Annotated in this window: 49 protein-coding genes and 1 tRNA gene (1 of these 50 only partly in view); 26 read left to right on the top strand and 24 right to left on the bottom strand. The window is 72.0% G+C overall.

What is annotated here, in order from left to right:
* Nucleotides 1–410: the 3' portion of a redox-sensitive transcriptional activator SoxR gene (soxR, locus tag ACFVXJ_RS09140; RefSeq protein ID WP_389660792.1), read on the top strand. Its footprint begins 40 nt before the window's first position; 410 of the gene's 450 nt are visible here — the last part of the coding sequence; the start codon falls outside the window, past its left edge; it ends in the stop codon at nucleotides 408–410.
* Here the strand turns inward: soxR and ACFVXJ_RS09135 are convergent.
* From ACFVXJ_RS09135 to ACFVXJ_RS09120, 4 genes are all read right to left on the bottom strand, one after another.
* Nucleotides 385–1,209 carry a 3-keto-5-aminohexanoate cleavage protein gene (locus ACFVXJ_RS09135; RefSeq protein ID WP_389660790.1) on the bottom strand — a complete coding sequence of 275 codons (825 nt, stop codon included), beginning with the start codon at nucleotides 1,207–1,209 and terminating at the stop codon, nucleotides 385–387. The genes soxR and ACFVXJ_RS09135 overlap by 26 nt on opposite strands.
* Before the next feature lie 25 nt (nucleotides 1,210–1,234).
* Nucleotides 1,235–1,825, bottom strand: coding sequence for a hypothetical protein (locus ACFVXJ_RS09130; RefSeq protein ID WP_389660788.1), 591 nt, complete (start codon nucleotides 1,823–1,825; stop codon nucleotides 1,235–1,237).
* Nucleotides 1,826–1,978: 153 nt separating this feature from the next.
* Nucleotides 1,979–3,319 carry a serine-threonine protein kinase gene (locus ACFVXJ_RS09125; protein ID WP_389660786.1) on the bottom strand — a complete coding sequence of 447 codons (1,341 nt, stop codon included), beginning with the start codon at nucleotides 3,317–3,319 and terminating at the stop codon, nucleotides 1,979–1,981.
* A 99-nt stretch (nucleotides 3,320–3,418) separates the two neighbouring features.
* A complete protein-coding gene (locus ACFVXJ_RS09120; protein ID WP_389660784.1) occupies nucleotides 3,419–4,681 on the bottom strand; it encodes an exo-beta-N-acetylmuramidase NamZ domain-containing protein in 1,263 nt (420 codons plus the stop codon).
* Between the two features lie 97 nt (nucleotides 4,682–4,778).
* Between ACFVXJ_RS09120 and ACFVXJ_RS09115 the strand changes: the two genes are divergently transcribed.
* The 3 genes from ACFVXJ_RS09115 (at nucleotide 4,779) to ACFVXJ_RS09105 (ending at nucleotide 7,941) form a co-directional block, all read left to right on the top strand.
* Nucleotides 4,779–5,543: an SDR family oxidoreductase gene (locus ACFVXJ_RS09115; RefSeq protein ID WP_389660782.1), complete on the top strand. Its 765-nt coding sequence runs from the start codon at nucleotides 4,779–4,781 to the stop codon at nucleotides 5,541–5,543.
* Nucleotides 5,540–7,267, top strand: a complete 1,728-nt coding sequence (locus ACFVXJ_RS09110) for a class I adenylate-forming enzyme family protein (protein ID WP_389660780.1) — start codon at nucleotides 5,540–5,542, stop codon at nucleotides 7,265–7,267. Before ACFVXJ_RS09115 ends, ACFVXJ_RS09110 begins: the two co-directional genes overlap by 4 nt.
* A gap of 62 nt (nucleotides 7,268–7,329) precedes the next feature.
* Nucleotides 7,330–7,941: a TetR/AcrR family transcriptional regulator gene (locus tag ACFVXJ_RS09105; protein ID WP_361314104.1), complete on the top strand. Its 612-nt coding sequence runs from the start codon at nucleotides 7,330–7,332 to the stop codon at nucleotides 7,939–7,941.
* 85 nt (nucleotides 7,942–8,026) lie between these two features.
* Here ACFVXJ_RS09105 and ACFVXJ_RS09100 read toward each other — a convergent pair whose 3' ends face one another.
* From ACFVXJ_RS09100 to ACFVXJ_RS09070, 7 genes are all read right to left on the bottom strand, one after another.
* Nucleotides 8,027–9,265, bottom strand: a complete 1,239-nt coding sequence (locus ACFVXJ_RS09100; RefSeq protein ID WP_389660778.1) for an acyl-CoA dehydrogenase family protein — start codon at nucleotides 9,263–9,265, stop codon at nucleotides 8,027–8,029.
* A 9-nt stretch (nucleotides 9,266–9,274) separates the two neighbouring features.
* A complete protein-coding gene (locus tag ACFVXJ_RS09095; protein WP_389660776.1) occupies nucleotides 9,275–10,318 on the bottom strand; it encodes a phosphotransferase family protein in 1,044 nt (347 codons plus the stop codon).
* 145 nt (nucleotides 10,319–10,463) lie between these two features.
* Nucleotides 10,464–11,375 (bottom strand): MBL fold metallo-hydrolase, encoded by a 912-nt coding sequence (locus tag ACFVXJ_RS09090; RefSeq protein ID WP_389660774.1) that lies wholly within the window; start codon nucleotides 11,373–11,375, stop codon nucleotides 10,464–10,466.
* 94 nt (nucleotides 11,376–11,469) lie between these two features.
* A complete protein-coding gene (locus ACFVXJ_RS09085) occupies nucleotides 11,470–11,766 on the bottom strand; it encodes a hypothetical protein (protein ID WP_389660772.1) in 297 nt (98 codons plus the stop codon).
* A gap of 83 nt (nucleotides 11,767–11,849) precedes the next feature.
* Entirely contained in the window at nucleotides 11,850–12,179 is a 330-nt protein-coding gene (locus ACFVXJ_RS09080) for a DUF202 domain-containing protein (RefSeq protein WP_389660770.1), read from the bottom strand.
* Nucleotides 12,180–12,184: 5 nt separating this feature from the next.
* Nucleotides 12,185–12,583: a DUF202 domain-containing protein gene (locus ACFVXJ_RS09075; RefSeq protein WP_361314120.1), complete on the bottom strand. Its 399-nt coding sequence runs from the start codon at nucleotides 12,581–12,583 to the stop codon at nucleotides 12,185–12,187.
* 4 nt (nucleotides 12,584–12,587) lie between these two features.
* The gene (locus ACFVXJ_RS09070; protein WP_389660768.1) at nucleotides 12,588–13,121 is read right to left on the bottom strand and encodes an NUDIX hydrolase; all 534 of its coding nucleotides are present in this window, start codon (nucleotides 13,119–13,121) and stop codon (nucleotides 12,588–12,590) included.
* 74 nt (nucleotides 13,122–13,195) lie between these two features.
* Here ACFVXJ_RS09070 and ACFVXJ_RS09065 point away from each other — a divergent pair, with 74 nt between their 5' ends.
* The 4 genes from ACFVXJ_RS09065 (at nucleotide 13,196) to ACFVXJ_RS09050 (ending at nucleotide 20,329) form a co-directional block, all read left to right on the top strand.
* Nucleotides 13,196–14,851, top strand: coding sequence for an FAD-binding dehydrogenase (locus ACFVXJ_RS09065; RefSeq protein ID WP_389660766.1), 1,656 nt, complete (start codon nucleotides 13,196–13,198; stop codon nucleotides 14,849–14,851).
* A gap of 1,241 nt (nucleotides 14,852–16,092) precedes the next feature.
* Nucleotides 16,093–17,040, top strand: a complete 948-nt coding sequence (locus ACFVXJ_RS09060) for a hypothetical protein (protein ID WP_389660764.1) — start codon at nucleotides 16,093–16,095, stop codon at nucleotides 17,038–17,040.
* Nucleotides 17,041–17,125: 85 nt separating this feature from the next.
* On the top strand, nucleotides 17,126–18,670 hold the full coding sequence (locus tag ACFVXJ_RS09055; protein ID WP_389660762.1) for an APC family permease: 1,545 nt from the start codon (nucleotides 17,126–17,128) through the stop codon (nucleotides 18,668–18,670).
* 219 nt (nucleotides 18,671–18,889) lie between these two features.
* Complete coding sequence (locus tag ACFVXJ_RS09050) at nucleotides 18,890–20,329, top strand: amino acid permease (RefSeq protein WP_389660760.1); 1,440 nt, start codon at nucleotides 18,890–18,892, stop codon at nucleotides 20,327–20,329.
* 130 nt (nucleotides 20,330–20,459) lie between these two features.
* On the opposite strand, the gene ACFVXJ_RS09045 is transcribed toward ACFVXJ_RS09050, so the two are convergent.
* Nucleotides 20,460–20,547 (bottom strand) — tRNA-Leu (locus ACFVXJ_RS09045).
* Between the two features lie 164 nt (nucleotides 20,548–20,711).
* Between ACFVXJ_RS09045 and ACFVXJ_RS09040 the strand changes: the two genes are divergently transcribed.
* From ACFVXJ_RS09040 to ACFVXJ_RS09030, 3 genes are all read left to right on the top strand, one after another.
* A complete protein-coding gene (locus ACFVXJ_RS09040) occupies nucleotides 20,712–22,037 on the top strand; it encodes a M20/M25/M40 family metallo-hydrolase (protein WP_389660758.1) in 1,326 nt (441 codons plus the stop codon).
* Nucleotides 22,038–22,174: 137 nt separating this feature from the next.
* Nucleotides 22,175–22,408 carry a chaplin ChpH gene (gene chpH / locus ACFVXJ_RS09035; RefSeq protein ID WP_136215000.1) on the top strand — a complete coding sequence of 78 codons (234 nt, stop codon included), beginning with the start codon at nucleotides 22,175–22,177 and terminating at the stop codon, nucleotides 22,406–22,408.
* A gap of 153 nt (nucleotides 22,409–22,561) precedes the next feature.
* Entirely contained in the window at nucleotides 22,562–23,392 is an 831-nt protein-coding gene (locus ACFVXJ_RS09030; protein WP_389660755.1) for a chaplin family protein, read from the top strand.
* A gap of 63 nt (nucleotides 23,393–23,455) precedes the next feature.
* Here the strand turns inward: ACFVXJ_RS09030 and ACFVXJ_RS09025 are convergent, their stop codons facing one another.
* On the bottom strand, nucleotides 23,456–23,644 hold the full coding sequence (locus tag ACFVXJ_RS09025; RefSeq protein WP_112452273.1) for a DUF5703 family protein: 189 nt from the start codon (nucleotides 23,642–23,644) through the stop codon (nucleotides 23,456–23,458).
* A 47-nt stretch (nucleotides 23,645–23,691) separates the two neighbouring features.
* On the opposite strand from ACFVXJ_RS09025, the gene ACFVXJ_RS09020 reads away from it, so the two are divergent.
* Entirely contained in the window at nucleotides 23,692–24,354 is a 663-nt protein-coding gene (locus ACFVXJ_RS09020) for a hypothetical protein (RefSeq protein WP_361314143.1), read from the top strand.
* A 66-nt stretch (nucleotides 24,355–24,420) separates the two neighbouring features.
* Here the strand turns inward: ACFVXJ_RS09020 and ACFVXJ_RS09015 are convergent, their stop codons facing one another.
* A complete protein-coding gene (locus ACFVXJ_RS09015) occupies nucleotides 24,421–26,679 on the bottom strand; it encodes a helix-hairpin-helix domain-containing protein (RefSeq protein WP_389660753.1) in 2,259 nt (752 codons plus the stop codon).
* Nucleotides 26,676–27,668, bottom strand: coding sequence for an aldo/keto reductase (locus ACFVXJ_RS09010; RefSeq protein ID WP_389660751.1), 993 nt, complete (start codon nucleotides 27,666–27,668; stop codon nucleotides 26,676–26,678). The genes ACFVXJ_RS09015 and ACFVXJ_RS09010 overlap by 4 nt, the downstream gene beginning before the upstream one ends.
* Before the next feature lie 100 nt (nucleotides 27,669–27,768).
* On the opposite strand from ACFVXJ_RS09010, the gene ACFVXJ_RS09005 reads away from it, so the two are divergent.
* Both ACFVXJ_RS09005 and ACFVXJ_RS09000 read left to right on the top strand, forming a co-directional pair.
* The gene (locus tag ACFVXJ_RS09005) at nucleotides 27,769–28,818 is read left to right on the top strand and encodes an LLM class F420-dependent oxidoreductase (RefSeq protein ID WP_389660749.1); all 1,050 of its coding nucleotides are present in this window, start codon (nucleotides 27,769–27,771) and stop codon (nucleotides 28,816–28,818) included.
* Between the two features lie 181 nt (nucleotides 28,819–28,999).
* Entirely contained in the window at nucleotides 29,000–29,791 is a 792-nt protein-coding gene (locus tag ACFVXJ_RS09000; RefSeq protein ID WP_389660747.1) for a ferritin-like domain-containing protein, read from the top strand.
* Between the two features lie 15 nt (nucleotides 29,792–29,806).
* Here ACFVXJ_RS09000 and corA read toward each other — a convergent pair whose 3' ends face one another.
* The gene (gene corA, locus ACFVXJ_RS08995; RefSeq protein WP_389660742.1) at nucleotides 29,807–30,808 is read right to left on the bottom strand and encodes a magnesium/cobalt transporter CorA; all 1,002 of its coding nucleotides are present in this window, start codon (nucleotides 30,806–30,808) and stop codon (nucleotides 29,807–29,809) included.
* Nucleotides 30,809–30,863: 55 nt separating this feature from the next.
* On the opposite strand from corA, the gene ACFVXJ_RS08990 reads away from it, so the two are divergent.
* From ACFVXJ_RS08990 to mshC, 4 genes are all read left to right on the top strand, one after another.
* Nucleotides 30,864–31,553, top strand: coding sequence for a histidine phosphatase family protein (locus ACFVXJ_RS08990; protein WP_389660740.1), 690 nt, complete (start codon nucleotides 30,864–30,866; stop codon nucleotides 31,551–31,553).
* 83 nt (nucleotides 31,554–31,636) lie between these two features.
* Complete coding sequence (locus ACFVXJ_RS08985) at nucleotides 31,637–32,227, top strand: DUF3090 domain-containing protein (protein WP_361314158.1); 591 nt, start codon at nucleotides 31,637–31,639, stop codon at nucleotides 32,225–32,227.
* Nucleotides 32,228–32,232: 5 nt separating this feature from the next.
* Nucleotides 32,233–33,027 carry an SCO1664 family protein gene (locus tag ACFVXJ_RS08980; RefSeq protein WP_389660738.1) on the top strand — a complete coding sequence of 265 codons (795 nt, stop codon included), beginning with the start codon at nucleotides 32,233–32,235 and terminating at the stop codon, nucleotides 33,025–33,027.
* A 122-nt stretch (nucleotides 33,028–33,149) separates the two neighbouring features.
* Nucleotides 33,150–34,379 (top strand): cysteine--1-D-myo-inosityl 2-amino-2-deoxy-alpha-D-glucopyranoside ligase, encoded by a 1,230-nt coding sequence (gene mshC / locus ACFVXJ_RS08975; protein WP_389660736.1) that lies wholly within the window; start codon nucleotides 33,150–33,152, stop codon nucleotides 34,377–34,379.
* Nucleotides 34,380–34,683: 304 nt separating this feature from the next.
* On the opposite strand, the gene ACFVXJ_RS08970 is transcribed toward mshC, so the two are convergent.
* The 5 genes from ACFVXJ_RS08970 to ACFVXJ_RS08950 form a co-directional block, all read right to left on the bottom strand.
* On the bottom strand, nucleotides 34,684–35,667 hold the full coding sequence (locus ACFVXJ_RS08970) for a PAC2 family protein (RefSeq protein ID WP_389660734.1): 984 nt from the start codon (nucleotides 35,665–35,667) through the stop codon (nucleotides 34,684–34,686).
* Between the two features lie 127 nt (nucleotides 35,668–35,794).
* Nucleotides 35,795–37,405: an FAD-dependent oxidoreductase gene (locus ACFVXJ_RS08965; RefSeq protein WP_389660732.1), complete on the bottom strand. Its 1,611-nt coding sequence runs from the start codon at nucleotides 37,403–37,405 to the stop codon at nucleotides 35,795–35,797.
* Between the two features lie 39 nt (nucleotides 37,406–37,444).
* Nucleotides 37,445–38,986 carry a glycerol kinase GlpK gene (gene glpK, locus ACFVXJ_RS08960; RefSeq protein WP_389660730.1) on the bottom strand — a complete coding sequence of 514 codons (1,542 nt, stop codon included), beginning with the start codon at nucleotides 38,984–38,986 and terminating at the stop codon, nucleotides 37,445–37,447.
* 74 nt (nucleotides 38,987–39,060) lie between these two features.
* Nucleotides 39,061–39,843, bottom strand: a complete 783-nt coding sequence (locus ACFVXJ_RS08955; protein ID WP_389660728.1) for an MIP/aquaporin family protein — start codon at nucleotides 39,841–39,843, stop codon at nucleotides 39,061–39,063.
* 317 nt (nucleotides 39,844–40,160) lie between these two features.
* Nucleotides 40,161–40,928: an IclR family transcriptional regulator gene (locus ACFVXJ_RS08950; RefSeq protein WP_389660726.1), complete on the bottom strand. Its 768-nt coding sequence runs from the start codon at nucleotides 40,926–40,928 to the stop codon at nucleotides 40,161–40,163.
* 262 nt (nucleotides 40,929–41,190) lie between these two features.
* On the opposite strand from ACFVXJ_RS08950, the gene metH reads away from it, so the two are divergent.
* The 4 genes from metH (at nucleotide 41,191) to ACFVXJ_RS08930 (ending at nucleotide 49,253) form a co-directional block, all read left to right on the top strand.
* Nucleotides 41,191–44,703, top strand: a complete 3,513-nt coding sequence (gene metH / locus ACFVXJ_RS08945; RefSeq protein WP_389660724.1) for a methionine synthase — start codon at nucleotides 41,191–41,193, stop codon at nucleotides 44,701–44,703.
* Nucleotides 44,704–44,814: 111 nt separating this feature from the next.
* Nucleotides 44,815–45,516 (top strand): HAD family hydrolase, encoded by a 702-nt coding sequence (locus ACFVXJ_RS08940; protein WP_389660722.1) that lies wholly within the window; start codon nucleotides 44,815–44,817, stop codon nucleotides 45,514–45,516.
* A 480-nt stretch (nucleotides 45,517–45,996) separates the two neighbouring features.
* On the top strand, nucleotides 45,997–47,601 hold the full coding sequence (locus tag ACFVXJ_RS08935; RefSeq protein ID WP_389660720.1) for an ABC transporter substrate-binding protein: 1,605 nt from the start codon (nucleotides 45,997–45,999) through the stop codon (nucleotides 47,599–47,601).
* Between the two features lie 74 nt (nucleotides 47,602–47,675).
* Nucleotides 47,676–49,253, top strand: a complete 1,578-nt coding sequence (locus tag ACFVXJ_RS08930; RefSeq protein ID WP_389660718.1) for an ABC transporter substrate-binding protein — start codon at nucleotides 47,676–47,678, stop codon at nucleotides 49,251–49,253.
* A gap of 93 nt (nucleotides 49,254–49,346) precedes the next feature.
* Here ACFVXJ_RS08930 and ACFVXJ_RS08925 read toward each other — a convergent pair whose 3' ends face one another.
* Both ACFVXJ_RS08925 and ACFVXJ_RS08920 read right to left on the bottom strand, forming a co-directional pair.
* The gene (locus ACFVXJ_RS08925) at nucleotides 49,347–50,018 is read right to left on the bottom strand and encodes a response regulator (RefSeq protein ID WP_389660716.1); all 672 of its coding nucleotides are present in this window, start codon (nucleotides 50,016–50,018) and stop codon (nucleotides 49,347–49,349) included.
* Nucleotides 50,019–50,097: 79 nt separating this feature from the next.
* Complete coding sequence (locus ACFVXJ_RS08920) at nucleotides 50,098–51,018, bottom strand: RecB family exonuclease (protein ID WP_389660714.1); 921 nt, start codon at nucleotides 51,016–51,018, stop codon at nucleotides 50,098–50,100.
* A gap of 175 nt (nucleotides 51,019–51,193) precedes the next feature.
* Here ACFVXJ_RS08920 and ACFVXJ_RS08915 point away from each other — a divergent pair, with 175 nt between their 5' ends.
* The 3 genes from ACFVXJ_RS08915 (at nucleotide 51,194) to ACFVXJ_RS08905 (ending at nucleotide 54,150) form a co-directional block, all read left to right on the top strand.
* Nucleotides 51,194–52,393 carry a site-2 protease family protein gene (locus ACFVXJ_RS08915; RefSeq protein ID WP_389660712.1) on the top strand — a complete coding sequence of 400 codons (1,200 nt, stop codon included), beginning with the start codon at nucleotides 51,194–51,196 and terminating at the stop codon, nucleotides 52,391–52,393.
* 18 nt (nucleotides 52,394–52,411) lie between these two features.
* Nucleotides 52,412–53,320 (top strand): tRNA (adenine-N1)-methyltransferase, encoded by a 909-nt coding sequence (locus tag ACFVXJ_RS08910; protein ID WP_389660710.1) that lies wholly within the window; start codon nucleotides 52,412–52,414, stop codon nucleotides 53,318–53,320.
* Nucleotides 53,321–53,544: 224 nt separating this feature from the next.
* Nucleotides 53,545–54,150 carry a hypothetical protein gene (locus tag ACFVXJ_RS08905; protein WP_389660708.1) on the top strand — a complete coding sequence of 202 codons (606 nt, stop codon included), beginning with the start codon at nucleotides 53,545–53,547 and terminating at the stop codon, nucleotides 54,148–54,150.
* 4 nt (nucleotides 54,151–54,154) lie between these two features.
* Here ACFVXJ_RS08905 and ACFVXJ_RS08900 read toward each other — a convergent pair whose 3' ends face one another.
* Nucleotides 54,155–54,484 (bottom strand): ferredoxin, encoded by a 330-nt coding sequence (locus tag ACFVXJ_RS08900; RefSeq protein WP_389660706.1) that lies wholly within the window; start codon nucleotides 54,482–54,484, stop codon nucleotides 54,155–54,157.
* Nucleotides 54,485–54,748: 264 nt separating this feature from the next.
* Between ACFVXJ_RS08900 and arc the strand changes: the two genes are divergently transcribed.
* Nucleotides 54,749–56,515 (top strand): proteasome ATPase, encoded by a 1,767-nt coding sequence (arc, locus tag ACFVXJ_RS08895; RefSeq protein ID WP_361314205.1) that lies wholly within the window; start codon nucleotides 54,749–54,751, stop codon nucleotides 56,513–56,515.
* Nucleotides 56,516–56,655: the final 140 nt, after the last annotated feature.

Here is a 56,655-nt window from a genome sequence, read left to right as displayed (position 1 = left end):
GCCAGCTGTCCGCGCGCAGCGGCGCCGCCGTCTCCGCGCTCCACTTCTACGAGGCCAAGGGCCTGATCAGCAGTCGCCGCACCTCCGGCAACCAACGCCGCTACACCCGCGACGCGCTGCGCCGGGTGGCCTTCGTCCGCGCCGCACAGCGGGTCGGCATCCCGCTCGCGAGCATCCGCGAGGCACTGACCCGACTCCCCGAGGAACGTACGCCCACCCGCGAGGACTGGGCGGCCCTCTCCGAGGCATGGCGCACCGAACTCGACGAGCGGATCAAGCAACTGACCCGGCTGCGCGAGAACCTCTCCGACTGCATCGGCTGTGGCTGTCTGTCGCTGACGACCTGCGCGCTGTCCAACCCGGACGACGTCTTCGGCGAACGCCTCACCGGCTCCCGGCTGTCGCTGTAGCGGCGCGCCCCCACTCGCGGACGGCGGCCGCCACCAGCTCGGCGTTCGAGCGGGCCGGCCGCCCGTCCGGCAGCAGCAGCACATCCCCTACGCCGATGCGCGCACCCGCCCCGTACCGCGCGGCCCGCCGCAGCACCGGCCACGCGGCCGCGTCCCGCCCGAACAGCGTCCACGGCACGGCCGGCGGCCACCGCAGCGCCGCCTCCAGCGCCGGATCCGCCCCCGCCGCCTCACCCACCAGCCGAACCCGCCCGGCCTGGCCCGCCGCCCAAGCCGCCGCGCCGGCCCACGTCTCCGCGCCCGCCCGAGCCGCCTCCCGCCCGGCCCCGCCCGACGCTTCCGGACCGCCCAGCCGGACCACCGCGTCCACCGCCACCCCGCGCGCCGGCAGCGCCGATGCCAACTCCCGCGCCCCCGGCTCGCCCCAACGCACCACCGCCCGCTCCGGCAGCACCGTCCACGACCGCACCCGCTCCAGCCGCCCCATCGGATCGGACTCGGTCACCACGCTCACCGGCACGCCCAGCGGTACGCGGACCCCCGCGCCCCGCAACGCCTCCAGCACCGGCCCCACCACCCGGGGCGACAGGCTCTCGCGCCCGCACGGCGTCCGCGGATGGACCAGTACCTCCCGGGCCCCCGCGGCGACCGCCCCCAACGCCGACTCCGCCAGCGCCCGCGGGGACATCGGCACGGCCGTCCCGTCGCCCCCGCCCCGCGCGCCGTTCAGCGCGACCTGGATCCGCGGCCCGTCCGCACCCCGCGAGACCCCACCCGCACCCCCCCGGCCCCTCCGCACCCTCGGCCCCCGGCCGCCCCACCGCTCACGCCGCCGACGCCGGATACGCCGGCGCGTCCGCCAACGCCGGTCTGGGCACCACGATCCCGCAGCCCCCGCACACCGGACCGTCCCACGCCCACGCCCCGGCCCACGGCCCGTGCCCGGACCCCACCGAGGACCAGTGCAACTCCTGCTCCCCGCAGACCGGGCACGACGTCCCCGGCTCCGACTCCAGCGCCTTCACCAGCCGCCGCAACACCTCGCCCAACGTCCCGTCCGGCCGCACCCCCGGGTCCGCGCACCGCACCACCGCGTCCCCGCTGCCGCCCCACGCCCACTCCGGCCGGCGCAGCCCGTCGTGCTTCTCGCGCCTTCTGCGCTCCGCGAACTGGCGCTCGTACTCCAGCCAGACCGCCCGCGCCTCCTCCAACTCCTCCAGTGCCGCGACCAGCCGTCCCGGATCGGCCGCCCGGTCCTCGGGGGCGATCCCGTGCCGATCGCACAGGTGCCACCACGTCGCGCGGTGCCCGTACGGGGCGAACCGCTCCAGACAGCGGCGCAGCGAATGGCGCCGCAACGCACGGTCGTTGCGCCCATCACGCACCTGGTAGGCCAGACTCCGGAATCCCGCCATGACACCCTCACCTCCGCCGCGCCCACGCCCACACCGACGTCGAGACGCCGTACGAGGTGAACGTCGTCCTACGTCCCGACGTGCCCAACATGCCCGGAGGGATGCGGGCGCATGCGGGGCGGTCGAGGCGTGCGGGTGGCACATGGCCGGAAGTCAGCGCCCCATGCGCCCCGCCGTCACCACGATCCGGGCCAGTTCCTCGTGGCAGATGTCGCTGTGCGCCCCCGTCGGTGCCCCGCCCCTGCGGACCACGGCGCCCGCGTCCACGCTGACGCACCCGGATGTCGGCAGCCCGTCGCGCAGGGCGGCGGCCAGGGTCAACCGGGGGGCGCCCGGCACCGCCTGCACGCCGTCGTGCCCGACCGCGCCCCACCGTTCGTCCAAGCCCAGGACACCGGCCGAATCGCCCGCCATCCGCGAGGCCAGCGGGTAGAACACCTTGAGCGCGGTGTCGTAGGGCGAGTGGCAGGCGACCACCGGGCCGTCCACCATGCGCTGGAGGCCGTGCAGGGCGCCGCCGCGGCTCTTGTCGTGGGGGAGGCGGTCGGTGAAGGCGTAGTGGGAGAAGGCCCCTTGCAGCAAGGTCAGGGACTTCACGTACCGGGCGCTGCCGGGCACCGCCCGCAGGCAGAAGGACACCACCCGGCCGCCGAAACTGTGCCCGATCAGATGGACACGCAGGGTCGGCCGGTGGGCGGCCAGCCGGGCCAGTACCGGTCCCAGCCCCCGCTCGCCGATCACCCCGGCCCGCTTCTTCATCTCGTAGTACGTGGCCTGGCGCAGCACTTCCTTGGCGCCACCCCACAAGGCCCGCAACCCGCCGCCCAGGGACAGCTCCGCCCCGCCCGGCTCACCCCCGCCCGGCTCGCCCGTGCCCCCGGCGCCGTCCGCCGCCCCGACCGCCTCGACCAGCGCCTCGGTGAAGCGGCGGCAGACCTCCAGGACGTCCTCGGTGAACATCGCCGGCACGTCCTCGCCGCCGGCCGTGGGCACCGCGGCCACCCCGGCCAACTCCCGTACCAGCGCGCCGAACTCGACGAACGCGGCCTCCGACGCCGGCCGCTCCTCCAGCAGTTCCGCGATCCGGTCGAGTTCCGTCTGCCGTCCCGGCCAGAACTGCCCGAGGGCCCGCCTGGTCCCGGGGTCCAGCGCCGGCCCGAAACCCGGCTCGGCGAGCGCCCCCGCGAGGCCGCGCGGGTCGAAGTCCGGTATCGGCTCGTCCGCGAAGCGGATCGAGGGCCAGAGGACCCCCGCGTACCCCAGCCGTACCTCCGGGCCCACCAGGCCCGGGAACGGTGCGAAGAACCGGTCGTAGAGCAGCGTGGAGGTGGTCGGTTCGCTGTTCCAGCCGTGCGCGAAGACCAGCAGGTCGGTGGCGTCCATCCCGTCGAGTGCGGTCCCGGTCCCCGGGGCCGGGTCGCCGTCCGCGTCGAAGACCAGCTCCGCGTACGGAGCCACCCCGACGCCCGTTCCCCACGCCGCTCCACCCGACATGACGCCCCCCTCCGGGTCCGGTCACCGCCGATCGGCATCCCGCGGCCGGGGCCGCCCGACCGATCCCGCGCCGGACCCCGAACCCGACCCCGCTCTGCCTCACCGGTACAGGAGGTACCCCTCCCGGACCGCGGCGAACCGGGCCAGCCCCGCCGCCCAGTCGCCGGCGATCTCCTCCACCCCGGCTCCCGCGTCCACCATCGTCCGCACCCGGTCGGAACCGGTGAGCCGATCGATCCAGTGGTCCGGCCGCCAGGCGAACCCGCTCCACGTCCGCCGCGCGGTGACCAGCAGTCCGATCCCCGCCCGTACCGGATCGAAGGCGGCGCGGTCGTGCACGAGCAGCCGGACCCCGCCGCACACCTTCCCGGCGTGCTTGGAGAAGACCGGCGTGAACCACGCCTCCCGGAACCACACCCCGGGCAGGCCCAGCGCGTTCGCCGCCCGCGCCCACCGGCGGTCGACGCCCTCCGCGCCCAGCACCTCGAACGGGGTCGTCGTGCCCCGCCCCTCGGACAGGTTGGTGCCCTCGAAGAGGCAGGTGCCCGGGTAGACGAGGGCGGTGTCCGGGGTCGGCATGTTGGGGCTCGGCGGCACCCACGGCAACCCCGTCTCCCCGAAGAAGGAGCCCCGGCGCCAGCCCGACATCGGCACGGTGCTCAGCGCGAGGGAGCGGCCGGTCGGGAACTCCCCCCGGAACAGCAGCGCCAGTTCGGCGACCGTCATGCCGTGCGCCAGCGCGATGGGCTCGCGGCCCACGCCGCTCGCGTACGGCCGTCGCAGCACGGGCCCGGACGCCCGAAGGCCGCCGATCGGATTGGGCCGGTCCAGCACCACCACCGCCTTGCCGGCGAGCGCGGCGGCGCGCATGCAGTCGTACAGGGTCCAGATGTAGGTGTAGAACCGCGCGCCCACGTCTTGGACGTCGAAGACGACCGTGTCGATCCCGGCCGCCGTGAACACGTCCGCGAGCGCCTGACCGCTCTTGTCGTACGTGTCGTACACGGGCAGTCCGGTGGCGGGGTCCCGTGTGGAGCCCTCGGAACCACCCGCCTGCGCCGTCCCGCGGAAGCCGTGCTCCGGCCCGAACACGGCGACCAGGTCGACCCGCTCGTCGGCGTGCAGGACGTCCACGAGGTGGCGGGCGTCCGAGGTGAGACCCGTCGGGTTGGTGACGACCCCGATCCGCTGCCCCGCGAGCGCCCGGTACCCGTCGGCCGCGAGCCGCTCGAACCCGGTACGCACCCGCCCCGGCGCGGCGACCGCGCTCCCCGCTGTGCCCATGGCCCCTGCCGCGCCCGTGGCCCCCGCCGTTCCCACCGCGCCCGCCAGTCCCAGCACCCCGCGTCGTGACAGCGTCATCCGCGAAAGGTACGCCGAGGCCCCCTTCCGATCCGACATACCGACTGGTTAGTCTGCCGGGATCAGCGATACCCCGGCAGCGGCGAAAGGCATCCCCGTGAGCGCGTACCAGGACCAGCGAGTCGTCGTCACCGGCGCGGGCGGCGGCATCGGGGCGGCCCTCGCCCGGCGTTTCGCCGCCGAGGGGGCCACCGTCGTGGTCAACGACCTCGACCCGGCGAAGGCCGCCGCCGTGGCCGAGGGGATCGGCGCCCGTGCGATCGCGGTCCCCGGCGACGCCTCGGCCGTCGTGGAGCGGGCCCGCGAGGCTCTCGGCGGCACCGTCGACGTCTACTGCGCCAACGCCGGGCTCGCCTCGGGCGGCGACGCCTTCGTCGACGAAGGCGTCTGGGAGGCCGCCTGGGACGTCAACGTCATGGCCCACGTCCGCGCGGCCCGCGCCCTGCTGCCGCAGTGGCTGGAGCGCGGCAGCGGGCGCTTCGTCTCCACCGTCTCCGCCGCCGGACTGCTGACCATGATCGGGGCGGCCCCGTACAGTGTCACCAAGCACGGCGCCCTCGCCTTCGCCGAATGGCTCTCGCTGACCTACCGCCACCGCGGCGTCCGGGTCCACGCGATCTGCCCGCAGGGCGTGCGCACGGACATGCTGACCGCCGCGGGATCGGCGGGCGAGCTCGTCCTGGCGCCGACCGCGATCGAGCCGGAAGCGGTCGCGGACGCCCTGTTCGACGGCATGGAGAAAGGCCGGTTCTTGATCCTCCCGCACCCGGAGGTGGCCGACTTCCACGCGGCCCGCGCCACCGACCCCGACCGCTGGCTGGCCGGCATGAACCACCTCCAGCAGAAGTGGGAGGCCCGGTGACCGCGCGCCCCCGCTACGCCGACCGGCCCTGGCTGGGCCGCCTCACCGCCGCCCAACGGGCCCCCGTCACACCCCCGCCCAGCGTGCTGCACGCCTTCCGCGCGGCCGTCGCCCGCGCCCCCGGCCGCCCCGCGCTCGCCTACTTCGACGGCCGGCTCGGCTACGCCGAGACCGACGCGCTCTCCGACTCCGTCGCCGGACACCTGGCCGCGCGCGGCATCCGCCGCGGCGACCGGGTCGCGGTCATGCTCCAGAACACCCCGCACTTCGTGCTCGCCGTACTGGCCGCCTGGAAGGCCGGGGCGATCGTCGTACCGCTCAACCCCATGTACAAGGCGGGGGAGGTCGGGCACATCCTGCGCGACTCCGGGGCCGGCGCGCTGATCTGCGACGCCCGCGCCTGGCCGGCGTACCTGCGCGAAGCCGCCCGGGGGAGCGCCGTACACACCACCCTCACCGCGCAGGACACCGACTTCCAGACCCGGGACGACGTACGGGTCCTCACGCCCGGCCGGCGGCCCGGGGCGACCGCCCTCCCCACGATCCCGCGCCAAGGCCACCCGCACGCGCCCGCCCCGGCCGGCGCCGGCCGGGAAGAGCACGTCGCAGACCTCACCACGGTCGCCCGCCGGGGCCACCCGGCCCCGCCCGACCCCGACCTCACCGCAGCCGACACGGCCCTCGTCAGCTACACCTCCGGCACCTCCGGCCGGCCCAAGGGCGCCATGAACCCGCACGGCGCCCTCAGCCACAACGCCGTCCGCCAGGTCACCGGCCATCCCGTCCCCGAAGGCGCCGGCTACTTCGCGCTCGCCCCGCTCTTCCACATCACCGGCATCGTCTGCGAACTGGCCGCCTGCGTCGTCAACGCGGGCACCCTCGTCCTGACCCACCGCTTCGACGCCGGCGTCGTCCTCGACGCCTTCCTCGAACACCGCCCCGCCTACACCGTCGGGCCGGCCACCGCCTTCATGGCCCTCGCCGCCCACCCCGCCGCCACCCCGGACCACTTCGCCTCCTTCCGGGTGCTCTCCTCCGGCGGCGCGCCGCTCCCGCCCGCCCTCGTCGAACGCCTGCGCGCCGACTTCGGCTTCTACCTGCGCAACGGCTACGGGCTCACCGAGTGCACCGCCCCCTGCGCCTCCGTGCCACCCCACCTGGAAGCCCCGGTCGACCCCGTCTCCGGCACCCTGTCGGTCGGCGTCCCGGGCGCCGACACGGTCGTGCGCATCCTCGACGAGCAGGGGGCCGAGGTCCCCTTCGGCGAGACCGGCGAGATAGCGGTCCGCGGCCCCCAGGTCGTACCCGGCTACTGGAACCTGCCCGACGACACCGCGAAGGCGTTCCCCGACGGCGAACTGCGCACCGGGGACGTCGGCTTCATGGACCGTGACGGCTGGCTCTACGTCGTCGACCGCAAGAAGGACATGATCAACGCGTCCGGCTTCAAGGTGTGGCCGCGGGAGGTGGAGGACGTGCTCTACACCCACCCCGCCGTACGCGAGGCGGCCGTGGTCGGCGTCCCCGACCCCTACCGCGGGGAGAGCGTCAAGGCGTACGTCAGCCTGCGGCCCGGCACCTCGGTCGAGCCGGAGGAACTGTCCGCGTACTGCGCCGAACGCATCGCCGCGTACAAGTACCCGCGCCAAGTGGAGATCCTGCCTGTCCTTCCGAAGACGACCAGTGGCAAGATCCTGCGACGGGAACTGCGCGAACGCGGCTGAAAACAGTCGGACGGTCGCACCACGCCCCGACGGGCGAGGGAACAGAGAGGAAGGCGAGCGCCATGGCCGCCAGAACCACCACGGAGCCGGAGGGCGCCGCCCGGGAGACCCCGGTGCCGCAACGGCTGCTGGCCGTCGCCACCCGGCTGTTCGCCGAACGCGGCTACGACCGCACCTCCGTCCAGGAGATCGTCGAGGCGGCCGGGGTCACCAAGGGCGCGCTCTACCACTACTTCGGTTCCAAGGACGACCTGCTGCACGAGGTGTACGCGCGCATGCTGCGGCTCCAGCAGCAGCGTCTCGACGTCGTGGCCGACTCCGACGCGCCGGTCGAGGAACGGCTGCGCGCCGCGGCGGCCGACGTGGTCGTCACCACCATCGAGAACCTGGACGACGCGGCGATCTTCTTCCGGTCCATGCACCAGCTCAGTCCGGAGAAGTTCAAGCAGGTGCGGGCCGAGCGCCGGCGCTACCACGAGCGCTTCCGCGCGCTCGTCGAAGAGGGCCAGCGCGCGGGGGTGTTCTCCGACGCCACGCCCGCCGACCTGGTGGTGGACTACCACTTCGGGTCCGTGCACCACCTGTCCACCTGGTACCGCGCCGACGGCCCGCTCACGCCGCAGCAGGTCGCCGATCACCTGGCCGACCTGCTGCTGCGCGCCCTGCGTCCCTGACCCGGGGGGCCCGTACGAGCCCGCAGGGGCCCGTACGGGCCGGCAGGAGTCCGTACGAGCCCGCGGAAGTCCGGCGGTACCGCGCTCAGCGGTACCGCTTCAGCTCCCGGTGCGCCAGCGAGCGCTGGTGCACCTCGTCCGGGCCGTCCGCCAACCGCAGGGTGCGCGCCGCCGCCCACAGTTCGGCCAGCGGGAAGTCCTGGCTCACCCCGCCCGCGCCGTGCAACTGCACCGCGTCGTCCAGGATGCGCACCACCGCGCGCGGTGTCGCGATCTTTATGGCCTGGATCTCGGTGTGCGCCCCCCGATTGCCGACCGTGTCCATCAGCCAGGCCGTCTTGAGGACCAGCAGGCGCAGTTGCTCGACGGTGACCCGGGCGTCCGCGATCCAGTTCTGCACGACGCCCTGCGCGGCCAGCTCCTTGCCGAAGGCGGTCCGGCCGATCGCGCGCCGGCACATCAGCTCGATCGCCCGCTCCGCCATGCCGATCAGCCGCATGCAGTGGTGGATCCGGCCCGGCCCGAGCCGCGCCTGGGCGATCGCGAAGCCGGACCCCTCCTCGCCGATCAGGTTCGCCGCCGGGACCCGGGCCCCGTCGAAGACGACCTCGGCGTGACCACCGTGGTCGTGGTCCTCGTACCCGTACACCCGCATCGCGCGCCGGACCCGCACGCCCGGCGTGTCCCGCGGCACCAGGATCATCGACTGCTGGCGGCGCGGGTCGGCGCCGTCCGGGTCGGTCTTGCCCATGACGATGAAGACCTTGCAGTCCGGGTTCATGGCACCCGAGATGTACCACTTGCGGCCGGTGACGACGTACTCGTCTCCGCCGGCGGAACGCTCGATGCGGGTCTCCACGTTGGTCGCGTCCGAGGAGGCCACCTCGGGCTCGGTCATCGCGAAGGCCGACCGGATCTCCCCGGCCAGCAGCGGCTCCAGCCACTGCTTCCGCTGCTCCTCGCTCGCGAACTGCGCGAGCAGCTCCATGTTGCCGGTGTCGGGGGCGGCGCAGTTGGTCGCCATCGGCGCCAGGTGCGGGCTGCGACCGGTGATCTCCGCCAGCGGGGCGTACTGGAGGTTGGTCAGTCCGGCGCCGTACCGCACGCCGGGCGTGCCGTGCTGGTCCACGAAGAAGAGGTTCCACAGGCCCTGACGGCGTGCCTCGGCCTTCAGTTCACCGAACACGGCCGGGGTGTCCCAGGGCGAGGCCAGCCGTGCGCGCTGCTCGGCGGCGACGGGTTCCGCCGGGTAGACGTACTCCTCCATGAACGTGGAGAGCCGTGCGCGGAGTTCCTCGGTACGGGCGTCGAATGCGAAGTCCATGCGGGTGCCTCAGCCTTCCTGGAGGGTGTTCAGGCCGTGTTCGATGAAGACCGGGACGAGTTCGCCGATCCGGTCGAAGCCCGCGCCGACCGTCTGGCCGAGCGTGAAGCGGTAGTGGATGCCCTCCAGGATCACCGCGAGCTTGAACCACGCGAACGCCGTGTACCAGGAGATCGCCCCGGTGTCCCGGCCCGAGCGGGCGGCGTAGCGCTCGATCAGCTCGGCGGCCGAGGGGTGGCCGGGCGCGCCGCTCGTCGTGCTGACGGGGGAGTCGGTCAGCCCGAGGTCGGCGCTGTACATGGCGAGCAGCCCGAGGTCGGTCAACGGGTCGCCGAGCGTGGACATCTCCCAGTCCAGCACCGCCCGGATGGTGTCGTCCGGGCCGCCGATCAGCACGTTGTCGAGCCGGAAGTCGCCGTGCACCACGGTGGGGGCCGGGGAGTCGGGCAGGGCCCGACCGAGCGCGCCGTGCAGTTCGTCGATCCCGGCGAGGTCCCGGCCCCGGGAGGCCGCGAGCTGCTTGCCCCAGCGGCGCAGCTGCCGGTCGAGGAAGCCCTCGGGGCGGCCGAAGTCGCCCAGCCCGACCGCCTCCGGGTCCACCGCGTGCAGGTCGACGAGCGTGTCCACCAGGCCGAGGACGGCCCGGCGGGTGCGCTCGGGTCCCAGGGCGGCGAGCTGGTCGGCCGTCCGGTAGGGGACCCCGTCCACGTACTCCATGACGTAGAAGGGCGCCCCGAGCACCGCCTCGTCCTCGCACAACAGCACCGGTTCGGGCACCGGCACGGCCGTCCCGTGCAGGGCCCGGATCACCCGGTGTTCGCGCCGCATGTCGTGCGCGGTGGCCAGGACGTGGCCGAGCGGCGGGCGCCGTACGACCCAGCGGGCGGACCCGTCGGTGATCACGTACGTGAGGTTCGACCGGCCGCCCTCGATCAGTCGGCCGCTCAGCTCCCCGGCCACGAGTCCGGGCCGCGCGGCGTCGAGGTGGCCGCGCAGCCGGCCCAGGTCGAGGCCCCGTGGGCCGGCCGGGGGCGGGGCGGGTGCTGAGGTCATGGGGCGCACCTCCGTGCGGAGTGGACGACGGTGGGACGGACGAGAGCCATCATGCCGACCAGTCGGTATGCCGTCCAGTGCCCCGGCTCGGGAAATGGCGCGGCGCGGGCCCCGGACACTCCCGCGGCCCGCGCGCCAGGCCGCTTCAGGCGTGGCAGAGTATCGGCGTCCCGCCGTTCATCACGGTCATGTCCTTCAGCACGGCCAGGATGTCCAACGGCGCGCCCTCGGGCTCCCCGGCCAGCTCCGCGTACGCCCGGTGCAGGTTCGCCACCAACCGCTCGCTCTCCCGCCAGGCCGCGAACTCGCCCAGCTCCGCCCCGCGCGCCACCTCCAGCGGGGTCAGCCCCCGCGCCCGGCCCTCCCGGGCGAGTTCCGCGACGAAGCGCAGGTACCGCTCGGTGGCGTCGTACGCCGACGCGTCGGTCAGCGGCCCGTGGCCCGGTACGACGGTCTCCGCGCCGAGCGAGCGCAGCAGCTCCAGCGCCCGCAGCGACCCCGCCAGCGACCCCATCGCGAGGAACGGGGTGCCCTCGGCGAAGACCAGGTCCCCCGTGAAGACCACCCGCTGTCGGGGCAGCCAGACGACCGAGTCCCCGGTGGTGTGGGCGACGCCCGGGTGGATGACCCGGACCTCGGTCTCACCGACGTGCAGGGTCATCCGGTCGCTGTAGGTGAGGGAGGGGGCGGTGATCTCTATGGCGCCGAAATCGGTCGCCGGCCAGATCAGCTCCAGTTGGTGCCCGGCCGCGAGCTGCTCGGAGCGCGCGTTGTCGTGCCCCAGGACCAGCGCCTCGGGGGTGAACACGCCGTTGCCGTAGGTGTGGTCGCCGTGGTGGTGGGTGTTGACCACGGTCCGCGGCAGCGGTACGCCGGCCGCCAGGACCGCGTCCCGCAGGGCCAGCGCCCGGCGCTCGGTGGCGGCGGTGTCGATGAGCAGCGTCCGGCCGCCGCCGGTGACGAACCCGGCGTTGTTGAGGCACCAGCCGCCGTCCGGCTGCACGTAAGCGTAGACGCCGGGCGCAGGCTGGACGAGGTACGGCTCATCGATGGTCATGCGTGCTTCCCCCGGGGTCGCTTGACAGGAGATCAGCATCCTGCCGGCCGTCGCGGCGCCGGGGGAGGGCGGGGGCTACCTGCCGACGGCCGGGTCAGTGGTCGTCGTAGTGGCCCTCGTGCTCGGCGTGCCGGTGCCCGTCGTGCAGGTAGTCGACGTGGTCGCCGTGGGGCACGCTCTCGTGTCCGCACGCGGGGCCGTGCTCGTGTCCGTGGTCCTCGTGCGCCGTGTGCCCCTGGGTCTCGCACTCGTCCCAGTGTCCCGAGTGCTCCCGGTGCAGATGGCCGTCGTGCGCGTAGTCGACGTGGTCGCCGTGGAGCACGCGGGGGTGGCCGCAGTCGGGGCCGTGCGCGTGCTCGTGCAGGGGGTGTTCCTGGTGGAGGGTCGTCATGGCCCCGACGTTAGTGCGGACCATCACTAAATGTCCGGTACGTCCCCGATGGCGCGGAGAAGGCGGATCATCGGACCGTCCGATCAGGTGATCACCGACGCGGCGAACGCCGCCAGCGCCACCACGCACAGCACCGCACCCCACGCCACCCGCGGCGCCAGCACCGGCGGACGGCGCGCCTCCAACTCCCGGATCCGCCGGTGCGCCACCGCCAGGAACGCCAGCCACACCAGCACGATCACGGCCGCCCCGGCCACCTCCAGGGGCGCACCCGATCCGCGCAGCGCCCGGCGCAGCGCCAGGACCGCCGCCACCGAACAGGCCAGCGTCGTACGCCGCCACGCCAGCCGGGTCCGTTCCGGCTGGAGCCCCGCGTCCCGTCCCTCGTCCGGCCCCGGCCCCGGTCCCGGCACCGCCCTCACCGCCCGTTCGTCAGGCCCAGCAGCACGACCACCACCATCGCCCCCGCGACCAGCCCCACCCCCAGGCCCATCACCAGCGGGAACCGGGACACCGGCAGGTCCACGCCCCGCCGCATCGCCCGCTCGCACCGCATCCAGTGGTTAACCGCCCGCAGCGCACAGGCCGCCCCCACCGCCAGCAACGCGAACGCCATCCCGACCCGCACCCCCCACCGCAGGTCCGGCAGGAACTGGTCCACCGCGAACCCGGCGCCCACCAGTGCCAGCGCGGTCCGGATCCAGGCCAGGAACGTCCGCTCGTTGGCCAGCGAGAACCGGTAGTCCGGGGTCTCGCCCTCGTCCTTCAACCGCTGGGGGGCGAACCAGAGGCGCACGTCCTTGACCAAGTCGATCACCCGGTCAATCTACTGGCGCCGCCCCTCGGGCGCGCAGCCGCCGGTACGCCTCCAGCCCGTCCGGCACCCACGCCCAGGCGCCCTCCGCCACCCGCTCCGCCAGCTCCTCCTCCGACAGCCACGTGTGCCAGGCCACCTCGGATTCCTGCGGACGCACCGGCAGCTCGCACCGCACCTCGTGCACATACGACCACCAGGCGCCGCCCGGCCCCTCGTAGAGGAACTTGAACAGCGGCCGCGGCTGCTCCAGCCCCCGCACCCCCAACTCCTCCTCCGCCTCGCGCAGCGCCGCCCGCGCGTAGTCCTCCCCGGCGCCCAGCACCCCGCCCACGAACATGTCGTAGTGCGAGGGGAAGACCAGCTTGGAGGCGGTCCTGCGGTGCACGAAGACCCGCCCCGCCGCGTCCCGGGCCCGCACGAACACGCACCGGTGGATCAGCCCCCGCGCGTACACCTCGCCGCGCGGCGCCCGCCCCGTCACCCGGTCGTCCCGGTCCACCACGTCCAGTACCTCATCGGCAGCGCTCACACGATCCATCCAACACCCCTGTTGACGGGTTACCGGTCCGTAGCAAAGGATCTGCCCCACCACCGACCAAGGACGGGCAGCGCATGACGTACGACGCAGACGTGATCGTGATCGGAGCCGGACTCGCGGGTCTCGTGGCCACCGCCGAGCTCGTCGACGCGGGCCGCAAGGTCATCCTGCTCGACCAGGAGCCCGAACAGTCGATCGGCGGCCAGGCGCACTGGTCCTTCGGCGGCATGTTCTTCGTCGACTCGCCCGAACAGCGCCGGATGCGGATCAAGGACAGCCACGACCTCGCCCTCCAGGACTGGCTCGGCACCGCCGGCTTCGACCGCGAGGAGGACGCCTGGCCACGCCGCTGGGCCGAGGCGTACGTCGACTTCGCGGCCGGGGAGAAGCGGCCCTGGCTGCACGCCCGCGGCGTACGTTTCTTCCCCGTCGTCGGCTGGGCCGAACGCGGCGGCTACGACGCCGGCGGCCACGGCAACTCCGTGCCCCGCTTCCACATCACCTGGGGCACCGGCCCCGGCCTGGTGGCCCCGTTCGAACGCCGGGTCCGCGCCGGCGTGGCCCGCGGCCTGGTCGAACTGCGGTTCCGTCACCGTGTCACCGGCCTCTCCCGCACGGCCGGCGTGGTGGACACGGTCAGCGGCGAGATCCTGGAGCCCTCCGACGCCGTACGGGGCTCCGCGAGCGGCCGGGAGAGCGTCGGCGCCTTCTCGCTGCGGGCCCAAGCGGTGATCGTCACCAGCGGCGGCATCGGCGGCAACCACGACCTGGTCCGCGCCCAGTGGCCGGAGCGCCTCGGCACCCCGCCCGAGCGGATGCTGTCCGGGGTCCCGGCCCACGTGGACGGCCTCATGCTCGGCATCGCGGAGGAAGCCGGGGCCAGCCACATCAACAAGGACCGGATGTGGCACTACACCGAGGGCATCGAGAACTGGAACCCGATCTGGGCCCGGCACGGCATCCGCATCCTGCCCGGGCCGTCCTCGCTCTGGCTCGACGCCACCGGCAAACGGCTGCCCGCCCCGCTCTTCCCTGGCTTCGACACGCTCGGCACCCTCGACCACATCATGAAGACCGGCCACGACCACACCTGGTTCGTGCTCAACCAGCGCATCATCGGCAAGGAATTCGGCCTCTCCGGATCGGAACAGAACCCCGACCTCACGGGCAAGTCGGTTCGCGACGTCATCGACCGCGCCCGACAGGCCGTACCGGGGCCGGTCAAGGCGTTCATGGACCGCGGCGCGGACTTCGTCGTCGAGCGGGACCTCGCCTCGCTGGTACGCGGCATGAACGCCGTGACCAAGGAGAACCTGCTGGACGAGGCTACCGTCCGCGAGGCGGTCGTGGCCCGCGACCGGGAGATGGCCAACCCGTTCGCCAAGGACGCCCAGGTGACCGCGATCCACGGAGCGCGCAAGTACCTCGGCGACCGGCTGATCCGCACCGCCGCGCCGCACCGCATCCTGGACCCGAAGGCCGGGCCGCTGATCGCCGTCCGGCTGTCCGTCCTGACCCGCAAGTCCCTCGGCGGCCTGGAGACCGACCTGTCCTCCCGGGTGCTGACCGCCGCCGGTGAGCCGCTCCCCGGCGTGTACGCGGCCGGCGAGGCGGCGGGCTTCGGCGGGGGCGGAGTCCACGGCTACCGCGCCCTGGAAGGCACCTTCCTCGGCGGCTGCGTCTTCTCGGGCCGCGCGGCGGGCCGCGCCGCGGCCAAGGCGGTGGCCTGACCGCCCCGCGCCCGCGGCCCCCGGCCGCCCGGGCGCCCCATCCGCAGCGCGCACCGGGAGGACCGGTACGGCAGTAGCCGTGCGCGGGCGCCGGTACGGGATGCAGGTCCGGGGTGGCCCGTACGGTCGTCCCGCGCGGGCCACCCCGGGCGAGCACGCCCCGCACCGCCGCCGCACCGCCCGCGCGGGGCGCCCGGTGGGGCAGTTCGGCACGGATGCCCGAGGCGGCACACTTCGCGTACAGCCGCCCCGTCGCCCACACGACGACCGCCCGCATGGCACGGCCTGTGCCGGGGGCGCCCGCGCGGGGCGCCGCAAGGCATTTCGGCGCGGATGCCCGAGGCGGCGCCCTCCGCATACCACCGCCCCGCCGCCCGGGAAAGCCCGTACGACGGTTCCCGCACTGGTGCCCCGGGCGGGACACGAAGGCCCGTGCGGTGGTTGCCGCACGGCCGCCCCGGGCGGGGGCTTCGCGTACCGACGTGCTGCCCCACCGCACCGGCCCCGCCTGGGGCGTGCTTCCCGAGGGGGGTTGGCCCGTGCGGCACCGCCCGTACCGGGAAAGCCCGTAGGGCGGTTGCCCCCGGGCGGGGGGCTTCGCGTACCGATGCCGGCCGCCCGGGCCCGCGCTTGCCGCGCAGGGACCCGAGGGGCACCGCGGTGAGTGGGATCGCCATTCGGCCACTGACGCCCGGACGCTTCCTTTCACCGGGGCGCCGCCCGGGCCCGGGCCGGGCGGCCCCGGCGCTTCGGCGCCCGTCACCTCGACGACAGCCGCCGGACAGCCGGCCGGGCCCGTTCCCGGCGTCCGGGGGGCCGCCACGGGCCGCACCGGGCCTCGCGGTCGCCGCGGGTACCGCGTTCGCGCCGCCCCGGTCTTCGCGCAGGTCGGCGCACTCGCCGCAGGCCTCTCGCGGCGCGGCCCGGGCAGAGCGGACCGGCCCCCGGACGGAGCGTCACCGATCGCCGAAGGGCCGTCGTGGACGGCCCCCGGCCGACGCCGCGACGGCACGGTCAAACCGGAACAAGCGCCTCAACTCTCCCCCAGTGCCATGCACTTGAAACCCGCCACGCCCGGGGCTGGACCTTGACGCGGAGCTGTGCTCACCGGTTTGCTGTGCGTGATCATCCGGTCGTCGACCGGCGCGATCCAGCCGCACCACCCGCACCACCCGCACCGTCCCCGCGCGTGCTGCCCGCACGCCGTCCACCCGCGTCCGTGTCCAGGAGGGAACCCGCGGATGTCCCCGCCTCCGCCGCCCCTCGGCCGCGCCCGCAAGCGGGACGCCCAGCTCTTCGACCCCGCCCTCTGCGACGCGGAACTCGTCGACGTGCGCAGCCAGTTCACCCAGGGCCGGTGGGCCAAGGCCCGCTCCCTCCTGGTCGCCACCGGCGACGACTGGGACCGCCGCGGCCACCGCGTCGTCGTCCTCGCCCAGACCCCGGCCGCCACCGCCTGGGCCCGCGAATGGCTGCTCGCCGAACCCGAGAGCGTCGACGCCGCCACCCTCCTCGCCTGCGCCGCCGTGTTCACCGCCCTGCGCCGCAAGGGCGCGCCCGAGGCCGCCGACGAGGCGTGCCGTCGGGCCGCCGCGCTGCTCCCCGCCGACCCCACCCCCTGGCTCGGCCTGCTCCTCCTCTCCCGCGCCTTCGGCACCGAAGAGGAGTTCAGCCGCCACTTCGACCAGGTGCGGGCCCGCCACCGCGAGCACCACCACGCCCACCACCTCATGGTCGCCAAGCTCGCCGAACGCAACCCCGCCGCCGGGCACGACCCGCTCCACGAGGTCTACGACTTCGCCGCCTGGGCCGCCGAGGAGTCCCCGGCCGACTCACCGCTCGCCGTACTCCCCGTCATCGCACACGCCGAGCGCTACCGCGTCCTCGCCGCGATCCACGGCCGCAGCCCCGAGGCGGCCGCCGCGCACTGGTCCGGCCGCCGGGCCCGCCAAGTGCTCCGCTCGGCCTTCGACTGGTGGCTGGAGTGGGAGCGCGAGGACCACCCCCGCAACCGGGTCGACCTCAACTTCCTGGCCCACGCCAAGCTCTGCGAAGGCCGCCCCGCCGAGGCCGCCGCACTCTTCCACCGCATCGGCAGCCACGCCACCCGCGCCCCCTGGTCCTACCCCGACCTCGACCCGCACAAGGCATTCCTCGCCGCCCGCAGCGCCGCGCTCGGCACCGCTTGACCCCTCGGGGATCCCCCGGTCCCCGACGTCCCCGGCGTCCCCGGCGTCCCCGACGCCACCACACTTCCCGAAAGGACACCCCGCCATGCCGACGGGCAGATCCACCACGCTCACCGACCCGTCCGAGATACGGACGTACAAGGGCCAGGACCGGGCCCTGCGGGCCGACCGGCTCGGCACCGCCGGCCTGCTGCTCTCCGTGCTCGCCGCCAGCGCCCCCCTGATGGTCGTCGCCGGCGTCATGCCCACGATCTTCGGCGTCATGGGCATCGTCGGCCAGCCGCTGCTGTACGTCGTCCTCGGCGCCGTCCTCGCCCTGTTCAGCGTCGGCTACGCCGAGATGAGCCGCCACGTCCACAACGCCGGCGCCTTCTACGCGTACATCGCCCGCGGTCTGGGCCCCACCGCCGGCTCGGCGGCCTCCTTCGTCGCCCTCATCGCCTACAGCGCCATGCAGGTCGGTGTCTACGGCATCCTCGGCTTCGAGATCTCCGGCCTCTTCGCCACCTACCTCGACATCGGGCTCGCCTGGTGGATCCCGGCCCTGATCGCGGTCGCGGCGACCGGCGCGCTCGGCTGGCTCAAGATCGACCTCAACGCCAAGGTGCTCGGCGTCCTGCTCCTCATCGAATGCGTCCTCGTCGTCGTCTTCGACCTCGCGGCCCTCGGCAAGCCCGGCCCCGAAGGGCTCTCACTGCACGCCTTCGACCCCTCGACGCTCGGCGGAGCCGGCCTCGGCACCGCCCTGTGCTTCTGCATCGCCGCCTTCGTCGGCTTCGAGCAGTCCCCGGTCTACGCCGAGGAGACCAGCAAGCCGCACATCGTCGTCTCCCGCGTCATGTTCCTCGCCGTCGGCTTCGTCGCCCTCTTCTTCGCGCTCAGCGCCTGGGCGCTCACCGTCGCCACCGGACCCGGCGACGTCGTCAAGGCGTCCGCCGAAGCGGGTCCCGGCCTGCTCTTCCAGCTGACCGAGAGCCGCCTCGGCACCGCCTTCACCGACGTCCTGCACGTCCTGTTCGTCACCGGCATGTTCGCGGCCATGCTCAGCTTCCACAACGTGGTCGCCCGCTACGCCTTCGCCATGGGCCGCGAGGGCCTCCTCCCGGCCCCCTTCGGCCGCACCAACGCCGGCACCGGCGCCCCCGCCACCGGCTCGCTCCTGCAGACCGGCATCGCCGCCGTCGTCGTCCTCGCCTTCGCGGTGACCGACGACACGCCCGCCGGCGACCCGACCGCGCCCGTCCTGCACCTGTTCACCTGGATGGGCAGCGTCGGCGCCCTCGGCGTGACCCTCCTCATGGCCGCGGCCTCCTTCGCCGTGATCGCCTTCTTCGTCCGCCGGGGGACGGCCGGCGCCCAGGTCTGGCGGCTCGTCGCGGCCGGCGCCGCGGGCCTCGCCCTGCTGTTCATCGCGGTCTACACCGTCAAGGACTTCGCCGTCCTGGTCGGCGCGGAGGAGGGCTCCGCCCTCAGCTGGGTGCTGCCCGGCATCATCGCCGTCGCCGCGCTCGCCGGCCTGGTACACGGCCTGCTGCTGCGCTCCCGCCGCCCGGAGGCGCACGCCCGGATCGGTCTGGGCAACGAGGCGTTCCGTCTCGACCAGGCGGCGGAGTCCGCCCCGCGCGGCTGACCGCGTCACACCCCTTTCGAGCGCCTACGACGCCCCCGGCACCCCTTTCCATGGTCGCCGGGGGCTTCGGTGCACATGAACGCGTTTTTGGCGGGCAGCCGAGCCTCATGGTCTCCTGGGGCCACCAACCCTCCGGACCGCGGCACAGGTGAGACCACCCAGCTCCCCTGCGTGGCGGCCGGGACCTGCCTGTCCCACCCACGAAGGCGAAGTCATCCCATGAGTGACAGCACCTTGGCCAAGGCCCCCAGCCCGCCGTCTTCCCCGCACGTCGACGCCGGCGACGAGGGCTACAGCAAGGACCTGAAGTCCCGCCACATCAACATGATCGCGATCGGCGGGGCGATAGGCACCGGCCTGTTCCTCGGCGCCGGAGGCCGGCTCGCCGGCGCCGGACCCTCCCTCGCGATCGCCTACGCGGTGTGCGGGATCTTCGCCTTCTTCGTCGTCCGGGCCCTCGGCGAGCTGGTCCTCTACCGCCCGTCCTCCGGCGCCTTCGTCAGCTACGCGCGCGAGTTCATGGGGGAGAAGGGCGCCTACGCGGCCGGCTGGCTCTACTTCCTGAACTGGTCGACCACCACGGTCGCCGACATCACCGCCGCCGCCACCTACGCCCACTTCTGGGCGATGTTCACCGACGTCCCCCAGTGGGTCCTCGCCTTCGTCGCCCTCGCCGTCGTCCTCACCGCGAACCTGATCTCGGTGAAGTACTTCGGCGAGATGGAATTCTGGTTCTCCCTGGTCAAGGTCGCCGCCCTGGTCGTGTTCCTGGCCGTCGGCATCTACCTCGTCGCCACCAGCCACCCCATCGACGGCCACACCCCCGGCCTGTCCTCGATCACCGACAACGGCGGCATCTTCCCCGTCGGCATGCTCCCCATGCTCCTGGTCATCCAGGGCGTGGTCTTCGCCTACGCCTCCGTCGAGCTCTGCGGAGTCGCCGCCGGCGAGACCGAGAACCCCGAGAAGATCATGCCGAAGGCGATCAACTCGATCATGTGGCGCGTGGGCCTGTTCTACGTCGGCTCGGTCGTCCTGCTCGCGCTGCTGCTCCCGTACACCTCGTACTCGGCCGACCAGAGCCCGTTCGTCACCGTCTTCGACAAGCTCGGCATCCCCGGCGCCGCCGGCGTCATGAACCTGGTCGTCCTGACGGCCGCGCTCTCCAGCCTCAACTCCGGCCTCTACTCCACCGGCCGCATCCTGCGCTCGATGGCCATGTCCGGCTCCGCGCCCAAGTTCACCGGCGTGATGAACAAGGGCAAGGTCCCCTACGGCGGCGTCCTGTTCACCGCGGCCTTCGGGGTCGCCGGCGTCGCCCTGAACGCCTACATGCCGAAGGACGCGTTCGAGATCGTCCTGAACTTCGCCTCCCTCGGCATCCTCGGCACCTGGGCGATGGTCATGCTCTGTTCGCTGCACTTCTGGCGCCGGGCCAAGCAGGGCCGCGTGGAGCGCCCCGCCTACCGGCTGCCCTGGGCCCCGTACACCCAGATCGTCACGCTGGCGTTCCTGCTCACCGTGCTCGTCCTGATGTGGTGCGACGGCGGAGTGGGCCGCACCACGGTCCTCTTCGTACCGGGCATCGCCGCGGCCCTCGTGGGCGGCTGGTTCCTGGTCCGAGGCCGCGTCGCCGCGATCGCCGCCGCCCGCGACTGACACCACCGCCACGACGACGAAGGACCCCGCCTCGGCGGGGTCCTTCCGCGTTCCGCGGGGCCACGGACCGACCCCGCGCCCGATCGGCCCGAAAACGCGGAAGACCCCACATGACGTGGGGTCTTCTCACTGGTGTCCGAGGGGGGACTTGAACCCCCACGCCCGATAAAGGGCACTAGCACCTCAAGCTAGCGCGTCTGCCATTCCGCCACCCGGACAAGGTGTCTGTCTCGCGGCCCTGCGGCCGTTCCGACGTGGAAAACATTACCAAACATTCCGGGGCGCTCGATCACACCCCCGGTGACCGGGGAACGCCCTTGGGGACGGCGCCCCGGGGCGGGAGGATGGGGGAGGCAGTCGGTACTGATCAGTGGAGGAACACGTGAGCGAGTCGAGCGCGGGCAGGACCGTCACCGGTGAGGACGAGGTCGTCGACCTCTGCCGGGACCTCATCCGGATCGACACCAGCAACTACGGGGACCACTCGGGCCCCGGCGAGCGCAAGGCGGCCGAGTGGGTCGCGGAGAAGCTGGCCGAGGTCGGGCTGGAGCCGCAGATCTTCGAGTCGCACAAGGGACGCGCCTCGACCGTCGCGCGCATCGAGGGGGAGGACCCCTCGCGGCCCGCGCTGCTGATCCACGGGCACACCGACGTGGTCCCGGCCAACGCCGCCGACTGGACGTACGACCCCTTCGCCGGTGAGATCGCCGACGGGTGCCTGTGGGGGCGCGGCGCGGTCGACATGAAGGACATGGACGCGATGACGCTGGCCGTCGTCCGCGACCGCATGCGCAGCGGCCGCAAGCCCCCGCGCGACATCGTCCTCGCCTTCCTCGCCGACGAGGAGGCCGGCGGCGTCTACGGGGCCCGGCACCTCGTCGACAACCACCCCGGCCTCTTCGAGGGCGTCACCGAGGCCATCGGCGAGGTCGGCGGTTTCTCGTTCACCGTCAACGAGAACCTCCGCCTCTACCTGGTGGAGACCGCCCAGAAGGGCATGCACTGGATGCGGCTCACGGTGGACGGCACCGCCGGCCACGGCTCCATGACCAACAACGACAACGCGATCACCGAACTGTGCGAGGCCGTGGGGCGACTCGGTCGCCACCAGTGGCCGGTGCGGGTGACGAAGACCGTTCGATCCTTCCTCGACGAACTCTCGGACGCCCTCGGAACCCCGCTCGACCCGGACGACATGGACGCCACGCTCGCCAAGCTCGGCGGCATCGCCAAGATGGTCGGCGCGACCCTGCGCAACTCGGCCGCCCCGACGATGCTGGGCGCCGGCTACAAGGTCAACGTCATCCCCGGCCAGGCCACCGCGCACGTCGACGGGCGTTTCCTGCCGGGCTACGAGGACGAGTTCTTCGCCGACCTCGACCGCATCCTCGGCCCGCGCGTGAAGCGCGAGGACGTACACGCCGACAAGGCTCTGGAGACCGACTTCGACGGCAAGCTGGTCGACGCGATGCAGGGCGCGCTCACGGCGGAGGACCCGATCGCCCGCGCGGTCCCGTACATGCTCTCGGGCGGCACCGACGCCAAGTCCTTCGACGACCTGGGCATCCGCTGCTTCGGCTTCGCGCCGCTGCGACTGCCGCCCGAGCTGGACTTCGCCGGCATGTTCCACGGAGTGGACGAGCGGGTCCCGGTGGACGGGCTGAAGTTCGGTGTTCGCGTACTGGACCGATTCATCGACAACGCCTAACGCCCGGGAATCGCGAAGGTGTGCGGATTCCACTGAGAAGAGTGAATGCGCTCATACGCTCGTAGCCCTGGTGATCCCTCCTCGTTACAGGTGGTGCGGTCCGCGGCTGGGACCGCACTTGCCTACTAGGAGGAACAATGCTCAAGAAGGTTGTCGCCGCTGCGGCTGCCACCGGTGGTCTGGTTCTCGCGGGTGCGGGCATGGCCGCCGCCGACGCGGGCGCCCAGGGTGCGGCCATCGGCTCCCCCGGCGTCCTGTCGGGCAACGTCGTTCAGGTCCCGATCCACATCCCGGTCAACGTGTGCGGTAACACCGTCAACGTGATCGGCCTGCTGAACCCGGCCTTCGGCAACACCTGCGTCAACGCCTGACGCGTCTGAAGTCCTTGGCCCCGGGGCGCATCCCAGCGCTCCGGGGCTGCCGGGCTTTCGGGCCCGCATCTCTTTTCTATTCGGCGTCGCAGGCGGGGGAGCGTGTACGGCCTGTACGCCGACCGAACGTACACAGCATGGGGACGAGTACAGATGCGACGACCCGTAGTACAGGTCACCAGGAAGACCCTGATCACCATGGCGGCCGCAGGGGGCGCGCTGGCGCTCGGCGGCGGTTACGCGCACGCGGACGCCGGGGCGGCGGGACACACCGTGAACTCGCCGGGCGTGCTGTCCGGCAACAACGTGCAGGCGCCCGTGGACGTCCCGGTGAACGCCTGCGGCAACACGATCACCGTGATCGGGGGCCTCAATCCGGCCTTCGGCAACCGCTGCGTCAACGCGGGCGGCCCGACGAAGCCCGACCACCCGGGCCACCCGGGCAACCCCGGAACGCCGGGCCACCCGGGCAACCCCGGCCACCCCGACGAGCCGTGCGACGACGACCACCCGGGCCACCCGGGGAACCCCGGTACTCCCGGCAACCCCGGCACCCCGGGGAACCCCGGTACTCCCGGCAACCCCGGCACCCCGGGGAACCCCGGTACGCCCGGCAACCCTGGGACTCCGGGCAACCCGGGCACCCCGGGGAACCCCGGGACTCCGGGCAACCCGGGCACCCCGGGGAACCCCGGGACTCCGGGCAACCCGGGCACCCCGGGGAACCCCGGTACGCCCGGCAACCCCGGCACCCCGGGGAACCCTGGGACTCCGGGTAACCCCGGCACGCCGGGCACGCCCGCTCACCCCGGTACTCCGGGGCACCCCGGGACGCCCGGGAGCCCCGCGACGCCCGGCCAGAGCCATGGTGGGGGGCTCGCGGCCACCGGGTCCGGTGACGTCCTGACGGCCGGCCTGCCGCTCGCCGGCGGTCTGCTGCTCGCGGGCAGCGTGCTCTACCGGCGCGCCCGCAACGCCGGCTGACGGCACGGACGGCCGGCACGGCACACGGGTACTCCTGACGCGGGCCCCCGCCGGGGGCCCGCGTCACCACGTGGCGCGGACCTGACGAATGATCCGGCGGCGCAATCGCACGCGGCGACTGCCGTCCCGGAGCAGCGTCAGCCGGTCGAGCTCCCAGTGCCCGTACTCGGCGTGGTCGGTCAACAGGCGGGTCGTCTCCTGGCGCGGCACCCCTCGGGGCACGTACAGGTCGACAAATTCGTATTCCGGCATCGCATCTATTGTGCGGGCAGAGGCCCGCTACGGATAGCGTCTGCACTATGTCTGATGCCGCTCTGCCCACTGTTGCCGAGGTACGCGCCGCCGCCGAGGCGGTCAAGGCCGCGCTCGACCGTCACCTCGCCGCGGTCGAGAGCAGGATCGGGGACGACGACCCGGCCGTCTACGCCGCGTTCAACGAGCTCGCCTCCGCCGCCGACGAGTACGACGAACTGCTCTACGACCGCTACGACGAGGTCACCCCCTTCGAGATTCCCACCCCCGAGGACGGCGTCCCGTACACCGGGCCCGCCGAGCCCGCCGCGTTCAGCGTGCTCATCCGCCGCGACTACGCCGTGGTCGAACCACAGCGCCTGATCGCCCAAGCCGACCGGGTGGCCGCGCACGACCCGGACGCCGAGCCCGTCGAGGACGGCGGCACCGCCGGAGCGCTGGGCGTCCTCTTCGGGGAGTACGAGCCCGACGAGATCCACTCCCGCTACCGCGAGTTCGGCCTGGAGGAGGGCGACTCCACGCTCTGGATCGCCGCCGCGGAGGAGGTCGCGGAACCGGGGGAGTGGCTCGACTCGCCCTTCGAGCACGCCGACGCGCAGAACGTACTGCACCGGTTCGACGTGAGTTCCGTCTTCGACGAGGAGCCGGACGAGTTCGAGGACGACGACGCGACGGACGGGGCCGCGGCCCCGGGCCTCACCCCGGCCTGATCGCCACATGACGCAACGGGCCCCCGTCCGCCGGCGGACGGGGGCCCGTTCCGGTCACCGCGCCCGTTACCGAGGCTGTTCCCCGGCGGCGGCCGCGAGCGCCCGCAACAGACCCGTCAGACGTGTGGTGCGCGGCTTGGGCGGTACCTCCGCCACCGCGCGCGGCAGCGCCTGGTCGACTCCGTGCACCACCGAAAGGTGCCGCTCGGCGCGCCCGAACGCCGTGTACACCCAGTCCCGGGACAACGCGTCCGCCGCGTCGCCGGGCAGCACCACGACGACCGCCGGCCGGCGCAGCCCGACGGCCTGGTGCCCGGTCACGGCCCAGCCGTGGCGCACCGCCGACTCCACCCGCTCCTTCGGTACGACGATCCGCGCGCCCGCCGCCTCCAGGTGCAGCCCCTGGGCGTCGGCCGACACCATCCGGGCCGGCAGGGCCCGGCCGGGCGCGGGCACGTACACCACCTGGTCTCCGGGGTCGAAGCCGGCGAAGCGGCCCGGGCCGGGGTTCAGCCGCTCCTTGAGGGCCGCGTTCAGTGCCCGGGTCCCCGCCGAACCGCCGTGGCCGGGGGTGATCACCAGTACGTCCCGCGCCGCGATCCCGAAGGCGCGCGGCACGGACTCGGCCACCAGTTGGACCGTGCGGTGGACGGCCTCGCCCGCGTCCCGCACCGGGACGATGACGACCTCCTTGCCGGGGGCGTCGACCTGGCCCAACTCCCCGACGCCGATGCCGGACACCAGCTCGCCCAGCGGTCCCGGGTCGGGGACGCGGGAGACGACCCGCGGGTACGTCTTGGCCGCCAGCACATCGGCGAACACCCGGCCGGCCCCCGCGGAAGCGAGCACGCCGGGATCCCCGGACAGCACCAGGCGGGCCCCGTCCGGCAGCGACTCCACCAGCGCGGCCGCGCTCTCCACGTCCACCTGGGGCGCGTCGAGGACGATAAGCAGGTCCAGCGCGAAAAGTCCCTCGGCATCCCGCCCGGGCCCCTCGCTCCCGTCGAGCAGACCGGCGACGGTGACGGCGCCTTCCGCCGGGGCGTGCGCGGCCAGAGCGGCCCGCAGGCCGAGCCGGCGGGCGGCCTCCAGCAGGGCCCCCGGTTCGGCGCGGGCGGCCTCGCCGCCGGTGTGGGTGACCACGCCGTGGCCGGATACGGCCCGGATCAGCTCGGCGCCGACACCGCCGGCGGCGGCTTCCGCCTGCCAGTCGGCGGGGCCGGCGAAGGTGTTGGCCAGGCGGGCCAGCCCGTCGGCCAGGCTCTCCTCGGCCAGCGCGTGGCCCTCCAACCCCACCAGGACCGTGCCGGGCTGCGCGTCCTGCCCGTCCCGCTCCTCCTGACCGTCCTGGTCGCCTTCCACGGCGACCTCGGCGTCGGCGGACCCGGCATCGGCCGACGGTTCGTGGAAGACCAGCACGGCGCCCTCGCCGATGGCCGTTTCCAGGGCTCCGGCCGGGTCCGGTACGCCGTACTGGGCCAGCGCCTTCTCCAGGACCGGGGCCTCCAGGGCGGTGTGCCCCTTGAGCGCGGCCTGCGTCAGCAGCCAGCCGACCAGGGCGCCGCCGCGGCGTTCGTCCCCGGGGCCGGCCTCGGCTCCCAGCAGGGCGCGGGCGAAGCCGTCGGCCTGGGTGGGGCGTACTCCGGCCACGGCCAGCAGCCGCCAGGGGTTCTCGGTGAGCTGTTCGGCGGCTCCCTCACCGAGCGCGGAGGCCGCCGTCTCGGCCAGCGCCTCGGGGGCGCCGCCCCGGGCCAGCACCGCCCGTACGCCCTCGACGTCGCCGGGGGCGGCGGCCGGCGCGGGTGCGCGGGGCTGTTGCGGGGGAGTGGGGGCGGCGGCCTTGCGCGGCGCGGCCGGGGCGTCGTCGAAGTACGCGGTGGGGGGGTTGGCACCGCTCTCCACCGCCCGGACCGCCGCGAGCAGATCGGCGGCCGTGCCGCTGAGCTTCGCGCCCGCCTCGACCGGTGCCTGTCGCTCCGCCTTGCGCCGGGCGATCCGCTCCCGCTCGATCCGCTGTGCGGCCAGCTCGGCCTGGGCCTCGGTCAGCTCGGGCTTGGCCCCCTCGGCCGCCGTCCCGTCCGCGCCTGCCGTCCCGTCCGCGCCTGCCGTCCCGTCCGCGTCCGCCGGGGCGTCCGGCTCTCCTCCGTCCGCGCCCGCGTCGTCCTCCGGGCCGGGGTCGGCCTCGCCGGCGGAGGCGTCCGACGCCCGCGGTGCGGGTTCCCCGCCGGCAGGCTCGGGGGCGCGCGTGCCCTCGACCGCCCCGGCCTCCGGGCCGGGGGTCTCCGGTTCGTCCGCGTCGGCGGTGGCGGCGGGCTCGGTACTCACAGCGTGCTCCAGTCCTGATCGGGGTAGCGGTGCACGGGCGCCGACACGTCGTCCAGCGCCCGGCAGATCTCCTCCGGAAGACTAAGGGCCTCCACCGACAGCGCCGCCCCGAGCTGCGCCGCCGTACGCGCGCCGAGGATCGGCGCGACCACCCCCGGCCGGTCCCGCACCCACGCCAGCGCCACCTGGAGCGGGGTCACCGCCAGCCCGTGCGCGGCCGTCGCCACCGCGTCCACGATCCGGCCCGACGCCTCGTCCAGGTACGGGTCCACGAAGGCCGCCATGGTCTGCGACGCGGCCCGCGAGTCCGCCGGGGTCCCGGCGCGGTACTTCCCCGTCAGTACCCCGCGCCCCAGCGGCGAGGACGGCAGCAGCCCCACGCCCAGGTCGAGCGCGGCCGGCAGCACCTCCCGCTCCACGCCCCGCTGGAGCAGCGAGTACTCCATCTGTGTGGAGGCGAGCCGGGTGCGGGTGCCGGGCGCCGCGAGCTGCCAGGTCGCCGCCTTCGCCAGTTGCCAGCCGCTGAACCCCGTCACCCCCGCGTACCGGGCCCGGCCGCCGGCGACCGCCAGGTCCAGCGCCTGGAGGGTCTCCTCCAGCGGGGTGTGCGGGTCGAAGGCGTGCACCTGCCACAGGTCGACGTAATCGGTTCCGAGCCGGGCCAGGGAGTCGTCGAGCGCCGCCAGCAGGTGCCCGCGCGAGGCGTCGCACCGCCGGTCCGGGTCCCGGACGGAACCCGACTTCGTCGCGATCACCAGTTCCCGGCGCGGCACCAGCTTGTCGACCAGTCGCCCGAGGAGGTACTCCGCCTCCCCGCCCCCGTACACGTCGGCGGTGTCGACGAGCGTGCCGCCCGCCTCCCAGAAGGTCTTCAACTGTTCTGCGGCGCCCGCCTCGTCCGGTCCCTCCGCGGACCGTCCCCAGGTCAGGGTGCCGAGGCCGATCCGGGACACGCGCAGGCCGGTGCGGCCGAGATGCCTCTGCTCCATGAGCGCTGAGACTACTGGGGCACTGCCGCGGACGACCGGGGCGCGCTACAGTCCCCGCAGACCTACGTTACTGATCGGTAAACCGGTAAGGGGACGACTCATGCGGCTCGGCATCAATCTCGGTTACTGGGGTGCGGGCATGGACGGCGACAACCTCGCCGTCGCCCAGGAGGCCGACCGCCTCGGCTACGACGTCTGCTGGGCCGCCGAGGCGTACGGCTCCGACGCCGCCACCGTGCTGGCCTGGGTCGCCGCCCAGACCGAGCGCATCGACGTCGGCTCGGCGATCTTCCAGATCCCGGCCCGCCAACCCGCGATGACGGCCATGACCGCCGCCACCCTCGACTCCCTGACGAAGGGTCGCTTCCGGCTCGGCCTCGGCGTCTCCGGGCCGCAGGTGTCCGAGGGCTGGTACGGCGTGAAGTTCGACAAGCCGCTCGCCCGGACCCGCGAGTACGTGGAGATCGTCCGCAAGGCCATGAGCCGTGAGCGCCTCTCCTACGAGGGGCAGCACTGGACCCTCCCGCTGCCCGGCGGCCCCGGCAAGCCGATCAAGCTCACCGTGCACCCCGAGCGCGAACACATCCCGCTCTACATCGCCGCCATCGGGCCGAAGAACCTGGAGCAGACCGGCGAGATCGCCGACGGGGCACTGCTGATCTTCCCGGCGGCCGAGCACCTGGAGGAGACCGCCCTGCGCCACATCCGGGCGGGTCGCGAGAAGGCCGGGCTGACGATGGACGGCTTCGACGTCTGCCCCACCGTCCCGCTCGCGGTCGGCGACGACGTCAACGCCCTCGCGGACACGTTCCGCCCCTACACCGCCCTGTACGTCGGCGGGATGGGCAGCCCGAAGCAGAACTTCTACAACCAGCTCGCCGGGCGCATGGGGTACGAGAAGGAAGCCGCCGAGATCCAGACCAAGTACCTGGGCGGCGACAAGGCGGGCGCCGCCGCCGCGGTCCCGCACTCGCTGATCGACTCGACGACCCTGCTCGGCTCCGTGGCGCGGATCGCGGACGGGATGCGCGCCTACGCCGACGCCGGGGTCACCACCCTGACGCTCGCCCCGGCCGGGTTCACCCTCGACGAGCGGGTCACCGCGCTGCGCGCCGGCGTCGAGGCCCTGGAACACGCCGGGCTGGCCTGAGGAACGCCCCGCGGCCGTGGTGGGGGCTCGGGGGGTCTTCCCCGCCACGGCCGACACAGCCAACAACGCGCCCGGCGGCCCCGGGGTTACGCCCTGGGGCCACCGCCTTCACTTCGTTCATTCGGCCGAGTCCCGTCACCTATCGGTTGCCCGGCCGCGACATCCGTCCTTGACTCGGAACATGCTCTCTGCCCGCAGCCTGTTCCGGGAGATCGTCGACAACGACGACTCCTTCCAGCTGTTCTGTTCCATCGCCGCCAGCGGGGAATCCCAGGGCGGCTGGGAGAACGGCCGGATCGCCGCCCTCGTGCCCGACGGCATGCGCCACCTCGCGCCCAAGATCACCCGGCACGGCGCCGACGAGGACAAGCACGGACGGATCTTCCGGGCCCTGCTGCGCAAACGAGGGCTGCCGGCCGTCCCGGTCCCGCCCGAGACGGACTACACGATGCTGCTGGAACGCCGGGGTATCGGCCTCGCGCACGAGAAGCTGCGCCGCGACGAGCCGCTGACCGAGGAGGACATCGTCGTCTACCTCGCGCACAGCCGCGTCACCGAACAGCGCGCCGCCGACCAGATGGACATGCTGCTCAGGCACTTCCGGGACCACCCCGAGGTCGGCAAGGCCATCCGCGTGATCAGCCACGACGAGGACAACCACCTCGCCTACTGCCACGAGGAACTGCTGGCCCTCGTCCGCGCCGGCCACGGCCGCACCATCCAGCGGGTGCTCCGCGACAGCGCCCTCGCCGAGATCGCCGTCTACCGGGACGTGAGCCTCGCCGTCATGGACCACATGGGACGGCTGCTGCGCTGGCCCACGCCCAAGGCGGCCGCCCTCGCCGCCGGAATCCGCGGGATGTACGCCTACGAGCGGTTCAGCGGCTGGCACCGCATGGTCGGCCTGCGCATGCCCCGGCGGCGCGACCCGCTGGGCGGCGGCGTACCGACGGCCATCGCCGGGCACGCCTGACCGCCCCGGACACCCCTACAGCCAGCCGCGGCGCTTGAACAGCCGGTGCAGCCCGAGGCAGGCGGCGAGCATGACCACCAGCACCGCAGGATAGCCCCAGCCCTGCCGGAGCTCCGGCATGTGCTCGAAGTTCATCCCGTAGATCCCCGCCACCATCGTCGGGACGGCCGCCATCGCCGCCCACGCGGAGATCTTGCGCATGTCGTCGTTCTGCCGGACGCCCATCTGCGCCAGGTGCGCCGACAAGGCGTCCGACAGCAGCCGGTCCAGCCCCTCGATGTACTCGTTCGCCTTGGTCAGGTGGTCGGCGACATCGCGGAAGAAGGGCTGCGAGCGCTCGTGCACGAACGGCACGTCGCCGAAGGCGAGCCGGTCCATCGGCTGGAGCAGCGGGCTCGTCGCCCGGCGGAACTCCAGCACCTGCCGCTTGAAACCGTAGATCCGGGCGGCCGTGGTCTTCGTGTGCCGGCTGTCCGAGGCGTTCGGCGCGAACACCTCGGCCTCCAACTCCTCCAAGTCCCCCTGGAGCTCCGCCGCCACCTCGATGTAGTGGTCCACCACCGCGTCGGAGACCGCGTACAGCACCGCCGTCGGCCCGTGCCGCAGCACCTCGGGATCCTGCTCCAGGCGGTGGCGGACGGCCGCCAGCGCGGCCCCCTCGCCGTGCCGGACCGTGACCACGAAGGAGTCGCCGATGAACACCATCAACTCGCCCGTGGTCACCGTGTCGGTGTCTTCGTCGTACCGGACGGGCTTGAGGACGACGAAGAGCGAATCGTCGTAGACCTCCAGCTTCGGGCGCTGATGCGCGGTGAGCGCGTCCTCCACCGCCAGCTTGTGCAGCCCGAACTCCCGGCTGACGTGCTCGAATTCGTCCTCCGTGGGCTCGTGCATCCCGATCCACAGGAAGGCGTCACCCGTCGCCCGCGCCTCGTCGAGGGCATCCGAGAAATCCTCGGGGGCCTCGGAGCGGCGGCCGTCCCGGTACATCGCGCAGTCGACTATCACGCCGGGCATTCTCCCTTGACCCGCCCCCGTCCCGCACACCGCCACCAGCCCTTAGGGTGGCCCCATGGCCACGCTGATCCTCGTACGGCACGGGCGGTCCACCGCCAACACCGCGGGCTTGCTCGCCGGATGGACCCCGGGAGTGAGCCTCGACGAACGCGGCGCCGAACAGGCCGCCGCACTGCCCGGGCGCCTGGACGGGGTGCCGCTCGCCGCCGTCGTCAGCAGCCCGCTCCAGCGCTGCCGGGAAACGCTCGCCCCGCTGCTGGCCGCCCGCCCCGGGCTGGAGCTGCACACCGACGAGCGGATCGGCGAATGCCACTACGGCGACTGGTCCGGGCGCAAACTCTCCGAACTCGCCGACGAACCCCTGATGAAGATCGTCCAGCAGCACCCCTCCGCCGCCGCCTTCCCCGGCGGCGAGACCATGCGCGCCATGCAGGCCCGCGCCGTGGACGCCGTACGGGAGTGGAACGCGCGGATCGAGGAGCAGCACGGCGCCGACGCCGTCTTCCTCATGTGCTCGCACGGCGACATCATCAAGTCGCTCGTCGCGGACGCCCTCGGCATGCACCTCGACCTCTTCCAGCGGATCCACGTCGACCCCTGCTCCGTCACCGCCATCCGCTACACCCCGACCCGCCCGTTCCTGTTCCGCCTCGGCGACACCGGGGACTTCGCCGCCCTCGTGCCCCGCAAATCGCCCGAAGACGGCGGGGACGCCGTCGTGGGCGGCGGCGCGGGCGCGGCCTGATCGAACGGAGCAGTAGGGTGGACGGGCCGACACCGGCAGCCCGCCCACGCCCCGCCCCTGCAACCGACACTTGGAGACTGGACGTGCCCCGTCAGGTGTTCCTTTACGACCCGCCGGACCGCTTCGTGGCCGGTACGGTCGGTCTGCCTGGACGCCGTACGTTCTTCCTCCAGGCTTCCTCCGGCACCCGCGTCACCAGCGTCTCCCTGGAGAAGACCCAGGTCGCGGCGCTCGCCGAGCGGATGGACGAACTGCTCGACGAGGTCGTCCGGCGCACCGGGGGCAACGCCCCGGTGCCCGCCGTCGCCTCCACCGAAGCCGCCGACACCGCCCCGCTCGACGTCCCCGTCGAGGAGGAGTTCCGCGTCGGCACCATGGCCCTGGCCTGGGACGGCGAGGAACAGCGGATGATCGTCGAGGCGCAGGCGCTCGTGGAACTCGACGCCGATTCGGACGAGGACCTCGCCGAGGCGGAGGAACGCCTGCTCCAGGACGAGGAGAACGGCCCGCCGATGCTGCGCGTGCGCCTCTCCGGCGCCCAGGCCCGCGCCTTCGCCAAGCGGGCCCTGGACGTGGTCAACGCCGGCCGGCCGCCGTGCCCGCTGTGCAGCCTGCCGCTCGACCCCGAAGGGCACGTGTGTCCCCGCCAGAACGGCTACCGGCGCCAGGTGTGAGCGTCGTGAACCCCACAGAGGAACTCCTCGCCAAAGGCGAGCTCACCGTACGGGGCCGGATCGCGGAGGCGTCCAACGCCGTCCTGCTGTGCACCGTGACGTACGAGGGCGTCAGCGCCGAATGCGTCTACAAGCCCGTCAAGGGCGAGCGGCCGTTGTGGGACTTCCCCGACGGCAACCTCGCCCAGCGCGAGCGCGCCGCCTACCTGGTGTCCGAGGCCACCGGGTGGGGGCTGGTACCCGAGACGGTGCTGCGCGAAGGGCCCTACGGCGAGGGCATGGTCCAGCGGTGGATCGACGCCGGCGAAGCCCCCGAGACGGAGCTGCTGGCGCTCGTCGAGGGCGACGAGGCCGGGGAGGGCTGGAAGCCCGTCGCGCTCGCCGAGGTGGGGGAGGGACGGACCGCCCTGCTCGTGCACGCCGACGACCCGAGGCTGCGCCGGCTCGCCGTCCTGGACGCCGTCATCAACAACGCCGACCGCAAGGGCGGTCACCTGCTGCCCGCCCCCGACGGCCGGCTCTACGGCATCGACCACGGCGTGACCTTCCACGCCGACGACAAGCTGCGCACCCTGCTGTGGGGCTGGGCCGGTGAGCCCCTGACCGACGAGGCCCGGACCGTACTGACCTCCCTCGCCTCCCAGCTGGCCGACGGAGGCCCCCTCGCCACCCGGCTGGCGGAACTGATCACCGTCGATGAGCTGGCCGCCGTACGGGGCCGGGTGGATCTCCTGCTGCGCGAGGGGACGCATCCCCGCCCGTCGGGGCAGTGGCCCGCCATCCCCTGGCCGCCGGTCTGAGCCGCCCGGGCGCCGCCGATGGCCCCACACGCACAGAACCGGCCAGACCGCAAGGGTGGCGATCAAGCCAACAGTGCTGGTCCGGTTCGATGACGGAACATCCGTCCGGTTAGGCTCGAAGCATGCATGCCTGGCCCGCTTCTGAGGTCCCCGCCCTGCCTGGCAAGGGCCGCGACCTCCAGATCCACGACACCGCGACCCAGGGGACGGTCACCCTCGACCCCGGTCCCGTCGCCCGTATCTACGTCTGCGGCATCACGCCGTACGACGCCACCCACATCGGTCACGCGGCCACCTACAACGCGTTCGACCTGGTGCAGCGCGTGTGGCTCGACACCAAGCGGCAGGTCCACTACGTCCAGAACGTCACCGACGTCGACGACCCGCTGCTGGAGCGGGCGCAGCGCGACGGCCACGACTGGACCGAACTCGCCGAACGCGAGACGGCCCTCTTCCGTGAGGACATGACCGCCCTGCGGATCCTGCCCCCGCGGCAGTACATCGGCGCCGTCGAGGCCATACCCGGCATCGTGCCGCTCGTCGAGCGGCTGCGGGACGCGGGCGCCGCCTACGAGCTCGAAGGCGACGTCTACTTCTCGGTGGAGTCCGACCCGCACTTCGGCGGCGTCTCGAACCTGGACGCCGAGGCCATGCGACTGCTGTCCGCGGAGCGCGGCGGCGACCCCGAGCGCCCGGGCAAGAAGAACCCGCTGGACCCGATGCTGTGGATGGCCGCGCGGCCGGGCGAGCCGAGCTGGGACGGCGGCTCCCTGGGCCGCGGCCGGCCGGGTTGGCACATCGAGTGCGTGGCCATCGCCCTCGACCACCTGGGCATGGGCTTCGACATCCAGGGCGGCGGCTCCGACCTGGCCTTCCCGCACCACGAGATGGGCGCCTCGCACGCCCAGGTGCTGACCGGCGAGTTCCCGATGGCCAAGGCGTACGTGCACGCCGGCATGGTCGCGCTCGACGGGCAGAAGATGTCCAAGTCCAAGGGCAACCTGGTCTTCGTCTCCGCGCTGCGCCGGGCGGGCGTCGACCCGGCCGCGATCCGGCTCGCGCTGCTGTCGCACCACTACCGCGCCGACTGGGAGTGGACCGACGCCGTCCTGGAGGAGGCGGTGGCCCGCCTGGAGCGCTGGCGCGCCGCCGTGTCCCGGCCGGACGGGATCGCGGCGGACGCCCTGGTCGAGGAGGTCCGCGAGGCCCTGGCGAACGACCTGGACGCCCCGGCCGCGCTGGCGGCCGTCGACCGGTGGGTCGAGGCGCAGATCGCCTCCGACGGGGACGACGAGTCGGCTCCCGGGTTGGTCTCCCGCACGGTGGACGCGCTGCTGGGCGTGGCGCTGTAACGCCGCGCGCCGGTGTGGTCGGGGCGGTGCCCCGGCCCGGACGCCGGCAGGAGTGAACGACAACGCCGGACCGGCCGCGGGTGCGGCCGGTCCGGCGTTGTCGGATCCGCCGGGTGCGGCGCCCGTCGCGCGAGCGGCCCCGGGCTGCGCCCGGGCTTTGTGGGGCTCCGCCCCACACCCCGCGCCTCAAACGCCGGCGGGGCTGGGTTTGCCCGCCTCGATCGCCGGCGGGGCTGGGTTTGCCGGTGCCTCGCTCCCCGGCGGGGCTGGTGGTGCGGGTTTGCCGGGGAGCGTCGGGAGGGGGCTACGCCTCCGGGGGTGGGTCCTCCTCCGGCGGCGCCGCCGGGGGGTCCTCCGGGGGTTCCGGGTCCGGCCGCAGTCGCGGCTTCGTACGGCCGCTGGAGGTGTCCCGCAGGTACGACCCGTCACCCGGCTCCGCGGTCGCGGAAGGGTCCCGGCGCCGCAGGTAGCGCTCGAACTCGCGGGCGATCGCGTCCCCCGACGCCTCGGGGAGGTCGGCGGTGTCCCGGGCCTCCTCCAGCGTCTGCACGTACTCCGCCACCTCGCTGTCCTCGGCGGCCAGTTGGTCCACGCCCAACTGCCACGCCCGCGCGTCCTCCGGCAGTTCGCCCAGCGGGACGCGGATGTCGAGCAGGTCCTCCAGCCGGTTCAGCAGCGCCAGCGTCGCCTTCGGGTTCGGCGGCTGCGACACGTAGTGCGGCACCGCCGCCCACAGCGACACCGCCGGGACGCCCGCGTGCGTGCACGCCTCCTGGAGCACGCCCACGATCCCGGTCGGGCCCTCGTACTTCGTCTCCTCCAGGTCCATCGTCCGCGCCAGGTCCGCGTCCGACGTCACCCCGCTCACCGGGACCGGCCGGGTGTGCGGGGTGTCCCCCAGCAGGGCGCCCAGGATGACCACCATCTCCACGCCCAGTTCGTGCGCGAACGCGAGGATCTCGTTGCAGAACGAGCGCCAGCGCATGGACGGTTCGATACCGCGCACCAGCACCAGGTCGCGCGGCTTCGCACCGCCGATCCGGACCACCGAGAGCCTGGTCGTCGGCCAGGTGATCTTCCGAACCCCGTTCTCCAGCCACACCGTCGGCCGGTTGACCTGGAAGTCGTAGTAGTCCTCGGCGTCCAGCGCCCCGAAGACCTCGCCCTTCCACTCCCGGTCCAGGTGCGTGACAGCACCGGAGGCGGCGTCACCCGCGTCGTTCCAGCCCTCGAACGCGGCCACCATGACCGGGTCGATCAGCTCGGGCACGCCCTCAAGCTCGATCACCCAGGTCTCCTTCCGAAGTTCCCTTGCGTACGTGGGTCAGCCTAAGCCTTGGAGGGACGCCGGCCACAGCCCACGACAGAGGGGCGGTTCCCCCCGGAACCGCCCCACTTCCCCGCCGCGGCGACGGCTACGCCTTGCCGCCGCCCAGCATCTCCTCGACGCGGGCACGCACCTCGGCGTTGTCCAGGCCGCGGACCGTCACCGTCGTGCGCCGGCGCAGCACGTCGTCGACCGTCTCGGCCCACTCGTTGTCACGGGCGTACGCGACCTGCGCCCAGATCTCCGGCCCGTCCGGGTGGATCCGCTCGGCCAGCGCCGGGTCCTCGTTCGCCAGCCGGGCGATGTCGAAGGCCAGCGAGCCGTAGTGCGAGGCCAGGTGCCGGGCGGTCAGCGGGTCCATCCGGGTACCGGGCTCCCGGTCCACCAGCAGCCGGTGGGCGACCGCGTTCGGGTTGGCGACACCGGGCAGCGGGACCCGGCGCACCAGGGACTTCACCGGCTCCATGTCCTCGGTCAGCGGGCTGCCGGGCAGCTTGGCCAGCTTGTCCATGACCACCCGGCCGATGTGCCGGTACGTCGTCCACTTGCCGCCGGCCACCGACAGCATGCCGCCCGCGCCCTCGGAGACGACCGTCTCGCGCTTGGCCTTCTCGACCCCGCCGGGGCCGCCGGGCAGCACCCGCAGGCCCGCGAAGGCGTACGTCATCAGCGAGCGGTCCAGGTCCGCGTCCTTCACGGAGAACGCCGCCTCGTCCAGGATCTGTCGGATGTCGGCCTCGGTGGCGCGCACGTCCGCCGGGTCGCCCTCGTACACCTCGTCGGTGGTGCCGAGCAGCAGCTGGTCCTCCCACGGCAGGGCGAAGGTGATGCGGTACTTGTCGATCGGGGTGGCCATGGCGGCCTTCCACGGCGACTTGCGCTTCATGACGATGTGCGCGCCCTTGGACAGGCGGATCGACGGCATCGCGTGCTTGTCTTCCATGCGCCGCAGGTGGTCCACCCACGGGCCGGTGGCGTTGAGCACGACGCGCGCGTCGACCCCGAACTCGGTGCCGTCGAGGCGGTCCTTGAGCTCGGCGCCGCTGACCCGGCCGCGCGTCATGCGCAGGCCGGTGACCTCGGCGTGGTTCAGGACGACCGCGCCCGACTCGACGGCCGCGCGGACCGTCATCACGGCGACGCGGGAGTCGTTCATCTGGTGGTCGTAGTAGACCGCGACGGCCTTGAGGTTGTCGGTCTTCAGACCGGGGTTGTCGGCGACGGCGCGGGCCGGCGATATCACCTTGCCGATGCCGTCGCCGAAGGCCGACAGCGCGGAGTACGCGAAGACGCCCGCGCCCAGCTTCGCGGCGCCGACCGGGCCGCCCTTGTAGACCGGAAGGTAGAAGGTGAGCGGGTTGACCAGGTGCGGGGCCACGTCCTTGGCCAGGACCCGGCGCTCGTGGTGGTTCTCCGCGACCAGCTTGACCGCGCCGGTCTGCAGGTAGCGCAAGCCCCCGTGGACCAGCTTGGAGGAGGCCGAGGAGGTGGCGCCGGCGAAGTCGCCGGCGTCCACCATGGCAACCCGCAGACCCGACTGCGCGGCGTGCCAGGCCACGGACGTGCCCAGGATTCCACCGCCGATGACCAGCAGGTCGTACGTGGCCTTCGCCAGCTGCTCACGGGTCTCGGCGCGGCTCGCGTTGGAGCCGGCGGTCGGGTGCGAACCCAGTGCGGGAACGCTCTGCAGGGTGCTCATATCTCTTAGCTCCTCGTCGATTGACTCAGCTGAACGGGGTCAGCTGGCGTCTTCGTCGTCGATCCAGCCCATGGACCGCTCGACGGCCTTGAGCCAGTTCTTGTACTCGCGGTCCCGCTGCTCGGCGGGCATCCGCGGGGTCCACTCCGCCGCGCGGCGCCAGTTGGCGCGCAGGGCGTCGGTGTCGGGCCAGAAGCCGACGGCCAGGCCGGCGGCGTAGGCGGCGCCGAGGCAGGTGGTCTCGGCGACCATCGGGCGCACCACGGGGGCGTCCAGGAAGTCCGAGAGCGTCTGCATCAGCAGGTTGTTGGAGGTCATGCCGCCGTCGACCTTGAGGGCCGCGAGCTCGACGCCCGAGTCCTTGGTCATGGCGTCGGTGATCTCGCGGGTCTGCCAGGCGGTGGCCTCCAGTACGGCACGGGCGATGTGCGCCTTGGTGACGTAGCGGGTGAGGCCGGCGATCACACCGCGGGCGTCGGAGCGCCAGTACGGGGCGAACAGGCCGGAGAAGGCGGGCACGAAGTAGGCGCCGCCGTTGTCCTCGACGGACGAGGCCAGCGTCTCGATCTCGGCGGCCGACTTGATCAGGCCCATCTGGTCGCGCATCCACTGGACGAGCGAGCCGGTGACGGCGATGGAGCCCTCCAGGGCGTAGACCGGCTTCTCGTCGCCGATCTGGTAGCCGACCGTGGTCAGCAGGCCGCTGTAGGAGTTGATGATCTTGTCGCCGGTGTTCATCAGCATGAACGTGCCGGTGCCGTACGTGGACTTCGCCTCGCCCTCGGAGAAGCACGTCTGGCCGAACAGGGCGGCCTGCTGGTCACCGAGCGCCGAGGCGACCGGGACGCCGGCGAGCACGCCCTCCTTGACGTGGCCGTAGACCTCGGCGGAGGACCGGATCTCGGGGAGGACGTTGAGCGGGACCTCCATCGACTCGGCGATCCGCTCGTCCCACTCGCGGGTGTGCAGGTTCATCAGCATGGTGCGCGAGGCGTTGGTGACGTCGGTGACGTGCACACCGCCCTCGGTGCCACCGGTCAGGTTCCAGATGACCCAGGAGTCCATGGTGCCGAAGAGGATGTCGCCGGCCTGGGCGCGCTCGCGCAGGCCCTCGACGTTGTCGAGCAGCCAGCGGACCTTGGGGCCGGCGAAGTACGAGGCGAGCGGCAGGCCCGTCTCGCGGCGGAAGCGGTCCTGGCCGACATTGCGGCCGAGCTCCTTGCATAGGGTGTCGGTGCGGGTGTCCTGCCAGACCAGCGCGTTGTGCACCGGCTCGCCGGTGTTCTTGTCCCACAGGACGGTGGTCTCGCGCTGGTTGGTGATGCCGACGGCCTTCACGTCGGCCGACGTGAAGCCGGGAATGTCCTGGCCCGCCTTGGCGATGGCCCCCGCGACGACCTCCTGGACGTTGGTCCAGATCTCGGTGGCGTCGTGCTCGACCCAGCCCGGCTTCGGGAAGATCTGCTCGTGCTCCTTCTGGTCGACGGCGACGATGCGGCCGTCGCGGTCGAAGACGATGCAGCGGGAGGACGTGGTGCCCTGGTCGATCGCGGCGATGAAGGGGCCGGTGCTGCTGGTCATGGTGGCTGCTCCTGGCGGCTCTGGTTGGCGGAATCAGGGGGCGGTGCGGATCTTGCGATACGTGCCGATGCTGATCAGACGAACGCGATGTTGTACAGACCACCGGCGACGACGGCACCGACGAGCGGGCCGACGACCGGGATCCAGGAGTATCCCCAGTCGGAGCCGCCCTTGTTGGGCAGCGGCAGCAGGGCGTGGACGATGCGCGGGCCGAGGTCGCGCACCGGGTTGATGGCGTAGCCGGTCGGGCCGCCGAGGGAGAGGCCGATGCCGACGACCACGAAGGAGGTGATCAGGACGCCGATGACGCCGAGACCCTTGCCGTCGCCCTGGAGGCCCTGGGTGAGGATCGCCAGGATCAGGACGGCGGTGCCGATGATCTCGGTGAGGAGGTTCTGGACGACGTTGCGGATCTCGGGTCCGGTGGAGAAGATCCCGAGCACCGGGCCGGCCACGTCGTGCGGGTGCGGGTCCTCGGGGCCGAGCTTGGCGTCACGGATGTGCTCCGGGTCCGCCAGGTGGGCGAGGAACTGTCCGTAGTACGTGGCCCACATCAGGACCGCGCCGATCATGGCGCCGAGCAGCTGGCCCGCGAGGTAGACCGGCACGTCGCCCCACTCGCCGGTCTTGACGGCTATGCCGACGGTGACGGCGGGGTTGAGGTGCGCGCCGGACAGGGGCACGGACACGTATGCGGCGATCAGGACGGCGAAACCCCAGCCGAAGGTGATCGCGAGCCATCCCGCGTTGCGGGCCTTGGAGCTCTTGAGCGTGACGGCGGCGCAGACGCCACCGCCGAGCAGGGTGAGCAGGGCGGTACCGATGGTCTCGCCGATGAAGATGTCGGAGCTGGACACCCGCGACTCCTTTGTCTTACGTCCAGGGGGTGGGCGGACACCGGGTCCCTCCGGTGGTCCACCGCACTCGGTGAGTGCTGCACCGGTCCTTGGCCTCGTCACACCCTAACGCGTATTGCCGGTAGGTGTTCGACAATGCCGACCGATGAACGGCAGTTTTCCGCCCTGGTGAAGAACGCGTCAAGGGTTGGGCGGGTCACAGATCCGGATCGTTACCGCGCGGTGCGATCGACCAAATTCGGCCAACTCATGATCGAAAAAACGCCAAATGCACCCAGATAACGACCAATGTGGTCCTGGGTGCACTCAAAGCAAGGTCAGAACCGGCCCGCGCCGAGGTCGCGCGAAACCGACCGCGCACAGTCGCGCACCGACGCGATCAGGCTGGCCCGCGGCTCCCCGCCCTCCGCGCACACCCGCTCCACGGCCCCGGCCACCGCCACCGCGCCGACGGGCATCCGTCGCCGGTCGTGGATCGGGGCCGCCACCGAGGCGATGCCCTCCCACGTCTCCTCCACGTCGCAGGCCCAGCCGCGCGCCCGGGTCAGGTCAAGGATCTCCTCGAAGCCGGCCGCGTCGGTGACCGTACGGGGCGTGAACGCCTCCCGCTCCACCTCGACCGCCTCGGTGTGCGCCACCGGGTCGAACGCCGACAGCACCTTGCCCAGGGCCGTGGAGTGCAGCGGCTGCATGGCCCCCACCTCCAGCACCTGGCGGCTGTCGTCCGGCCGGAACACGTGGTGCATGATCAGCACCCCGCTCTTGTGGAGCACCCCCACGTACACGCTCTCGCCGCTCGCCCGCGCCAGGTCGTCCGTCCACACCAGCGCCCGGGCCCGCAGCTCGTGCACGTCCAGATAGCTGTTGCCCAGGCGCAGCAGCTCCGCGCCCAGCTGATAGCGGCCGGAGGCCGGGTCCTGCTCCACGAATCCCTCGGCCTGGAGGGTGCGCAGGATGCCGTGCGCCGTCCCCTTGGCCAGCCCCAGCGCACCGGCCACGTCCGACAGGCCCAGCCGGCGTTCGCCGCCCGCCAGGAGCCGCAGCATCGCAGCGGCTCGTTCGAGCGACTGGATGTTCCGTGCCATCGTGCAGCCTCCTGCTGACGTAGTTCGACAATGCTGAACACTATCGGCCGATGTCGACCTTGTGCATGCTCGGGGAACTCTTCGGGACGCCGGCGTGCCGCCCACCACCCCTGGAGCCCTGGTGGAGCCAGGCCAAAGAATGCAGTCCGCCACGTGGGACAGCCCCACCGGGTCCCGGTGTACACGGTTACGCTGACCGCGTGCGCCCTTGACACAGCGAGGGCGCAAAGCCGACAGCCGTCGCATCCCAGGGAGCTTGACCATGGCCTCGTTGCCGAACCCGCCCGCAGACACCCAGACCCGGGCCGATGCCCTCCGAGAGGCGCTCGCGACCCGTGTGGTCGTCGCCGACGGAGCCATGGGGACCATGCTCCAGGCGCAGGACCCGACGATGGAGGACTTCCAGCAGCTGGAAGGCTGCAACGAGGTCCTGAACGTGACGCGCCCCGACATCGTGGCCAACGTGCACCGGGAGTACTTCGCGGCCGGTGTGGACTGTGTGGAGACCAACACGTTCGGCGCGAACTTCGCGGCGCTGGCGGAGTACGACATCCCCGGGCGCAACTTCGAGTTGTCGCAGTCCGGTGCCCGGATCGCGCGTGAGGTCGCCGACGAGTTCACCGCCTCCACCGGGCAGCAGCGCTGGGTGCTGGGCTCGATGGGCCCCGGCACCAAACTGCCGACGCTCGGCCACATCGACTACGCGACGATCCGCGACGCCTACCAGATCAATGCCGAGGGCCTGATCACCGGTGGCGCGGACGCGCTGTTGGTGGAGACCACCCAGGACCTCCTGCAGACCAAGTCCTCGATCATCGGCGCGCGGCGCGCGATGGAGGCCCTGGGCGTGTCCGTGCCCCTTATCTGTTCGGTCACGGTGGAGACCACCGGCACGATGCTGCTGGGCTCGGAGATCGGCGCGGCGTTGACGGCGCTTGAGCCGCTCGGCATCGACATGATCGGCCTGAACTGCGCGACGGGGCCGGCGGAGATGAGCGAGCACCTGCGCTACCTGGCCCGCAACGCGCGGATCCCGCTGTCGTGCATGCCGAACGCCGGCCTGCCGGTGCTGGGCAAGAACGGCGCGCACTATCCGCTGTCGGCCCCGGAGCTGGCCGACGCACAGGAGACGTTCGTGCGCGAGTACGGGCTGTCGCTGGTCGGTGGTTGCTGCGGCACCACGCCCGAGCACCTGCGGCAGGTCGTGGAACGCGTGCGTGATCTGGCCCCGGCCGAGCGCCGGCCGCAGCCCGAGCCGGGCGCGTCGTCGCTGTATCAGACGGTGCCGTTCCGCCAGGACACCTCGTACATGGCGATCGGGGAGCGGACCAACGCCAACGGGTCGAAGAAGTTCCGCGAGGCGATGCTGGAGGCCCGTTGGGACGACTGTGTGGAGATGGCCCGCGACCAGATCCGTGAGGGCGCGCACATGCTCGACCTGTGTGTCGACTACGTGGGCCGCGACGGCGTCGCCGACATGAAGGAGCTCGCCGGTCGGTTCGCCACGGCCTCGACGCTGCCGATCGTCCTGGACTCCACCGAGGTTCCGGTGATCCAGGCGGGTCTGGAGAAGCTGGGTGGCCGCGCGGTCATCAACTCGGTGAACTACGAGGACGGCGACGGCCCGGAGTCGCGGTTCGCGAAGGTGACCGCGCTGGCGCGGGAGCACGGTGCGGCGCTGATCGCGTTGACCATCGACGAGGAGGGCCAGGCCCGCACGGTCGAGCACAAGGTGGCCATCGCCGAGCGGCTGATCGCCGACCTGACGGGCAACTGGGGCATCCACGAGTCGGACATCCTCATCGACACCCTCACCTTCACCATCTGCACCGGCCAGGAGGAGTCCCGGGGCGACGGCGTCGCCACCATCGAGGCGATCCGCGAACTCAAGCGCCGCCACCCCGACGTGCAGACCACCCTCGGGTTGTCGAACATCTCCTTCGGTCTGAACCCGGCCGCCCGCGTCCTTTTGAACTCCGTCTTCCTGGACGAGTGTGTGAAGGCGGGTCTGGACTCGGCGATCGTGCACGCGTCGAAGATCCTGCCGATCGCCCGTTTCGACGACGAGCAGGTCACCACGGCCCTGGACCTGATCTACGACCGGCGCGCCGAGGACTACGACCCGCTCCAGAAGCTGATGGCGCTCTTCGAGGGCGTCAACACCAAGTCGATGAAGGACGGCCGCGCCGAGGAACTCCTCGCGCTGCCGCTGGACGAACGCCTCCAGCGCCGCATCATCGACGGGGAGAAGAACGGCCTGGAGGCCGACCTCGACGAGGCGCTCCAGGCCCGCCCGGCCCTGGACATCGTCAACGACACCCTGCTTGAGGGCATGAAGGTCGTCGGCGAGCTGTTCGGCTCCGGTCAGATGCAGCTGCCCTTCGTCCTGCAGTCGGCCGAGGTGATGAAGACGGCGGTCGCCTACCTCGAACCGCACATGGAGAAGACCGACGACGACGGCAAGGGCACGATCGTGCTGGCCACCGTCCGCGGCGACGTCCACGACATCGGCAAGAACCTCGTCGACATCATCCTCACCAACAACGGCTACAACGTCGTCAACATCGGCATCAAGCAGCCCGTCTCCGCGATCCTGGAAGCCGCCCAGGAACACAAGGCCGACGTGATCGGCATGTCCGGCCTCCTCGTGAAGTCCACCGTGATCATGAAGGAGAACCTGGAGGAGCTCAACCAGCGCAAGCTGGCCGCCGACTACCCGGTCATCCTCGGCGGCGCCGCCCTGACCCGCGCCTACGTCGAACAGGACCTCCACGAGATCTACGAGGGCGAGGTCCGCTACGCCCGCGACGCCTTCGAGGGCCTGCGCCTGATGGACGCCCTGATCGCGGTCAAGCGCGGCGTGCCCGGCGCGGAACTGCCGCCCCTCAAGCAGCGCCGCGTCGCCAAGCGGGACACCCCGGTGCTCCAGGTCGAGGAGCCCGAGGAGCCGGGCGGCCGCTCCGATGTCGCCGTCGACAACCCGATCCCCACCCCGCCGTTCTGGGGCACCCGCGTCGTCAAGGGCATCCCGCTCAAGGACTACGCCTCCTGGCTGGACGAGGGCGCCCTGTTCAAGGGCCAGTGGGGCCTCAAGCAGGCCCGCGCCGGCGGAGCCACCTACGAGGAACTCGTGGAGTCCGAGGGCCGGCCCCGGCTGCGCGGTCTCCTGGAGAAGCTGCACACCGAGAACCTGCTCGAAGCGGCCGTCGTCTACGGCTACTTCCCCTGCGTCTCCAAGGGCGACGACCTGATCATCCTGGATGAACAGGGCAACGAGCGGACCCGCTTCACCTTCCCGCGCCAGCGCCGCGGCCGGCGGCTGTGCCTCGCCGACTTCTTCCGTCCCGAGGAATCCGGCGAGACCGACGTCGTCGGCCTCCAGGTCGTCACCGTCGGCTCGAAGATCGGCGAGGCCACCGCCAAGCTGTTCGAGTCCGACTCCTACCGCGAATACCTGGAACTGCACGGCCTGTCCGTCCAGCTCGCCGAGGCCCTCGCCGAGTACTGGCACGCCCGTGTCCGCGCCGAGCTCGGCTTCGGCGCCGAGGACCCCGCCAAGGTCGAGGACATGTTCGACCTGAAGTACCGCGGCGCGCGGTTCTCGCTGGGCTACGGCGCCTGCCCCGACCTGGAGGACCGCGCCAAGATCGCCGACATGCTCCAGCCGGAGCGGATCGGCGTCCACCTCTCCGAGGAGTTCCAGCTCCACCCGGAGCAGTCCACCGACGCCATCGTGATCCACCACCCCGAAGCGAAGTATTTCAACGCACGCTGACGCAGAGCGGCGTACACTGGTCGGTCCCATACAGGCCGGTCACCTGTTCCCCCGGGCACGCCCCGGGGAGCGAGGTGGCCGGCCTTCTCGTCCCCCGTGAGAGGTGTGCGCATGACCAGCACCGTTCCAGCCGCCGTCACCCGTACGACCGACGGCCCGGCCCTGCAGGCGGTACTGCTGGACATGGACGGCACCCTGATCGACACCGAGGGCTTCTGGTGGGAGATCGAAGAGGAGATCTTCGGCGAGCTCGGCCACCGGCTGGAGCAGACCTGGCGGGACATCGTCGTGGGCGGCCCCATGAGCCGCAGCGCCGCCTTCCTGATCGAGTCCACCGGCGCCGCCATCGGCCTCGCCGAACTCAGCGTGCTCCTCAACGAACGCTTCGAGGCCCGCATCGCCGACCAGGTGCCCCTGATGCCCGGCGCCGAGCGCCTGCTGGCCGAACTGGCCCGGCACAACGTGCCCACCGCCCTCGTCTCCGCCTCCCACCGCCGCGTCATCGACCAGGTCCTGCTCACCCTCGGCCGCGACCGCTTCACCATGACGGTCGCCGGCGACGAGGTGCCCCGGACCAAGCCGCACCCCGACCCCTACCTGATCGCCGCCCAGGCCCTCGGAGCGCACCCCTCGCGCTGTGCCGTGATCGAGGACACCGCCACCGGCGTCGCCGCCGCTGAGGCCGCCGGCTGCCGGGTCGTCGCCGTGCCCTCCGTGGGCATGATCCCCGCCGCCCCGGGCCGCACCATCGTCCGCTCCCTGGAGGAAGTGGACCTCCCGTTCCTGCGCTCGCTCATCACTCCGCTGAACTGAACGCGCACGCTGCGTACCGAACAGAAAGGGGCACTGCCGGGAACCGGCGGGAGAATCTTCCGCCCGGCGCTGCGGAGGCCGAAATTCCATCCTCGTACGGCCAGTTGCGGCAGGTGAGCTTGGTCACCCGACGGAACCGCGCCGGGGCCTCCCGGCCGCCCGGAACCGTTCCCTTGTGTCCGGATTGATCAGCTCCTGACCCACTCTGCGGCCACTCTGCGGTGAACGGTCAGTCCGCGCCCATAACCGTCCGGTTACGCCCCAACTCCTGCCAGTTCCAGCCATCCCGTCCCAGGCCACTAATGTCGACGCCGGGCACCTCGCCGCACCGCAGCAGTACCGGAGACACACCCCCGTGCCGGTACCGCGTGGACCGATCGTCACACACCGGCCCGATCGTTCCGCCCTGAACGGGCGACCGTCGCGAAGTGCCCTCTACGCCGCTTTGAAGCAAGTGCCGGGTGAGGGAGTACTTCCAGCATGAACCGCAAGACCATGGTGTTGACGGCCGCGATCGGCCTGCTCACCCCCGCGCTGTCCGCATGCGGCAGCGCGAGCGGAGGAGGAGCGGGATCCGGGGCGATCGTCGTCGGCACCACCGACCGGTTCGAAGCCGCCGACTACGCCCCCGCACCCTTCGACCCCGCCTACGCCTACGACGCCGGCGCCTGGAACGTCCTGCGCCAGACCGTCCAGACGCTGATGCACACCCCCCGCGGCGGCGGCCGACCCGTCCCCGAAGCGGCCTCCGACTGCCGCTTCACCGACAGCGGCAACGAAAGCTACCGCTGCACCCTGCGCCCCGGACTCACCTTCGCGAGCGGTGACCCGCTGACCGCCAAGGACGTCAAGTTCTCCATCGACCGCGTCCTCGCCATCAAGGCCGAGAACGGTCCCTCCTCGCTGCTCTCCACCATCGACACCGTCGAGGCCAAGAGCGCCGACACCGTCGTCTTCCACCTCAAGACCGCCGACGCGACCTTCCCGTACAAGCTGTCCACCCCGGCCGCCGGCATCGTCAGCGCCAAGGACTACGACGCGAAGAAGCTCCGCCCCGGCTTCGCCGTCGACGGCTCCGGCCCGTACACGATGAAGGCCGAAGTCAAGGGCAACCAGCTCGTCCGCGCCGTCTTCACCAAGAACCCGCACTACCAGGGCGACATCAAGCTCCGCAACGACAAGGTCGAGCTGCGCTCCTTCGCCGACTCCGAGAGCATGGGCAAGGCACTGCGCGACGGCTCCGTCCAGATGGTCTCCCGCACCCTGTCACCGGCGCAGATCACCGATCTCTCGGCGAAGCCGCCCAAGGGCGTCAAGCTGGTCCCGCTGCCCGGCCTGGAAATCCGCTACCTCGGCTTCAACACCGACGCCCCCGTCGTCAAGGACAAGGCCGTCCGCCAGGCCCTCGCCGCCGCCGTCGACCGCGACGCCCTGATCTCCAAGGTCTACGGCAAGGCCGCCCAGCCCCTGTACTCGCTGGTCCCCACCACCGTCACCGGACACGTGAACTCCTTCTTCAACAAGTACGGCGAGGCCAACACCGCCAAGGCCGCCGACCTGTTGCGGACCGCCGGGATCAAGACGCCCGTCAAGCTCACCCTCAACTACACCACCGACCACTACGGGGACGGCACCGCCGCCGAGTTCGACGAACTCAAGACCCAGCTGAACTCCACCCAGCTCTTCGACATCACCGTCCAGGGCAACGACTGGGCCGACTACCGGCCCGCGCAGAAGAAGGGCGACTACGCCGCCTACGGGCTCGGCTGGTTCCCCGACTACCCGGACGCCGACAACTTCCTCGCCCCGTTCCTGGAGCAGGACAACTTCCTGGGCACCCCGTACGCCAACGCCGCCGTACGCACCAGGCTCATCCCCGAATCCCGGCGCGCGGCCGACCGCACGGTCGCCGTACCCGCGATCACGGAGATGCAGGACATCGTCGCCGACGACGTCCCCGTCCTGCCCCTGTGGCAGGGCAAGCAGTACGTCGCCGCACGCGAGGAGATCACCGGGGCGGAGTGGTCGGTCAACGCCATCTCCGACCTCCAACTGTGGGAACTCGGCCGCGGCGTCGGCGGCTGAGCAAGGCACCAGCCGGCAGCGGGTGTCGCGGGCCGGCGCAACGGAACAGTACGACTGTGAAGGACGTTCGCGTGATGAGACGTAACCAGTGGTTGGCAGCCCCGCTCGGCGCCGCAACCGCCGCCGCGCTGCTCAGCGGTTGCGGGTCGCAGGATGGCTCTGCCGCAGGCAGCGGCAAGGGCGTTGTCATGGGAATATCCGACAAGGTGAAGTCCACCGACCCCGCGTCGGGCTACGACCCGGGTTCCTGGCTCCTCTTCAACAACGTCTTCCAGTCGCTGCTGACCTTCCCCAAGGGCGGCACCACCCCCGAACCCGACGCCGCCCAGACCTGCGGCTTCGAAGGCGCCGACAGCAAGGTCTACAAGTGCGTCCTGCGCGCCGGACTCAAGTTCAGCAACGGCGACAGCCTCACCTCCAAGGACGTCAAGTTCTCCTTCGAGCGCACCCTGAAGATCAATGACGCCAACGGGCCGGCCGTCATGCTGTCGTCGATCGCCGGCATCGAGACCCCCGACGAGAAGACCGTCGTCTTCCGCCTCAAGACCTCCGACGCGACCTTCCCCAGCAAGATCGCGGCAGGCGCCGGCGCCATCGTCGACCACACCCAGTACCCGGCCGACAAGCTCCGCACCGACGGCAAGGCCATCGGCTCCGGCGTCTACAAGCTGGACTCCGTCAGCGACAAGAGCGCCAACTTCTCTGTCAACGGCTCCTACAGCGGCAAGGCCAAGCCGAAGAACACCGGCGTGACCATGAAGTTCTTCAACGACGACCAGGCCGCCCTCAAGAAGGTCCTCGAAAGCGGCGACGTCGACTTCGCCTTCCGCGGCCTCGCCGCCAAGGACATCGCCACCCTCGCCCACAACACCGGCGAGCAGAAGGTCGAAGTCGTCCAGGGCACCGGCGCCGAAGTCCAGCACCTGGTCTTCAACATGAACGACCCGGTCGCCGGGAAGCTCCCCGTCCGCAAGGCCATCGCCTACCTCGTCGACCGCGAAGCGATCATCAAGGAGGTCTACGACGGCACCGCCACCTCCCTGTACTCCGTCGTCCCCGCCGGCATCGCCTCCCACAACACCGCCTTCTTCGACCGCTACGGCGGCAGCCCCCAGGTGGAGAAGGCCAAGAGCGTCCTGCGCGCCGCCAACCTCACCAACAAGGTGAAGCTCACCCTGTACTCGACGCCCACCCGCTACGGGCCGGCCACCGACCAGGAACTCCAGCTCATCGCCAAGCAGCTCAACGAGAGCGGCCTCTTCGACGTCGACGTCAAGTCCGTCGAGTTCGAGCAGTACGAGAAGGACATCGAAGCCGGCAAGTACGGCGTCTACGTGAAGGGCTGGGTGCCCGACTACCCGGACGCCGACAACTTCACCCAGCCGTTCTTCGGCCCGGACAACGTCCTGCACAACAACTACGACAACAAGGAGATCAGCGGGACCATCATCCCCTCGACCTCCGCCAAGTCCGACCGCACCGCGGCCACCACCGACTTCACCCGGCTCCAGGACATCGTCGCCGACGAGATCCCGCTGCTCCCGCTCTGGCAGGGCAAGCAGTACGCCGTCACCCGTCAGAACGTCACCGGCCTCCAGTGGTCGCTCGACGCCTCGACCGTCTTCCGCTTCTGGGAGATCAGCAAGGGCTGACGCACACCGACGGGCCGGCAACCGCAGCACGCGGTTGCCGGCCCGTCGTCGTCCCCGCCGCCGCGCCGCGCCGAACCGCCGGGCGCGCCCGGACTACTGCGCGCCCGGGCGGACCAGGCCGCTCTCGTACGCGTACACGGCGGCCTGGACCCGGTCGCGCAGGCCCAGCTTCGTCAACACGTGCCCCACGTGCGTCTTCACCGTGGTCTCGCTCACGAACAGGTCCGCCGCGATCTCCGCGTTCGACAGGCCCCGCGCCACCAGCTTCAGCACCTCCACCTCACGCTCCGTCAGCGTGCCCAAGGCGTCCGGGACGGCCTCCCCGCCCGACGGCAGATGCCCCGCGTACTTGTCCAGCAGCCGCCGCGTGATGCTCGGCGCCAACATCGCCTCGCCGCCCGCCACCACCCGGATCGCCTGCACCAGCTCGTTCGCGGGGGCGTCCTTCAGCAGGAACCCGCTCGCCCCCGCCCGCAACGCCTCCACCACGTACTCGTCGAGATCGAACGTGGTCAGCACCAGCACCTTCGCCGGCCCGTCCCGCCCCGGCCCCGTGATCTGCCGCGTCGCCTCCACCCCGTCCATCCGCGGCATCCGGATGTCCATCAGCACCACATCGGGCTGCAGCGCCCGCACCTGGTCCAGCGCCTGGAGACCGTCCCCGGCCTCACCCACCACCGCCAGGTCCGGCTCCGCCTCCAAGATCATCCGGAAGCCGGTGCGCAACAGCGGCTGGTCATCGACCAACAGGACGCGGATCGCCACAGAGGTACCTCATCTTCGATTCTTCGGGCTTCGAACGGCGGCTTCGACGGGCGCCGCCCATTCTGCCCTGACCCGACGATCAGGACGCCCCGGACCCCGTCCCCTCCGCGTCCCGCCGCGAAACGATCTCCAACGGATACACCGGGGGAGTCCCACCGAACTCCGGACACACCGCCTGGTGGTCACACCAGCCGCACAACTTCGTGGGCCGCGGCAGCCACACCCCCGACTCCGTCGCCTCCACGATCGCGTCCCACAACGCCAGCAGCTTGCGCTCCACCCGCTCCAGGTCCGCCACCACCGGGTCGTACGTCAGCACGTCCCCACTGCCCAGGTACACCAACTGCAGCCGCCGCGGCACCACCCCCTTCAACCGCCACACCACCAGCGCGTAGAACTTCATCTGGAACAGCGCGCCCTCCGCGTACTCCGCCCGCGGCGCCTTGCCCGTCTTGTAGTCCACGATCCGGACCTCGCCCGTCGGCGCCACATCCACCCGGTCGATGATCCCGCGCAACCGCAGCCCCGACTCCAGCTCCGTCTCCACGAAGAACTCCCGCTCCACCGGCTCCAGCCGCGTCGGGTCCTCCAACGTGAACCACCGCTCCACCAGCGCCTCGGCCTCCGTCAACCAACGCGCCAGACCCTCGCCCTCGTCCCCCGCCGGGAACAGCTCCGTCAGCTCCGGCTTCGCCTCCAGCAGCCGGTCCCACTGCGCCGGGATCAACGCCTTCGCCCGCGGCGCCGTCCGCTCGTGCGCGGGATGATCGAACAGCCGCTCCAGCACCGCGTGCACCAGCGTCCCCCGCGTCGCCGCGGCGCTCGGCTTCTCCGGCAGCTTGTCGATCACCCGGAACCGGTACAGCAGCGGACACCGCATGAAATCACCGGCCCGCGAAGGGGACAGCGAGGCAGGCCGCACCGCCTCCGCCGGCCCATCGGGCGCGGCATCGGCATCGGCGGCGGCCACACCAGGAACAGGACCGGGACTCGTCGTCATGCGTAAAACCCTACGACCCGCCACCGACAGCACGCGCATACCATCGACTCCGAGCCCCCTCGCACTGCATGATCAGAGCATCACACCGCGCTACCGCCCCACGACCCACCCGCACCACCCCACCCACCCCACCGGCGGAACCGCTCCACCACACAGCACCGAACGAAGGACAGCCGTGCCAGACACCGACGAAACCGGCGCGCGCCCGCCCAAGCGCTCCGACCCGGGCGGCGGACTCCTCATGGGCCGCCCCTTCGGCGTACCCGTCTACGTCTCGCCCAGCTGGTTCCTCGTCGCCGCCCTCATCACCTGGGTCTTCGGCAACCAGCTCGACCGCGTCCTGCCCGAACTCGGACCCGCCCGCTACCTCGTCTCCCTCTTCTTCGCCGTCGCCTTCTACGCCTCCGTACTCGTCCACGAACTCGCCCACACCGTCGCCGCCCTGCGCTTCCGCCTCCCCGTACGCCGCATCCGGCTCCAGTTCTTCGGCGGCGTCTCCGAGATCGAGAAGGAAGCCGAGACCCCGACCCGCGAATTCGTCCTCGCCTCCGTCGGCCCCCTCCTCTCTCTCGCCCTCGCCGGCGCCTTCTACCTCGGCATGGAAGCCGTCGACGCCCCCACCGTCCCCGGCGTCCTCCTCGCCGGGCTCATGATCTCCAACCTGCTCGTCGCCGCCTTCAACCTGCTCCCCGGCCTCCCCCTCGACGGCGGCCGCATGCTCCGCGCCGTCATCTGGGGCATCACCGGAAAACCCATGACCGGCACCGTCGCCGCCGCCTGGGTCGGCCGCGCCCTCGCCGTCACCGTCCTCATCGGACTGCCCCTGGTCACCCAGACCGGCCTCCTCGGCAACCGAAGCCGGGAAATCGGCGGCATGGACACCGTCATGGACGCCCTCCTCGCCGCGATCCTCGCCGCCATCATCTGGACCGGCGCCGGCAACAGCCTCCGCATGGCCCGCCTGCGCCAGCACCTCCCCGAACTCCAGGCCCGCGCCCTCACCCGCCGCGCCATCCCCGTCGACAACACCACCCCCCTCTCCGAAGCCCTCCGTCGCGCCGACGAAGCCGGCGCCCGCGCCCTCGTCATCGTCGACGGCGAAGGCGACCCCACCGCCATCGTCCGCGAGACCGCCATCGCCTCCGTCCCCGAACACCGCCGCCCCTGGATCGCCGTCAGCACCCTCTCCCAAGACCTCACCGACGGCATGAAGGTTTCCGCCGACCTCACCGGCGAAGACCTCCTCGACCACCTCCGCGCCACCCCCGCCACCGAATACCTCGTCCTCGAACCCGGCGGCCGGATCTACGGCGTCCTGTCCACCACCGACGTCGAAAAAGCCTTCGTGAAGGCCATGGCGCGGCCCCAGTCCTGAAGCCAATACACTGGTCACATGTCCGAACCGACCGGTGCCGCCCGCCGACGCGGGCCCTTCGAGGTCGGGGACCAGGTTCAGCTCACCGACCCCAAGGGCCGCCACTACACCTTCACGCTCGAAGCCGGGAAGAATTTCCACACCCACAAGGGTTCCTTCCCGCACGACGAGCTGATCGGTGCTCCCGAGGGCAGTGTTGTCCGTACCACGGGAAACGTCGCGTACCTCGCGCTGCGCCCCCTGCTCCCCGACTATGTCCTGTCCATGCCCCGCGGTGCCGCCGTGGTCTACCCCAAGGACGCCGGCCAGATCCTGGCCTTCGCCGACATCTTCCCCGGCGCCCGCGTCGTGGAAGCCGGCGTCGGCTCCGGCTCCCTGAGCAGCTTTCTGCTGCGCGCCATCGGCGACCAGGGCATGCTCCACAGCTACGAGCGCCGCGCGGACTTCGCCGAGATCGCGACCGCCAACGTCGAGCGCTACTTCGGCGGCCCCCACCCCGCGTGGCAGCTCACCGTCGGCGACCTCCAGGACAACCTGTCCGACACCGACGTCGACCGCGTGATCCTCGACATGCTCGCCCCCTGGGAATGCCTGGAAGCAGTCTCCAAGGCCCTCGTCCCCGGCGGCATCCTCTGCTGCTACGTGGCCACCACCACCCAGCTCTCGCGCACCGTCGAGTCCATCCGCGAATTCGGCTGCTACGCCGAACCGCAGCCCTGGGAATCGATGATCCGCAACTGGCACGTCGAGGGCCTCGCCGTCCGCCCCGACCACCGGATGATCGGCCACACCGGCTTCCTCGTCACCGCCCGCCGCCTCGCGGACGGCGTCGAACCCCCCATGCGCCGCCGCCGCCCCTCCAAGGGCGCCTACGGCGAGGACTACGACGGCCCGGGCAGCCAGAGCCGCGGCGGCGACCGCGCCTGACCCACCGGCCAGTCCGGCCGCGCCCACCCGGCGCGGACCCCAACACGAAAGCGCTGCGGCGCAGTTCCCCCACCGAAACGGGAACTGCGCCACAGCGCCTTTTCGTTGACGGGGACGGCAGCACCGGACGCCGCCGAACCCGCCCGGACCCACCCGTTCCACCCCGGTGTGAGGTGTGGCACGATGCTGGCACCGCGTCACCCTTCGCACAGGAGACACCCCGCGTGCTGCACAGCCCCACCGAGCCGGCCCTCGCACTGGACACCCTGGCCCACGGTGGCGCCAGACCCATCCACTGGGTCGCCACGGCCACCGCCATGGCCGCCGTCATAGCCGGCGCGGGCCTCCTCCAGCCGGAGCCCGCGACCGGGGCCTCGGTCACCGCCACCGCCGCAGCGGCCCCCGCGGCCGCCCCGGCCGCCGCCCCCGACGCACACGCCGTCACCTACCCGCTGGACTGCAAGGGCATCCCCCAAGCCGTCACCGCCACCGCCCAAGGCGACCTCGACGGCGACGGCATCCCCGAAACCGTCGCCGCCGTCCGCTGCGACGCCGGCTCCGGCACCCCGCCCCACGCCCTCTACGTCCTCACCCGGGACAAGACCCCGGGCGCCCCGCCCCGCGTGGTCGCCACCCTGCTCGAAACCGCCCGACGACAGACCGCCACCGACCTCACCATCAGTGACCGCACCGTCACGGCACGTCTCCTCGGCTACTCCTCACCGTCGGTGCCGCGCTACAGACCCGACGTCGAACAGCTCGCCAAGTGGCGCTGGGTCGGCGGAAAATTCCGCCAAGAGCTTACCGACGCACGCCCCGGGAACGTGTGAACCGTCACTCCGCGTCAGGGCCGTAGACCTCGACCCTGTCCGAAACGCGGCGCACGTGAATGCAGTCACCCGGGCACTCCTTCGCCGAGTCGACCACGTCCCGCAGCAACGTCAGCGGAACCGGAGTCGTCGCCCCCGGCTCCTGGAGGAGCTCGTCCTCCGCACTCTTCACATACGCCAAACCGTCGATGTCCAGCTCGAACACCTCCGGGGCGTACTGCACGCAGATCCCGTCGCCGGTGCACAGGTCCTGGTCGATCCACACCTCCAGCGACGCCTCGGCGTCGCCGGCGCCCGCGGTTCGGTCGGACGTTGCCTCCTGCTGCACGGTCATATCTCCTGCCGTTCCCTGCACTGAGTGATCCACCCCGGTCACAACTCGCGACAAGTCGCGCGGGCCCTGACGGGTGTTGAACGCTTCGACCTTACAACCGGCTGCTTTCCGATGCTCCTGGGTGGGTATTTCCTTGGCGAGAGGGAGTACGCAAGGGTGAAGATCGGACACACCTCTACCGTCTTTGTGATCTAGGGGTTTCAATCACCACCAGCCCAGGTAGGGTCAGGAAGCGTCCAGCTCCCCTTGGAGGAGGTGAGGACCGTGGCAGCCCACGACGACGACATCAACCGCGGCATCCGGCCCGGGCGAGGGTCCGAGGACCCCGCCGGCCAGGTTGCCTATCTCGAGCAGGAAATCGCCGTCCTGCGACGCAAGCTCGCCGACTCTCCGCGTCACACGAGGATTCTCGAAGAGCGGATCGTCGAGCTCCAGACGAATCTGGCCGGCGTCTCCGCACAGAACGAACGACTGGCGAACACCCTCCGTGAAGCCCGCGACCAGATCGTGGCCCTCAAGGAGGAAGTCGACCGGCTCGCACAGCCGCCGGCCGGCTTCGGCGTCTTCCTGCAAGCCAACGAGGACGGCACCGTCGACATCTTCACCGGAGGGCGAAAACTCCGCGTGAACGTGAGCCCCAGCGTCGACCCGGAAGAGCTCCGGCGCGGCCAGGAGGTCATGCTCAACGAAGCGCTCAACGTGGTCGAAGCCATGGAATTCGAGCGCGCCGGGGACATCGTCACCCTCAAGGAAATCCTCGAGGACGGCGAGCGCGCCCTGGTCATCGGGCACACCGACGAGGAAAGGGTGGTGAGGCTCGCCGAGCCGCTCCTGGACATCACCATCCGCCCCGGCGACGCCCTGCTCCTCGAACCCCGCTCCGGCTACGTCTACGAAGTGGTCCCCAAGAGCGAGGTCGAAGACCTCGTCCTCGAAGAGGTCCCGGACATCGACTACGACAAGATCGGCGGCCTGGGCGACCAGATCGAACTGATCCGCGACGCCGTCGAACTCCCCTACCTCTACCCCGACCTCTTCAAAGAGCACGAACTGCGCCCGCCGAAGGGCATCCTGCTCTACGGCCCCCCCGGCTGCGGCAAGACGCTCATCGCCAAGGCCGTCGCCAACTCCCTTGCCAAGAAGGTCGCCGAAGTCACCGGCCGCCCCACCGGCAAGTCCTACTTCCTCAACATCAAGGGCCCCGAACTCCTCAACAAGTACGTCGGCGAGACCGAGCGGCACATCCGCCTCGTCTTCCAACGTGCCCGCGAGAAGGCGAGCGAAGGCACCCCCGTCATCGTCTTCTTCGACGAGATGGAATCCCTCTTCCGCACCCGCGGATCCGGCGTCAGCTCGGACGTGGAGAACACCATCGTCCCCCAGCTCCTCGCCGAGATCGACGGCGTGGAAGGGCTGGAGAACGTCATCGTCATCGGCGCCTCCAACCGCGAGGACATGATCGACCCGGCCATCCTGCGCCCCGGCCGCCTCGACGTGAAGATCAAGATCGAGCGCCCGGACGCCGAGGCCGCCAAGGACATCTTCGCCAAGTACCTCAAGGCATCGCTGCCCCTGCACGCGGACGACCTGTCCGAACACCAGGGCTCCACCGCCGGCACCGTCCACAGCATGATCCAGACCGTCGTCGAGCAGATGTACGCCGAAAGCGAGGAAAACCGCTTCCTCGAGGTCACGTACGCCAACGGCGACAAGGAAGTCCTCTACTTCAAGGACTTCAACTCCGGAGCCATGATCCAGAACATCGTGGACCGGGCCAAGAAGATGGCGATCAAGGCATTCCTCGAACACAACCAGAAGGGCCTGAGGGTCGCCCACCTCCTCCAGGCCTGCGTGGACGAGTTCAAGGAGAACGAGGACCTGCCCAACACCACCAACCCGGACGACTGGGCCCGAATCTCCGGAAAGAAGGGCGAGCGGATCGTATTCATCCGCACCCTCGTCACCGGAAAGCAAGGCGCGGACACCGGACGCTCCATCGACACGGTGGCAAACACCGGTCAGTACCTCTGACAAAGCGGGGCGGGGGGGGGGGGGCCCCCCGGGGGCCCCCCCCCCCCCCCCCGTTTAGCCTGGAGTTTACGCCCGGGGGGGGGGCCAATAAAATAACCCCAAGATGTACCCCCCCCCCCGGCGGGGGTGTGTGGGGGGAG

The organism is Streptomyces sp. NPDC058279, assembly GCF_042881255.1.
GTDB lineage: Bacteria > Actinomycetota > Actinomycetes > Streptomycetales > Streptomycetaceae > Streptomyces.
Note: the sequence above shows the minus strand (reverse complement) of the source record. Positions and strands in the feature narration are given on the sequence as shown.

Bases quoted from the DNA above. Each gene is read 5' to 3' on its own strand.
- ACFVXJ_RS09105 (WP_361314104.1), top strand. From the start codon at position 7,330: ATGGCCGCCAGAACCACCACGGAGCCGGAGGGCGCCGCCCGGGAGACC.
- ACFVXJ_RS09085 (WP_389660772.1), bottom strand. From the start codon at position 11,766: ATGACGACCCTCCACCAGGAACACCCCCTGCACGAGCACGCGCACGGC.
- glpK (WP_389660730.1), bottom strand. From the start codon at position 38,986: ATGACCAGCAGCACCGGCCCCTTCATCGCCGCGATCGACCAGGGCACC.
- chpH (WP_136215000.1), top strand. From the start codon at position 22,175: ATGCTCAAGAAGGTTGTCGCCGCTGCGGCTGCCACCGGTGGTCTGGTT.
- ACFVXJ_RS09025 (WP_112452273.1), bottom strand. From the start codon at position 23,644: ATGCCGGAATACGAATTTGTCGACCTGTACGTGCCCCGAGGGGTGCCG.
- ACFVXJ_RS09055 (WP_389660762.1), top strand. From the start codon at position 17,126: ATGCCGACGGGCAGATCCACCACGCTCACCGACCCGTCCGAGATACGG.
- ACFVXJ_RS09050 (WP_389660760.1), top strand. From the start codon at position 18,890: ATGAGTGACAGCACCTTGGCCAAGGCCCCCAGCCCGCCGTCTTCCCCG.
- ACFVXJ_RS09000 (WP_389660747.1), top strand. From the start codon at position 29,000: ATGCTCTCTGCCCGCAGCCTGTTCCGGGAGATCGTCGACAACGACGAC.
- ACFVXJ_RS08935 (WP_389660720.1), top strand. From the start codon at position 45,997: ATGAACCGCAAGACCATGGTGTTGACGGCCGCGATCGGCCTGCTCACC.
- ACFVXJ_RS09090 (WP_389660774.1), bottom strand. From the start codon at position 11,375: ATGACCATCGATGAGCCGTACCTCGTCCAGCCTGCGCCCGGCGTCTAC.
- ACFVXJ_RS08920 (WP_389660714.1), bottom strand. From the start codon at position 51,018: ATGACGACGAGTCCCGGTCCTGTTCCTGGTGTGGCCGCCGCCGATGCC.
- ACFVXJ_RS08940 (WP_389660722.1), top strand. From the start codon at position 44,815: ATGACCAGCACCGTTCCAGCCGCCGTCACCCGTACGACCGACGGCCCG.
- mshC (WP_389660736.1), top strand. From the start codon at position 33,150: ATGCATGCCTGGCCCGCTTCTGAGGTCCCCGCCCTGCCTGGCAAGGGC.
- ACFVXJ_RS09095 (WP_389660776.1), bottom strand. From the start codon at position 10,318: ATGACCTCAGCACCCGCCCCGCCCCCGGCCGGCCCACGGGGCCTCGAC.
- corA (WP_389660742.1), bottom strand. From the start codon at position 30,808: ATGCCCGGCGTGATAGTCGACTGCGCGATGTACCGGGACGGCCGCCGC.
- ACFVXJ_RS09005 (WP_389660749.1), top strand. From the start codon at position 27,769: ATGCGGCTCGGCATCAATCTCGGTTACTGGGGTGCGGGCATGGACGGC.
- ACFVXJ_RS09010 (WP_389660751.1), bottom strand. From the start codon at position 27,668: ATGGAGCAGAGGCATCTCGGCCGCACCGGCCTGCGCGTGTCCCGGATC.
- ACFVXJ_RS09125 (WP_389660786.1), bottom strand. From the start codon at position 3,319: ATGTCGGGTGGAGCGGCGTGGGGAACGGGCGTCGGGGTGGCTCCGTAC.
- ACFVXJ_RS08950 (WP_389660726.1), bottom strand. From the start codon at position 40,928: ATGGCACGGAACATCCAGTCGCTCGAACGAGCCGCTGCGATGCTGCGG.
- ACFVXJ_RS08930 (WP_389660718.1), top strand. From the start codon at position 47,676: ATGAGACGTAACCAGTGGTTGGCAGCCCCGCTCGGCGCCGCAACCGCC.
- ACFVXJ_RS08965 (WP_389660732.1), bottom strand. From the start codon at position 37,405: ATGAGCACCCTGCAGAGCGTTCCCGCACTGGGTTCGCACCCGACCGCC.
- ACFVXJ_RS09065 (WP_389660766.1), top strand. From the start codon at position 13,196: ATGACGTACGACGCAGACGTGATCGTGATCGGAGCCGGACTCGCGGGT.
- ACFVXJ_RS09130 (WP_389660788.1), bottom strand. From the start codon at position 1,825: ATGGCGGGATTCCGGAGTCTGGCCTACCAGGTGCGTGATGGGCGCAAC.
- ACFVXJ_RS08900 (WP_389660706.1), bottom strand. From the start codon at position 54,484: ATGACCGTGCAGCAGGAGGCAACGTCCGACCGAACCGCGGGCGCCGGC.
- ACFVXJ_RS08910 (WP_389660710.1), top strand. From the start codon at position 52,412: ATGTCCGAACCGACCGGTGCCGCCCGCCGACGCGGGCCCTTCGAGGTC.
- ACFVXJ_RS09100 (WP_389660778.1), bottom strand. From the start codon at position 9,265: ATGGACTTCGCATTCGACGCCCGTACCGAGGAACTCCGCGCACGGCTC.
- ACFVXJ_RS09030 (WP_389660755.1), top strand. From the start codon at position 22,562: ATGCGACGACCCGTAGTACAGGTCACCAGGAAGACCCTGATCACCATG.
- ACFVXJ_RS09120 (WP_389660784.1), bottom strand. From the start codon at position 4,681: ATGACGCTGTCACGACGCGGGGTGCTGGGACTGGCGGGCGCGGTGGGA.
- ACFVXJ_RS09020 (WP_361314143.1), top strand. From the start codon at position 23,692: ATGTCTGATGCCGCTCTGCCCACTGTTGCCGAGGTACGCGCCGCCGCC.
- ACFVXJ_RS08990 (WP_389660740.1), top strand. From the start codon at position 30,864: ATGGCCACGCTGATCCTCGTACGGCACGGGCGGTCCACCGCCAACACC.
- ACFVXJ_RS09060 (WP_389660764.1), top strand. From the start codon at position 16,093: ATGTCCCCGCCTCCGCCGCCCCTCGGCCGCGCCCGCAAGCGGGACGCC.
- ACFVXJ_RS09070 (WP_389660768.1), bottom strand. From the start codon at position 13,121: ATGGATCGTGTGAGCGCTGCCGATGAGGTACTGGACGTGGTGGACCGG.
- metH (WP_389660724.1), top strand. From the start codon at position 41,191: ATGGCCTCGTTGCCGAACCCGCCCGCAGACACCCAGACCCGGGCCGAT.